55 protein-coding genes (1 of these 55 cut by a window edge) are annotated in these 55,231 nt (G+C 68.5%); 10 read left to right on the forward strand and 45 right to left on the reverse strand.

Going from position 1 to position 55,231, the window contains the following annotated elements; translation table 11 throughout:
* Positions 1-277 (forward strand): hypothetical protein (locus tag AC5RVG_RS12910; protein ID WP_494014140.1); only part of this gene is annotated, 277 nt, incomplete at its 5' end.
* Between the two features lie 217 nt (positions 278-494).
* On the opposite strand, the gene tyrS is transcribed toward AC5RVG_RS12910, so the two are convergent.
* The 12 genes from tyrS to argC all read right to left on the reverse strand — a co-directional run bounded on the left by tyrS (position 495) and on the right by argC (position 13,915).
* Positions 495-1,811 (reverse strand): tyrosine--tRNA ligase, encoded by a 1,317-nt coding sequence (gene tyrS, locus AC5RVG_RS12915; protein WP_494014141.1) that lies wholly within the window; start codon positions 1,809-1,811, stop codon positions 495-497.
* Between the two features lie 4 nt (positions 1,812-1,815).
* A complete protein-coding gene (locus tag AC5RVG_RS12920) occupies positions 1,816-4,074 on the reverse strand; it encodes a HelD family protein (RefSeq protein ID WP_494014142.1) in 2,259 nt (752 codons plus the stop codon).
* A gap of 122 nt (positions 4,075-4,196) precedes the next feature.
* A complete protein-coding gene (locus tag AC5RVG_RS12925; RefSeq protein ID WP_493977814.1) occupies positions 4,197-4,703 on the reverse strand; it encodes an adenine phosphoribosyltransferase in 507 nt (168 codons plus the stop codon).
* A gap of 42 nt (positions 4,704-4,745) precedes the next feature.
* The gene (locus AC5RVG_RS12930; protein ID WP_494014143.1) at positions 4,746-5,375 is read right to left on the reverse strand and encodes a DNA-3-methyladenine glycosylase; all 630 of its coding nucleotides are present in this window, start codon (positions 5,373-5,375) and stop codon (positions 4,746-4,748) included.
* Positions 5,375-6,364: an SRPBCC domain-containing protein gene (locus AC5RVG_RS12935; RefSeq protein WP_494014144.1), complete on the reverse strand. Its 990-nt coding sequence runs from the start codon at positions 6,362-6,364 to the stop codon at positions 5,375-5,377. Before AC5RVG_RS12935 ends, AC5RVG_RS12930 begins: the two co-directional genes overlap by 1 nt.
* A 103-nt stretch (positions 6,365-6,467) precedes the next feature.
* Positions 6,468-7,916, reverse strand: coding sequence for an argininosuccinate lyase (argH, locus tag AC5RVG_RS12940; protein WP_494014145.1), 1,449 nt, complete (start codon positions 7,914-7,916; stop codon positions 6,468-6,470).
* 133 nt (positions 7,917-8,049) lie between these two features.
* A complete protein-coding gene (locus AC5RVG_RS12945; protein ID WP_494014146.1) occupies positions 8,050-8,616 on the reverse strand; it encodes an arginine repressor in 567 nt (188 codons plus the stop codon).
* Positions 8,571-9,530 (reverse strand): ornithine carbamoyltransferase, encoded by a 960-nt coding sequence (gene argF, locus AC5RVG_RS12950; protein WP_494014147.1) that lies wholly within the window; start codon positions 9,528-9,530, stop codon positions 8,571-8,573. Before argF ends, AC5RVG_RS12945 begins: the two co-directional genes overlap by 46 nt.
* Positions 9,527-10,822 (reverse strand): acetylornithine transaminase, encoded by a 1,296-nt coding sequence (locus AC5RVG_RS12955; RefSeq protein ID WP_494014148.1) that lies wholly within the window; start codon positions 10,820-10,822, stop codon positions 9,527-9,529. Before AC5RVG_RS12955 ends, argF begins: the two co-directional genes overlap by 4 nt.
* Positions 10,819-11,727: an acetylglutamate kinase gene (gene argB / locus AC5RVG_RS12960; RefSeq protein WP_493977787.1), complete on the reverse strand. Its 909-nt coding sequence runs from the start codon at positions 11,725-11,727 to the stop codon at positions 10,819-10,821. Before argB ends, AC5RVG_RS12955 begins: the two co-directional genes overlap by 4 nt.
* A gap of 8 nt (positions 11,728-11,735) precedes the next feature.
* Positions 11,736-12,887 (reverse strand): bifunctional glutamate N-acetyltransferase/amino-acid acetyltransferase ArgJ, encoded by a 1,152-nt coding sequence (gene argJ / locus AC5RVG_RS12965; protein ID WP_494014149.1) that lies wholly within the window; start codon positions 12,885-12,887, stop codon positions 11,736-11,738.
* Entirely contained in the window at positions 12,884-13,915 is a 1,032-nt protein-coding gene (argC, locus tag AC5RVG_RS12970; RefSeq protein ID WP_494002372.1) for an N-acetyl-gamma-glutamyl-phosphate reductase, read from the reverse strand. Before argC ends, argJ begins: the two co-directional genes overlap by 4 nt.
* Before the next feature lie 190 nt (positions 13,916-14,105).
* On the opposite strand from argC, the gene AC5RVG_RS12975 reads away from it, so the two are divergent.
* Positions 14,106-15,071, forward strand: coding sequence for a quinone oxidoreductase family protein (locus tag AC5RVG_RS12975; RefSeq protein ID WP_494014150.1), 966 nt, complete (start codon positions 14,106-14,108; stop codon positions 15,069-15,071).
* A gap of 119 nt (positions 15,072-15,190) precedes the next feature.
* Here the strand turns inward: AC5RVG_RS12975 and AC5RVG_RS12980 are convergent, their stop codons facing one another.
* From AC5RVG_RS12980 to pheS, 3 genes are all read right to left on the reverse strand, one after another.
* Complete coding sequence (locus tag AC5RVG_RS12980) at positions 15,191-15,901, reverse strand: 4'-phosphopantetheinyl transferase family protein (RefSeq protein WP_494014151.1); 711 nt, start codon at positions 15,899-15,901, stop codon at positions 15,191-15,193.
* A gap of 83 nt (positions 15,902-15,984) precedes the next feature.
* Complete coding sequence (pheT, locus tag AC5RVG_RS12985) at positions 15,985-18,528, reverse strand: phenylalanine--tRNA ligase subunit beta (RefSeq protein WP_494014152.1); 2,544 nt, start codon at positions 18,526-18,528, stop codon at positions 15,985-15,987.
* Between the two features lie 4 nt (positions 18,529-18,532).
* On the reverse strand, positions 18,533-19,603 hold the full coding sequence (gene pheS / locus AC5RVG_RS12990) for a phenylalanine--tRNA ligase subunit alpha (RefSeq protein WP_494014153.1): 1,071 nt from the start codon (positions 19,601-19,603) through the stop codon (positions 18,533-18,535).
* Positions 19,604-19,711: 108 nt separating this feature from the next.
* Between pheS and AC5RVG_RS12995 the strand changes: the two genes are divergently transcribed.
* Together AC5RVG_RS12995 and AC5RVG_RS13000 are read left to right on the forward strand one after the other, a co-directional pair.
* Positions 19,712-20,167: a hypothetical protein gene (locus tag AC5RVG_RS12995; RefSeq protein ID WP_494014154.1), complete on the forward strand. Its 456-nt coding sequence runs from the start codon at positions 19,712-19,714 to the stop codon at positions 20,165-20,167.
* A gap of 63 nt (positions 20,168-20,230) precedes the next feature.
* A complete protein-coding gene (locus AC5RVG_RS13000; RefSeq protein ID WP_494014155.1) occupies positions 20,231-21,259 on the forward strand; it encodes an Rv2578c family radical SAM protein in 1,029 nt (342 codons plus the stop codon).
* Between the two features lie 53 nt (positions 21,260-21,312).
* Here the strand turns inward: AC5RVG_RS13000 and AC5RVG_RS13005 are convergent, their stop codons facing one another.
* Positions 21,313-21,759, reverse strand: coding sequence for a (deoxy)nucleoside triphosphate pyrophosphohydrolase (locus AC5RVG_RS13005; RefSeq protein WP_494002379.1), 447 nt, complete (start codon positions 21,757-21,759; stop codon positions 21,313-21,315).
* 207 nt (positions 21,760-21,966) lie between these two features.
* On the opposite strand from AC5RVG_RS13005, the gene AC5RVG_RS13010 reads away from it, so the two are divergent.
* On the forward strand, positions 21,967-23,172 hold the full coding sequence (locus AC5RVG_RS13010) for an MFS transporter (RefSeq protein WP_494014156.1): 1,206 nt from the start codon (positions 21,967-21,969) through the stop codon (positions 23,170-23,172).
* A 33-nt stretch (positions 23,173-23,205) separates the two neighbouring features.
* Here the strand turns inward: AC5RVG_RS13010 and AC5RVG_RS13015 are convergent, their stop codons facing one another.
* From AC5RVG_RS13015 to infC, 4 genes are all read right to left on the reverse strand, one after another.
* Positions 23,206-24,132, reverse strand: coding sequence for a TrmH family RNA methyltransferase (locus tag AC5RVG_RS13015; RefSeq protein ID WP_494014157.1), 927 nt, complete (start codon positions 24,130-24,132; stop codon positions 23,206-23,208).
* Positions 24,133-24,177: 45 nt separating this feature from the next.
* Positions 24,178-24,873, reverse strand: a complete 696-nt coding sequence (gene rplT / locus AC5RVG_RS13020; protein ID WP_494014158.1) for a 50S ribosomal protein L20, sunset domain variant — start codon at positions 24,871-24,873, stop codon at positions 24,178-24,180.
* A 116-nt stretch (positions 24,874-24,989) separates the two neighbouring features.
* Positions 24,990-25,184, reverse strand: coding sequence for a 50S ribosomal protein L35 (gene rpmI, locus AC5RVG_RS13025; RefSeq protein ID WP_493977772.1), 195 nt, complete (start codon positions 25,182-25,184; stop codon positions 24,990-24,992).
* A gap of 145 nt (positions 25,185-25,329) precedes the next feature.
* Positions 25,330-26,376, reverse strand: a complete 1,047-nt coding sequence (infC, locus tag AC5RVG_RS13030; protein ID WP_494014159.1) for a translation initiation factor IF-3 — start codon at positions 26,374-26,376, stop codon at positions 25,330-25,332.
* A 339-nt stretch (positions 26,377-26,715) separates the two neighbouring features.
* Here infC and AC5RVG_RS13035 point away from each other — a divergent pair, with 339 nt between their 5' ends.
* Positions 26,716-27,135, forward strand: coding sequence for a DUF1844 domain-containing protein (locus AC5RVG_RS13035; protein WP_494002384.1), 420 nt, complete (start codon positions 26,716-26,718; stop codon positions 27,133-27,135).
* A gap of 101 nt (positions 27,136-27,236) precedes the next feature.
* Here AC5RVG_RS13035 and AC5RVG_RS13040 read toward each other — a convergent pair whose 3' ends face one another.
* The 7 genes from AC5RVG_RS13040 to AC5RVG_RS13070 all read right to left on the reverse strand — a co-directional run bounded on the left by AC5RVG_RS13040 (position 27,237) and on the right by AC5RVG_RS13070 (position 31,893).
* The gene (locus AC5RVG_RS13040; RefSeq protein WP_494002385.1) at positions 27,237-28,085 is read right to left on the reverse strand and encodes an SseB family protein; all 849 of its coding nucleotides are present in this window, start codon (positions 28,083-28,085) and stop codon (positions 27,237-27,239) included.
* A gap of 9 nt (positions 28,086-28,094) precedes the next feature.
* Positions 28,095-28,835, reverse strand: coding sequence for a bifunctional 1-(5-phosphoribosyl)-5-((5-phosphoribosylamino)methylideneamino)imidazole-4-carboxamide isomerase/phosphoribosylanthranilate isomerase PriA (priA, locus tag AC5RVG_RS13045; RefSeq protein WP_494014160.1), 741 nt, complete (start codon positions 28,833-28,835; stop codon positions 28,095-28,097).
* A gap of 48 nt (positions 28,836-28,883) precedes the next feature.
* Positions 28,884-29,045: a hypothetical protein gene (locus AC5RVG_RS13050; protein ID WP_494002387.1), complete on the reverse strand. Its 162-nt coding sequence runs from the start codon at positions 29,043-29,045 to the stop codon at positions 28,884-28,886.
* 2 nt (positions 29,046-29,047) lie between these two features.
* Positions 29,048-29,689: an imidazole glycerol phosphate synthase subunit HisH gene (gene hisH, locus AC5RVG_RS13055; protein ID WP_494002388.1), complete on the reverse strand. Its 642-nt coding sequence runs from the start codon at positions 29,687-29,689 to the stop codon at positions 29,048-29,050.
* Positions 29,686-30,303, reverse strand: coding sequence for an imidazoleglycerol-phosphate dehydratase HisB (gene hisB, locus AC5RVG_RS13060; RefSeq protein ID WP_494002389.1), 618 nt, complete (start codon positions 30,301-30,303; stop codon positions 29,686-29,688). The genes hisH and hisB overlap by 4 nt, the downstream gene beginning before the upstream one ends.
* Positions 30,304-30,357: 54 nt before the next feature.
* Entirely contained in the window at positions 30,358-31,467 is a 1,110-nt protein-coding gene (locus AC5RVG_RS13065; RefSeq protein WP_494014161.1) for a histidinol-phosphate transaminase, read from the reverse strand.
* Between the two features lie 72 nt (positions 31,468-31,539).
* Positions 31,540-31,893 (reverse strand): LysM peptidoglycan-binding domain-containing protein, encoded by a 354-nt coding sequence (locus AC5RVG_RS13070; RefSeq protein ID WP_494014162.1) that lies wholly within the window; start codon positions 31,891-31,893, stop codon positions 31,540-31,542.
* A gap of 296 nt (positions 31,894-32,189) precedes the next feature.
* Here AC5RVG_RS13070 and lexA point away from each other — a divergent pair, with 296 nt between their 5' ends.
* On the forward strand, positions 32,190-32,939 hold the full coding sequence (lexA, locus tag AC5RVG_RS13075) for a transcriptional repressor LexA (protein WP_493977762.1): 750 nt from the start codon (positions 32,190-32,192) through the stop codon (positions 32,937-32,939).
* Between the two features lie 111 nt (positions 32,940-33,050).
* Here lexA and AC5RVG_RS13080 read toward each other — a convergent pair whose 3' ends face one another.
* Positions 33,051-35,090, reverse strand: a complete 2,040-nt coding sequence (locus AC5RVG_RS13080) for an ATP-dependent DNA helicase (protein WP_494014163.1) — start codon at positions 35,088-35,090, stop codon at positions 33,051-33,053.
* Complete coding sequence (gene hflX / locus AC5RVG_RS13085; RefSeq protein WP_494014164.1) at positions 35,083-36,624, reverse strand: GTPase HflX; 1,542 nt, start codon at positions 36,622-36,624, stop codon at positions 35,083-35,085. The genes AC5RVG_RS13080 and hflX overlap by 8 nt, the downstream gene beginning before the upstream one ends.
* A gap of 432 nt (positions 36,625-37,056) precedes the next feature.
* Here hflX and AC5RVG_RS13090 point away from each other — a divergent pair, with 432 nt between their 5' ends.
* Complete coding sequence (locus AC5RVG_RS13090) at positions 37,057-37,668, forward strand: class I SAM-dependent methyltransferase (RefSeq protein WP_494014165.1); 612 nt, start codon at positions 37,057-37,059, stop codon at positions 37,666-37,668.
* A 10-nt stretch (positions 37,669-37,678) separates the two neighbouring features.
* Here the strand turns inward: AC5RVG_RS13090 and dapF are convergent, their stop codons facing one another.
* The 7 genes from dapF to AC5RVG_RS13125 all read right to left on the reverse strand — a co-directional run bounded on the left by dapF (position 37,679) and on the right by AC5RVG_RS13125 (position 44,079).
* Positions 37,679-38,599: a diaminopimelate epimerase gene (dapF, locus tag AC5RVG_RS13095; RefSeq protein WP_494014382.1), complete on the reverse strand. Its 921-nt coding sequence runs from the start codon at positions 38,597-38,599 to the stop codon at positions 37,679-37,681.
* Between the two features lie 8 nt (positions 38,600-38,607).
* Positions 38,608-39,537 carry a tRNA (adenosine(37)-N6)-dimethylallyltransferase MiaA gene (gene miaA / locus AC5RVG_RS13100; protein WP_494014166.1) on the reverse strand — a complete coding sequence of 310 codons (930 nt, stop codon included), beginning with the start codon at positions 39,535-39,537 and terminating at the stop codon, positions 38,608-38,610.
* A 5-nt stretch (positions 39,538-39,542) separates the two neighbouring features.
* Positions 39,543-41,060 (reverse strand): tRNA (N6-isopentenyl adenosine(37)-C2)-methylthiotransferase MiaB, encoded by a 1,518-nt coding sequence (gene miaB / locus AC5RVG_RS13105; protein ID WP_494014167.1) that lies wholly within the window; start codon positions 41,058-41,060, stop codon positions 39,543-39,545.
* A 54-nt stretch (positions 41,061-41,114) separates the two neighbouring features.
* Positions 41,115-41,996 carry a hypothetical protein gene (locus AC5RVG_RS13110; RefSeq protein ID WP_494014168.1) on the reverse strand — a complete coding sequence of 294 codons (882 nt, stop codon included), beginning with the start codon at positions 41,994-41,996 and terminating at the stop codon, positions 41,115-41,117.
* A 57-nt stretch (positions 41,997-42,053) separates the two neighbouring features.
* Positions 42,054-42,530, reverse strand: a complete 477-nt coding sequence (locus AC5RVG_RS13115; protein ID WP_494014169.1) for a regulatory protein RecX — start codon at positions 42,528-42,530, stop codon at positions 42,054-42,056.
* Positions 42,531-42,611: 81 nt separating this feature from the next.
* Positions 42,612-43,664, reverse strand: a complete 1,053-nt coding sequence (gene recA / locus AC5RVG_RS13120; protein WP_494002399.1) for a recombinase RecA — start codon at positions 43,662-43,664, stop codon at positions 42,612-42,614.
* Positions 43,665-43,857: 193 nt separating this feature from the next.
* On the reverse strand, positions 43,858-44,079 hold the full coding sequence (locus AC5RVG_RS13125; protein WP_494002400.1) for a DUF3046 domain-containing protein: 222 nt from the start codon (positions 44,077-44,079) through the stop codon (positions 43,858-43,860).
* A 130-nt stretch (positions 44,080-44,209) separates the two neighbouring features.
* On the opposite strand from AC5RVG_RS13125, the gene AC5RVG_RS13130 reads away from it, so the two are divergent.
* The gene (locus AC5RVG_RS13130; RefSeq protein WP_493977755.1) at positions 44,210-44,692 is read left to right on the forward strand and encodes a MarR family winged helix-turn-helix transcriptional regulator; all 483 of its coding nucleotides are present in this window, start codon (positions 44,210-44,212) and stop codon (positions 44,690-44,692) included.
* Positions 44,693-44,794: 102 nt separating this feature from the next.
* Here the strand turns inward: AC5RVG_RS13130 and AC5RVG_RS13135 are convergent, their stop codons facing one another.
* The 7 genes from AC5RVG_RS13135 to AC5RVG_RS13165 all read right to left on the reverse strand — a co-directional run bounded on the left by AC5RVG_RS13135 (position 44,795) and on the right by AC5RVG_RS13165 (position 52,998).
* Positions 44,795-45,232, reverse strand: a complete 438-nt coding sequence (locus AC5RVG_RS13135) for a helix-turn-helix domain-containing protein (protein ID WP_493977754.1) — start codon at positions 45,230-45,232, stop codon at positions 44,795-44,797.
* Positions 45,233-45,327: 95 nt separating this feature from the next.
* On the reverse strand, positions 45,328-45,855 hold the full coding sequence (locus tag AC5RVG_RS13140; RefSeq protein WP_494014170.1) for a CinA family protein: 528 nt from the start codon (positions 45,853-45,855) through the stop codon (positions 45,328-45,330).
* A complete protein-coding gene (pgsA, locus tag AC5RVG_RS13145) occupies positions 45,852-46,457 on the reverse strand; it encodes a CDP-diacylglycerol--glycerol-3-phosphate 3-phosphatidyltransferase (protein WP_494002402.1) in 606 nt (201 codons plus the stop codon). Before pgsA ends, AC5RVG_RS13140 begins: the two co-directional genes overlap by 4 nt.
* A gap of 64 nt (positions 46,458-46,521) precedes the next feature.
* Positions 46,522-49,377: an FtsK/SpoIIIE family DNA translocase gene (locus tag AC5RVG_RS13150; RefSeq protein WP_494014171.1), complete on the reverse strand. Its 2,856-nt coding sequence runs from the start codon at positions 49,375-49,377 to the stop codon at positions 46,522-46,524.
* Between the two features lie 75 nt (positions 49,378-49,452).
* Positions 49,453-51,144 (reverse strand): ribonuclease J, encoded by a 1,692-nt coding sequence (locus tag AC5RVG_RS13155; RefSeq protein WP_494014172.1) that lies wholly within the window; start codon positions 51,142-51,144, stop codon positions 49,453-49,455.
* Positions 51,145-51,151: 7 nt separating this feature from the next.
* Complete coding sequence (dapA, locus tag AC5RVG_RS13160) at positions 51,152-52,063, reverse strand: 4-hydroxy-tetrahydrodipicolinate synthase (protein WP_494014173.1); 912 nt, start codon at positions 52,061-52,063, stop codon at positions 51,152-51,154.
* Between the two features lie 131 nt (positions 52,064-52,194).
* Positions 52,195-52,998 carry an alpha/beta fold hydrolase gene (locus tag AC5RVG_RS13165; RefSeq protein WP_494002406.1) on the reverse strand — a complete coding sequence of 268 codons (804 nt, stop codon included), beginning with the start codon at positions 52,996-52,998 and terminating at the stop codon, positions 52,195-52,197.
* A 115-nt stretch (positions 52,999-53,113) separates the two neighbouring features.
* On the opposite strand from AC5RVG_RS13165, the gene AC5RVG_RS13170 reads away from it, so the two are divergent.
* Positions 53,114-54,298 carry a heparan-alpha-glucosaminide N-acetyltransferase domain-containing protein gene (locus AC5RVG_RS13170; RefSeq protein ID WP_494014174.1) on the forward strand — a complete coding sequence of 395 codons (1,185 nt, stop codon included), beginning with the start codon at positions 53,114-53,116 and terminating at the stop codon, positions 54,296-54,298.
* Positions 54,299-54,303: 5 nt separating this feature from the next.
* Here AC5RVG_RS13170 and AC5RVG_RS13175 read toward each other — a convergent pair whose 3' ends face one another.
* Both AC5RVG_RS13175 and dapB read right to left on the reverse strand, forming a co-directional pair.
* Positions 54,304-54,810: a tetratricopeptide repeat protein gene (locus AC5RVG_RS13175; protein ID WP_494002408.1), complete on the reverse strand. Its 507-nt coding sequence runs from the start codon at positions 54,808-54,810 to the stop codon at positions 54,304-54,306.
* Positions 54,807-55,231: the 3' portion of a 4-hydroxy-tetrahydrodipicolinate reductase gene (dapB, locus tag AC5RVG_RS13180; RefSeq protein ID WP_494014175.1), read on the reverse strand. 331 nt of this gene lie beyond the right edge of the window; 425 of the gene's 756 nt are visible here — the last part of the coding sequence; its start codon lies beyond the right edge, outside the window; the stop codon is at positions 54,807-54,809. The genes AC5RVG_RS13175 and dapB overlap by 4 nt, the downstream gene beginning before the upstream one ends.

The following is a 55,231-nucleotide window of genomic DNA, read 5'->3' on the forward strand; positions in this document are numbered from 1 at the left end:
GACACACCACAGGGGCGGCACGCCACGGCACTTTCAACCAATAAATAATTGGTATCAACAAACTTGGCACACTATTGAGTTCTCAAACAACAGGAGCAAACGAATACTTCCCAAAACGATTTCTTCCGAAATTCGCTTTGCTTTTCTTCGCTGCGATGTTTCTACTTTATTTCATTCCTTTTCTTTCTGTCAAATCCGCGTTTCCGCTTCATTTACCTCGAGAAAAGAAACCCATCACAAAAACCCAGCTAATTTGCCTGCGCACTCGGGCGCATGACAGTCGCTGTCTTTTTATCGAAGGGGCTTGTCGCGTTCCGGCCGGCTGTTTCACAACCAGCGGCGGCGACTCAGAAAACATTACACGGCACCGGACGGGCCCGCAAATCGCCGGCGGGTGATGCCCGCCACTGATGCCGAAGGGCCCGCGGCCTCCCCTGACCAGGGGGACTGCGGGCCCTTTGACGTGGCCGGCTGACGTGCGAACGCCCGTGGATTCAGGCAGACACTTCGACCATGGCGAGCGTGCGCTTGCCGCGGCGCATCAACAGGTATTTGCCATGCAGCAACTGCTCGCTCCCGACTGCGGCGTCCGGATCGGTAATCTTCTGGTTGTTAACGTAGGCGCCGCCCTCGGCTACGGTCCGTCGTGCCGCGGAATTGCTGGCGGCCAGGCCGGACTGGACCAACAGGTCGATGATGCCGGTGGTAGCTGCACCGGTCACTGCGCTGGGCAGCTCGGCAGTGGCGGCGACAAGAGTCGCTTCGTCCAGCTCGGCCAGGTCGCCCTGCCCGAACAGGGCCGAGGAGGCGGCGATCACCTTCTCGGTGGCTGCGGGGCCGTGCACAATCGAGGTCACGTCGTAGGCCAACGCACGCTGTGCCTCACGGGCATGGGGTCGTTCGGCTACGGCGCGCTCAAGCGCTTCGATCTCCTCGCGGGAACGGAAGGTAAAGACCTTGAGCCGCTGCACCACGTCCGCGTCGGCCGTGTTGAGCCAGAACTGGTACATGGCGTAGGGGCTGCACATGTCCGCATCCAGCCAGATGGCATTGCCCTCGCTCTTGCCGAACTTGGTTCCGTCGGAGTTCGTGATCAGCGGCGTGCCGATGGCGTGGACAGACTGGCCCTCCACCTTGCGGATCAGCTCGATGCCGCTGGTGAGGTTGCCCCACTGGTCGGATCCGCCGGTCTGCAAGATGCAGCCGTACTGCCGGTACAGCTCCAGGTAATCCATGCCCTGCAGGATCTGGTAGCTGAATTCGGCGTAGCTGATCCCCTCGTCCGAGTTCAGCCGGGACGCGACGATGTCCTTCTTGACCATCGTCCCGACGCGGAAGTGCTTGCCGATGTCGCGCAGGAAATCCAAGACACTCAGTGGCGCCGTCCAGTCCAGATTGTTGACCATGCGTGCGGCGTTCGTACCGTCGAAGTCCAGGAAGCGCTGCACCTGTCCCTGCAGGCGGTCCACCCATTCGGCGACGGTTTCCTTGGTGTTCATGGTGCGCTCGGCGGTAGGCCGGGGATCGCCGACCAGCCCGGTGGAGCCACCTACAAGGCCCAGCGGCTTGTGCCCCGCCAGCTGAAGCCGGCGCATGGTCAGCAGCTGGACCAGGTTGCCCAGGTGAAGGCTGGGTGCGGTGGGGTCGAACCCGCAGTAATACGTGATCGGGTCCCCCGCCAGCAGCTTCTCCAGTTCGGCTTCATCGGTCGAAACATGGACGAGGCCGCGCCACTTCAGTTCCTGCCAAACATTGGCAAAACCAGGGTCGTTGCGTTGGGAAGCCAGAAACGTATTATTCACGGATACCAAATTATCAGCCTTCGATGCCCTCGGGGACGTCGCCTTCGGCCAGCAGCCGGAGCCGCTGTGTCGGACGGGTCATGGCGACATAGAGATCTCCGACGCGGCCGCCGACCCGGTGCAGCAGCTCACCCGGCTCAAGCACTACGACGGAATCGAACTCCAGGCCCTTGGCCTCCTGCGGACCCAGCACGCTGATGTCCTGTTCCATCCCGCCGGCACCGCCGCCCACGCGTGCCCCGTAGGCCGCGGTCAGCGCACTCCGGACGTCCGGCAGGCGGTGGTCGGAGGCAATAACCGCCAACAGACCGCCGTCGGCGGCGGCAAGCTCCTCGGGCATGACCTCCAAAAGCCGTTCGACCATGCGGCCCTCCGGCACCCGGTCCACGACCGGCGACCAGCGGCCGTCGCGCACCGCCTTCGGAGCCGTCACGACCAGGCCCGCGGCGTTGGCCATCCGGACGGCGGCCTGCGCAATCTGGGAGGGCGTGCGGTAGTTCACGGTGAGTTCTTCAAGCTGCCAGCGGTCGCCGGCGAACGGCTCGAGCGCCTGCTGCCACGATTCCGCGCCGGCGGGAGAGCTCGTCTGCGCGATATCGCCGACGACGGTGAACGACTTGAGCGGGCAGCGGCGCATCAGCAGCCGCCACTGCATGGCCGACAACTCCTGCGCCTCGTCAACCACAATGTGGCCAAAGGCCCAGGTGCGGTCGACGGCGGCCCGTTCGGCAGCGGTGAAGCGGGTCTGCTGCGCCTGGTTGTAACCGGCCAGGTCCTCGGCGCTGACGACGCCGTCGATCCCAATGTCGCGCAGCATCTGGTCGACGTTCCGCAGCGATTGTTCCGCATTGGCGACGTCGCGGGCCCGCTCTGCATCCCGCTGGGCCTTGTCACGCCCGGCCGAGGCATCCATGTCCCCGAGCAGCTCCGCGGCTTCATCCAGCAACGGCACATCGGCTTCCGTCCACGGCGCATCCGCGGGGCGCAGCAGCAGCTTGCGTTCGGCGTCCGTCAGATCGGGAGCGGCCGACTCGAGATGGGCCGGCTTGCTGAGCAGTTCCCTGACCAGCTGTTCCGGGGTCAGCGGCATCCAGCACAGATTAAGCGCAACCCTGACATCGCGTGAGGTGCGCACGTCTTCGATCAGATAGGCACGGTCCGCGTTGTTTCCCGGTCCGGACGATTTCTCCAGTGCCTCCCCCAGCTGGTCCGCCAGTTCGCGCAGCAGGATTTTCACGAACGTTACCCGGGCCGTGTTGTGTGGTTTGCCGGTCGCCCGTGCCCGGTCGCGGGCCCGTGCCACTTGGCGCGGTGTCAGCGTCAGCATGGTGCCTTCGACGTTGAGCCTGCGCGGTTCCGCCGGAAGTCTCTGCCGGTTGGCCACGGCGTTGGCCACGACGCCGGCCATGGCCAGGCGGCCTTTGATCTCGGCCACGGCCGGGTTGCTCTCGGACACGGTGCGTACGCCGGGCATCAGGCCGCCCAGGGTGGACATCACCACTCCGGTCTCGCCCAGCGAGGGAAGCACCCGCTCGATGTACTTCATGAAAGAGTTCGATGGCCCCACCAGCAGCACGCCGGCGGACTTCAGCCGTTCGCGGTGCGAATACAACAGGTAGGCCGCCCGGTGCAGGGCGACGGCGGTCTTGCCCGTACCGGGACCGCCCTGCACCACGAGGATCCCCGGCATCGGGGCCCTGATGATGCGGTCCTGTTCGGCCTGGATGGTGCCGACAATGTCGGACATGGCTCCGGTCCGCTTCGAATTCAGCGCCGCCAACAGGGCCCCTTCGCCCTGCAGTACCCCGTCCTCGGAGAGCATGGTCGGATCCAGCACGTCGTCTTCGATGCCCTTGACCTGGTGCCCCTGCAAAATCAGGTGCCGGCGCCGCCGGACTCCCAGCCGTTCGAAGGCCGTAGCCTGGTAGAACGCCCCGGCTTCGGGGGCCCGCCAGTCCACCATCAGCTGCTGCAGGTCTGCCGTGCTGAGTCCGATCCGCCCGATGTAGCGGCGGTCGCCGTCGTCCAGATCGAGTCTGCCGAACACCAAACGGTCGTCCACGGCGTTCAGTTGAGCCAGCCGGTCTTCGTACATGGTGGCGAACGCGTCGCGCTCGGAGATGTTCTGCATGCTTCCCACGGCGCCGCTGCTGCGGACGCGGGCCAACTGTTCCTGTTTCTCGGCGCGCAGTTCTTCCAGCCGGCGGTACAGCCCCGCCACATAGGCGCGCTCAAGTTCTAGCTCGGCATGGGCCGAAGGCGATTCAGGCATACGTGTTCCCTCCCCAAAAGGCAGACCGTCCATTCTACTACCGGCGCGCCAAATTTTCTTCCGCCGGAACGACCGCGGGCGGGTGGGCACGCGCCCTTTCGCCAAGGACGCAATGGCCGGGGTTATTCACGCACCAGCGAGCGGATGCGGTGTCCGGTCAGGGCAGACCTGCCCCGCAGGGCCGAGAGCTCGAGGACCACGCCGAATCCGGCAACCTGCACCCCTGCCCGTTCGAAGAGGCGGCACGCCGCGCCGAGGGTCCCTCCGGTGGCCAGCACATCGTCCAGGATCAGGACGCGCGAACCCGGCACCAGTTCATCGGCATGGATTTCCAACGTGGCCGTGCCGTACTCCAGCGCGTAGTCTTCGGAAATCGTCCTGCGCGGCAGTTTGCCTTTCTTGCGCACGGTGATGACCCCGGTGCCCGAGGCATACGCGGCCGCGGCCGACAGCAGGAAGCCGCGGGCCTCGACACCGGCGACGGCGTCGAATTGGCCCTCGAACGGGTCGATCAGGGCGTGCACCAAGGCGTGCAGCGCCTCGCCGTCGGCAAATACGGGAGTAAGGTCCCGGAAGATGATCCCTGGCTTCGGATAGTCCCGAACCGTTTCCGAAAGACGGTTGACCATGGCTTCAACTGATTCGCGGGGACGTTCATTCACCCGTCTACCCTACCCGCTGCCGGCGCGCCGGCGCGGCTTCGCGGCCCGGTACTGCGAGACCGTCGGGTCCCCTTCGAGCCAGAAACGCCATGGGTAGGCCGCGGTGCCGCCCTCGCCGCTCACGCCCACCCGCGGCCCGGTCCGCACCTGCTGATGGGAGGCCCGGACTGCCGGTCGTGCGAGTTCCAGTTGCCCCTGGGTGAGGGCCCTGCCGTTGTCGGCAAGCGTCAGCCCCAGGGCAGTGGCCAGCCGGGCCGGCCCGCGGGCCAGTTCCGCATCGTTTTTGGCCGATGCGCGCCGGCTTCGGGCAAGGTCAAGGCCTTGGGTGATTTCACCGGCGCGGAGCAGGGCCCCGGTGGCCTGGCCGTCATGGCCGCACACGATATTCACGCAATGGTGCATGCCATAGGTGAAGTAGACATAGATGTGGCCCGGCGGGCCGAACATCGCCTTGTTGCGGTTTGTCGGGCCGCGGAAGCCATGAGATCCCGGGTCGTGCTCGCCCATGTAGGCCTCGACCTCGGTGAGCCGTACGGCTACTGTTCCCTCGGGCGTGGTGTGTGTCAGGCGGGCGCCGAGCAGCCCCGGAGCGACGTCCACGGCGGGCCGGGCGAGCCAGTGAAGTAACGCTGCGTCCACTAGGCCGGCTGCACCCGCTGGTAGAAGCGCGTCAGGGCTTCGAGCCGGTGGGCCGAATCATGCACATGGCCGCCGCCCAGCACCGTGGCGAGGGCATCCAGCCGCGCGTGCCAGCGGGCCATTAGGGCTTCGGGCGATATCTCGCGCCCGATGTTGTGCACCAGCAGCAGGCGGGTCTTGCCGTCGGCCGGTTCCAGCATCCAGTGCACGGTTCCGCTGCCCTCCGGAGCGGTCCAGGTGTAGTCGAGACGGCTGCCGGCGAGCACATACTCAACGTCCCCGTTAACGGTCCGTTCCGGCAGGGTGAATTCGACGGCGCCGCCGGTCTGCAGCTCTACGCGGCCGGGGCCCAGCCACTTGCCGAACAGATCCGGCTCGGTCAGGGCCGCCCAGACCTCCGTTGCGGCGGCGTCGAGCAACCGTTCGAAACGCAGGCTGGTGCGCCCCGAATCCTTGTGGGCGGTGCCCATCGAGTGCGAGAGCCGGAAGTGGCGGGCATAGGCCTCGCGCAGCCGTGCCCAGCGGCCGGGCTCCGGGTTTGACGGCCGCCCGCCCGCGACGGCGGCGAGTGCGTCCAGGATTGTTTGCCAGCCCGCGCTGCCTTCGGTCAGGAAGTCCGGCCCCTCGGCGCGCGAGCGGAACTGCAGCAAGGTACCGCCGTCGCTCTCCAGCACCCGCCATTCGATGACCGCTTCCTGCCCCAGCTCATCCTCCCAGCTGATTTGCAGGCTGAGCGGCGGATTCAGCTGCAGGACCGTGCCGCTGGTGGTGCCGCCGCCGAGATCCAGCTCATAGGTATGGCCCAGCTGCCAGTCGGCGTCCAGCGTGCCGAGCCATTTGGCGACGTTGTCCTTTTCCGCCAGAAGGCTCCAGATGTAGCTGCGCGGGTAATCGAGCTGTCGGTCGAAGGCCAGGACGTAGTCGCCGTCAACCCGCTCGATCCGGCCTTCCGGCACCAGCTTTTCCTCGTCCTGGCTCAGCGTCGACATGCTCGCTCCCTCGGCTCAGTGGCTCTCGACCCGTCGCTTCACAAACTACCGCAGCACTATTTGCTACCGGCTGGTAATTTACCCGTGCCGGGGTGCGGACGGCTCAGGGGCGGCCGCCGGAGACGTAGCCGCGTGCGCCGTCCAGCGCTGCCTCAAGCGCCGCGATCTGGGCGGCCACGGCGGTCGGGGCGGTGCCGCCCTGCGAACTGCGGCTGGCCAGCGAACCTGCAACCGTGAGCACTTCACGCACCTGCGGAGTCAGCTGCGGGGAAATGGCCGCGAACTCCTCGGCCGTCAGGTCCCAGAGTTCAACTCCGCGGCTTTCGGCCTGTCTCACGGCGGCACCGGAGAGCTCGTGAGCTTCCCGGAACGGAATGCCCTGACGGACCAGCCATTCGGCGATGTCGGTGGCCAGCGCGAAGCCTTGCGGGGCCAGCGCCTCCATCCGCTCGGTATTGAAGACAAGGGTTTCGATCATGCCGGCGACGGCGGGCAGCAGCAGCTCCAGGGTGTCTGCCGCGTCGAAGACCGGTTCCTTGTCTTCCTGCAGGTCACGGTTGTAGGCCAGCGGCAGGCCCTTGAGCGTGGCCAAGAGCCCCGTCAGGTCGCCGATCAACCGGCCGGCCTTGCCGCGGGCCAATTCCGCGACGTCCGGGTTCTTCTTCTGCGGCATGATCGAGGAGCCCGTGGAATAGGCATCGTCCAGCGTCACGAAGGAGAATTCCTTGGTGGCCCACAGGATGACTTCTTCCGATATCCGGGACAGGTCCACGCCGATCATGGCCGCGACCCAGCTGAATTCGGCAAAGACGTCCCGCGCGGCAGTTCCGTCGATCGAGTTCCAGGCCGCGGAGTCAAAACCGAGGTCCGCCGCGACGGCGTTGGGGTCCAGGCCGAGCGAGGAGCCGGCCAGGGCACCGGAGCCGTAGGGAGAGACGGCGGCCCGCTTGTCCCAGTCCGCCAGCCGCTGGACGTCCCGCAGCAGCGCCCAGGCGTGGGCCAGCAGGTGATGGGACAGCAGCACCGGCTGCGCGTGCTGAAGGTGGGTGCGGCCCGGCATGGCAACCTCCGGATACCGGCGGGCCTGGGTGAGCAGCGCGTCGATGGTTGCCAGCACTCCCCCGCCGATGATCCGTGCGTGGTCGCGCAGGTACATCCTGCCCAAGGTGGCGATCTGGTCGTTGCGGGACCGTCCGGCCCGGAGTTTTCCGCCCAGCTGGGCGCCGGCCCGTTCGATCAGCCCGCGCTCCAGGGAACCGTGCACGTCCTCGTCCGACTCGGCCGCCACGTACGCGCCCGACCGCACGTCGTCGTCGAGCCGGTCCAGGGCGGCGAGCATGCCTTGCAGCTCGGCGTCGTCGAGCAATCCGGCCTGGTGCAGGACCTTGGCGTGGGCCCGGGAACCTGCGATGTCGTACTGTGCCAGGCGCCAGTCGAAATGCGTGGACTTGCTCAGCGCGGCCAGGGCATCGGCCGGGCCGCCGGCGAAGCGGCCGCCCCAGAGGGCGCCTTCGTTGGTGTGCCCGGTGGGGCTCTTCGGTTCCTGCGTCACGTTGTGTCTTCCCTTTCCGCCAGGTTGCCCTGGTGACGGTTCCGCACCCGGCCGTGCCGGCCGGCGGAGATGGCTCGTTGTGCCGGCTTCCGCGCCGGCGTCCGCAGCTCTTGCTGCGACTAGGTTATGGGGCTCAGGCGTTGCGCGAGGATTCGTCGGCGAACTGCAGGAACCGTGCGGCGAGCGCCGCTCCGCCGGCCGGATCCCGAGTCACCAGCAGAACGGTGTCATCGCCCGCGATTGTGCCCAGAACCGACGGCATGACCGAGTGGTCGATGGCCAGCGCCAGGAAGTTGGCCGCCCCCGGCGGTGTCCGCAGGACCACCAGGTTGGCGGAGGCCTCGGCGGTGACCAGCAGGTCGGCACAGAGCCGGGCCAGCCGGGCGTCCAGGATCTCCTGGGTGACACCGCTCTGCGGCGTGCGTTCCCCGCCCTCGCCGGGCACCGCATAGATCAGCCCGCCGTCCTGCCCGCGCACCCGTACCGCACCCAGTTCCACCAGGTCCCGCGAGAGCGTGGCCTGGGTGACCTGGACTCCCTCGCCCGCCAGCCGGGCGGCCAGTTCCGCCTGCGAGCGCACCGACTCGCCGGTGAGGATCGCGGTGATCTTGGCCTGGCGGGCGGTCTTGGTGGCCGGCATCGTGTTCACCGCCGTCAGCTCCCGGCCAGTGGAGCCAGCGACGACTGGTCCATCAGCCATGCCATCAGCGCCTTCTGGGCGTGCAGCCGGTTCTCCGCCTCGTCCCACACCACCGACTGGGGGCCGTCGATGACCTCGGCGGCGATCTCGTAGCCGCGGTAGGCGGGCAGGCAGTGCAGCACGACGGCGTCGTCGGCTGCCAGCTTCAGGGCCGCCTGGTCCACGGCGTAGTCCTTGAACAGTTCCAGCCGCTCCGCCTTCTCCTCTTCCTGCCCCATCGAGACCCACGTGTCCGTGGCGACGACGTCGGCCTCCGCCAGCGCCTTGGCGGGATCCGTGGTGACCAGAACCGAGCCGCCGGTTTCGGCGGCGCGTGCTTCGGCTTCGGCCACGACCGAAGCTGCCGGGAGGTGCCCGGCGGGTCCGGCGATCCGCACGTGCATCCCCGCCGTCGCTCCCGCGAGCAGGTACGAGTTGGCCATGTTGTTGGCCGCATCGCCCAGATAGGTCATGGTGAGGCCGGCCAGCTTGCCTTTGTGTTCCTGCACCGTCAGCAGGTCGGCCAGCAACTGGCAGGGGTGGTAGTCGTCGGAGAGCGAGTTGATGACCGGCACACGGGACAGCGCCGCCATCTCCTCCAGCCCGGCATGGGCGTAGGTCCGCCAGACGACCGTCGAGACCATCCGTTCCAACACCTTGATGGTGTCGGAGACGGACTCTTTGTGTCCCAGCTGCGATTCGCCGGGATTAATGACCAGCGGCACCCCGCCCAGGTCCGCGATTCCGGCGGCGAAGGACACCCGGGTGCGCGTGGAGGTCTTGTCAAAGATCACGGCCACGGTCTTACGTCCCGCCCCGTCGCCGGCATACGGCTGGTAGCGGTAGGGGGACCGCTTCATGTCGGCGGCCAACTGCAGCACTTCCGCCTGTTCGGCCGGGCTGAGGTCGGTGTCCTTCAGGAAGTGGCGGGTCATGATGCGTCCTTGCTGGTAGCGGCGGCCATGGCAGCCGCGGTGGTCAGGATGTCCGGCAGCGCGGCGGTGAACCGGGCGGCCTCTTCGGCGGTCAGGATCAGCGGCGGGGCCAGCCGCAGCGTGCGCGGGCCGGGATTGTTGATGATGAAGCCGGCTTCCAGGGCGGCGGCCACCGCGGCAGCGGCGATGTCGGCATCCAGGTCGATCCCGATCAGCAAGCCCTCGCCGCGGACCTCGGCGACGTGTTCCAGGCCGGCCAGCTCCGCGCGCAGCCGCTCCCCCAGTCCGGAGGCGTGGGCCAGCAGCCCGCGCGACTCGATGGCCTGCAGCGTCGCCAGGCCTGCCGCCGTCGCCACCGGGTTGCCGCCGAACGTCGTTCCGTGCTGGCCCGCCGTCAGGAGTCCGGAAGTAGTTGCCCCGAAGGTGATCAACGCGCCGACGGGCAGCCCGCTGCCCAGGCCCTTGGCCAGGGTGATGGCATCCGGGACGATCTGCTCGCCACCGGCCACGCCGCCCTGGAACGCGAACCAGTTGCCGGTGCGGCCGACGCCGGTCTGCACCTCGTCCAAAATCAGCAGCGCGCCCGCGGCCTCGGTCGCTTCGCGGGCCGCCTTCAGGTAGCCCGCGGGCAGCGGCCGGACGCCCACCTCCCCCTGGATTGGTTCCAGCACGACGGCGGCCACGGACTCGTCGACGGCGGCGCGGAGGGCCTCCTCGTCGCCGAAGGGAAGGTGGACCACGCCGCCGGGCAGCGGTTCGAACGGTTCGCGGTAGGACTGCTTGGCCGTCAGCGCCAAAGCCCCCATGGTCCGGCCGTGGAAAGCGCCCTCCAGGGCCAGGATCTTGGTCCGGGTGGGGCTCGAGTTTCGCCGGGCCAGCTTGAACGCCGCTTCGTTGGCTTCGGTGCCGGAGTTGGCGAAGAACACCTTGGAACCTGCCGGAGCGGCGGCGAGCTGCAGCAACCGCTCCGCCAGCGCAATTTGTGCCGGGCTGGTGAAGAAGTTGGAGACGTGGCCGAGGGTGGACAACTGGCCGGCCACGACCCCGGTCAGGAACTCGTCCGCGTGGCCGAGCGCGTTCACCGCGATCCCGCCGAGCAGGTCCAGGTATTCCCTGCCGTCCGCGTCCCACACGATGCAGCCCTTGCCGCGCACCAGGACGCGCTGCGGGGTGCCGAAGACCCCCATCAGCGACCCGCGGTATTTCTCCAACAGCTGCCGGTTGTCCAGGCCTTCCAGTTCTTCCAGCCCGGCGAGGCCGGCGGCCGGGGAAACGGTGTGCGGGGTGTTCATGCTGCGTCTCCGTCCGGGACGACCTGGGTGCCGATGCCGGCCGCGGTAAAGATTTCCAGCAGGATCGAGTGCGGCATCCTGCCATCGACGACGGCGGCGCGTTCCACTCCCCCGTCGACCGCCTTGAGGCAGGCTTCCATCTTGGGAATCATGCCGGACTGCAGCCGCGGCAGCAGCTCGCGCAGCTCCCCCGCCGTCAGCGACGAAATCAAGGAGGACTTGTCCGGCCAGTTGGCGTACAGCCCCTCGACGTCGGTGAGGATGACCAGCCGCGAGGCGTGCAAGGCGTCCGCCACCGCAGCGGCCGCGGTATCGGCGTTGACGTTGAGCACCTGGTTGGTGCCTTCGCCGTCGCCGCCGATTTCCGGTGCCACGGTGGAGATCACCGGGATCCGGCCGGCGTCGAGCAAATCCAGGATGGCGGACGGGTTGACGCCGACGACTTCGCCGACCAGGCCCAGGTCGATGTCTTCGCCGTCCACCACGGTGCCCGTGCGCACCGCCTGCAGCAGCCCGCCGTCCTCACCGGAGAGGCCCACGGCGTACGGCCCGTGCGAATTGATCAGGCCCACCAGTTCCCGTCCGACTTGTCCGGTGAGCACCATGCGCACCACGTCCATGGCCTCGGGGGTGGTGACCCGCAGTCCGCCCTTGAACTCGGACTCGATGCCCAGCCGCGAGAGCATGGCGTTGATCTGCGGTCCGCCGCCGTGGACGACCACCGGCTTGATGCCGGCGTGGTGGAGGAAAACGATGTCTTCGGCGAACGCCTGCCGCAGTTCATCGTTGACCATGGCGTTGCCGCCGTACTTGATCACCATGGTGGTGCCGGCGAACCGCTGGATCCAGGGCAGGGCCTCGATCAGCGTGGCGGCCTTGTCCTGGGCCATCAGCATCGTGTTCATCTCGGTCCTCAGCTGGAGTAGGCGGAGTTCTCATGCACGTATTCGTGCGTGAGGTCATTGGTCCAGATGGTTGCGGTCTCGCTGCCGGCATTAAGGTCGATCACCACGGCCACGTCGCGGCCGTTCAGGTCCACCAGGTCGCGCGGTTCGCCCACGCCGCCGTTTCGGCAGACCTGCACGCCGTTCATGCTGACGTTAAGCTGGTCCGGCTCGAAGGCAGCGTCGGTCGTGCCCACCGCGGACAGCACGCGTCCCCAGTTCGGATCCTTGCCGAAAATGGCGGTCTTGAACAAATTGGAGCGGGCCACTGCGCGGCTGACGGTTTCCGCATCCCGCTCGGAGGCGGCGTTGACCGTGGTGACCGCGATGTCGTGGCTGGCGCCCTCGGCGTCGGTAATCAGTTGCCGCGCCAGATCCGCGCAGACGCCGGTCAGCGCCGCGGTGAAGTCCTCCAGCGCGGGAATGGCCCCGGAGGCGCCCGAAGCCAGCAACACCACCGTGTCGTTGGTGGACATGCAGCCGTCGGAATCCGTCCGGTCGAAGGTCAGCCGCGTGGCCTCGCGCAACGCCACCTGCAGCGCCGGCGGTGCGAGTTCGGCATCCGTGGTGATGACCACCAGCATGGTGGCCAGGCCCGGGGCCAGCATGCCGGCGCCCTTGGCCATGCCGCCGATGCTGTACCCGCCGCCGGCGAACAGGGCCTGCTTGGAAACGGAATCGGTGGTCATGATGGCTTCGGCCGCGTCGGCACCGCCGTCGCCGGACAACGCCGCTGCAGCAGCTTCGACACCCGGCAGCAACTTGTCCATCGGCAGCTGCTCGCCGATCAGCCCGGTGGAGCACACCACCACGTCGCCCGAGGAAATACCGAGCAGGGCTGCGGTTTTCTCGGCGGTGGCGTGGGTGTTCTGGAAGCCCTCGGCCCCGGTGCAGGCGTTGGCACCGCCGGAATTCAGCACCACCGCGTCCACGCGGCCGTCGCCCACCACCTGCCGCGACCAGTGCACGGGCGCGGCCGCCACGCGGTTCGAGGTAAAGACTGCCGCCGCCGCCCGCTGTGGTCCGTCGTTGACCACCAGCGCGACATCGGGCTTGCCGGAGGCTTTCAGGCCGGCGGTGGCACCGGCGGCACGAAATCCCTGTGGTGCGGTAACGCTCACGGTGCTATCCCCTGCTGGGTCAGGCCGGCGGTCTCGTCGAGGCCAAGGGCGATGTTCATGGATTGGATGGCGCCGCCGCCGGTTCCCTTGGTGAGGTTGTCGATGGCGCAGGTGACGACGGCGCGGCCCGCGTGCTCGTCGAAGGCCAGTTGCAGGACGGCATGGTTGCTGCCCTGCACCGACTTGGTATTCGGCCACTGGCCCTCGGGCAGCAGGTGCACGAACGGTTCATCAGCGTAGGCGGCCTCCCAGGCGCTGCGCAGCGACGCGGCATCCGTACCGGGTTTGATGCGCGCCGTGGCGGTGGTCAGGATGCCGCGGCTCATCGGCGCGAGGGTGGGAGTAAACGAGATCGTGACCGCCTCGCCGGCGGCCGCCGAGAGCCCCTGCTCGATTTCCGGAGTGTGCCGGTGTCCGCCGCCAACCCCGTAGGGGCTCATGCCGCCCATTACTTCCGAACCGATCAGGTGTACCTTCGCGGACTTGCCGGCCCCCGAGGTGCCGGACGCGGCGACAATCACCACGTCACCGGGCTCCAGCAGCCCGGCCGCGAAGCCCGGGGCCAGCGCCAGCAGCGAACTGGTGGGATAGCAGCCCGGGACGGCGATCCGGCGGGCGCCGCGCAGCTTTTCCCGGTGCCCGGGAAGCTCCGGAAGGCCGTAGGGCCAGCTGCCGGCATGGGCGGTGCCGTAGAACTTCTCCCAGGACACCGGGTCCACCAGCCGGTGGTCCGCGCCCGCATCCACTACCAGGGTGTCTGCCGGCAGCGCGGCGGCGATCTCAGCGCTGGCGCCATGCGGCAGCGCCAGGAACACCACGTCGTGCCCGGCCAGGTTCTCGACGGTTGTGTCGACCAGGACTTTGTCCGCCAGCGCATGCAGGTGCGGCTGCAGTTCCCCCAACCGCGAACCGGCACTGCTGTGGGCGGTGACGGCTCCGACCGAGACCTCGGGGTGGTTCGCCAGCAGGCGGAGGACCTCGCCGCCCGCGTAACCGCTGGCGCCGGAGACTGCAACCTTAATTGTCATGGCATCCAGCATACAGCAAGAGTATGCACCGGAGAGGATAATTATGCATTGTCCTGCGTGCCCTGCCGCCGGATGCGGCGGGCCGGGGCGCGGACGTTAGCGCCTACGATGGGTTCTGAGCCGGCCGGCCCCCAGCGGCCAGATTCCACCGCCGGCACCGACTGTCCCGAGTACCTTAAGGAGACCCTACATGGCCAAGGCGATCGTGGCCGCCGCACCCGGCGGTCCGGAAGTACTGCAACTGCGCGAGGTCGACACCCCCCGGCCCGGCCCGGGCCAGCTGCTGGTCAAAGTTGCCGCGGCGGGTGTGAACTTCGTCGAGACCTATGAGCGCAGCGGCGTCTACAACGTCCCGTTTCCGTACACGCCCGGCTCCGAAGCCGCCGGCACGGTCGAGGCCGTCGGCCCGGGGGTCGACGGCTTCGCCCCCGGTGACCGCGTCGCCTTCGCCGAGGGCGACCGCACCTACGCTGAGTTCACCGTGGTCTCCGCCGACGCGGCGCTCCCGGTGCCGGAAGGCGTGGACGACGACGTGGCGGCCGCCATCCCGCTGCAGGGCATGACGGCGCATTACCTCATTAACTCCAGCTTCAGGGTCCAGCCGGGCCAGACCGTACTCACCCATGCGGGTGCCGGCGGAGTAGGCCTGATCCTGACGCAGCTGCTCAAAGCCAAGGGCGCCCGCGTGATCACCACGGTGTCTACCGACGAAAAGGAAGAACTGGCCCGCAGCGCCGGGGCGGATGAGGTCCTCCGCTACGACGGCTTTGCAAAGCAGGTGCGCCAACTGACCGCCGGCACCGGGGTGGACGTGGTGTACGACGGCGTCGGCAGGGACACCTTCGACGGTTCGCTGGCCAGCCTGCGCACCCGCGGCATGCTCGTGCTCTTCGGCGGCGCGTCGGGCCAGGTGCCGCCGTTCGACCTGCAGCGGCTCAACCGGGGCGGCTCCTTGTTCGTCACCCGCCCCAACCTCGCCGACCATCTGCTCACGCCGCAGGAGCGGCGCTGGCGCTCCAGCGAATTGTTCGACGCCGTCCTGTCGGGCCGCCTGGACATCCGGATCGGCCGGACATATCCGCTGGCCGAGGCGGCGCAGGCACACGAGGACCTGCAAGCCCGCCGCACCACGGGCAAGCTGCTGCTGGTTCCGTAAGGGCGGCCCCCGGTTGCCGTCGACGCTCGCCCTCGCTGCCGGCGCCGGCGGTCCCGGCGCCGGCGGAGGAGGAAATTGCCGCGGACGGGGAGGGCGGGCGGAGCGCCTGCCCTCCCCGTTCAGCCCTGGACGGCCGCAGTTTCCCGGTAGGTGATTTTCGGGTCGGCCGACCCGCCAACGGCCAGCGCCGCGGCGAGGCCGGGCGGCGCTTCCCCGCCGGCATCCGCGAGCGTGAGGTCCAGCAGTTGCAGCCCGGGACGGTCTCCCGCTTCCCCGGGCCAGCCGGACAGCTGGGGTTCGCCGTCCGCACCGGCGACGCCGATCGTATCGGGCGGCAGCCGCAGGCCGTGGCCGGTCGACTTCAGCACGGCCTCTTTCCTGGTCCACAGCCGGGCCCGCAGCAGGCGCGGGTCGGCTGCCTGCTCCACCAGGGTCCGCTCCGCGTCCGTGAGCATGACGGCGTCGATGTTGTCCTCCGGCCGAAAAGCGTCCGCCCAGGCGTCTTCGATGTCGACTCCGAGCAGCACGGGCCGGAAGGACAGTGCGGCCAGCAGCCAGCGGCCCGAGCGGGCGTAGCTCAGGCGGGCGGGGGCCGGGGCGCCGTCCAGCAGCAGGTGCGGCTGGCCATGCCGGCCATCGTTGCCCCGCGTGCATTGGCGGCAGTCGAAGGCGAGCCGCATCCGGTCGGGGTCGACGTTCAGTTCCCGCGCCGCCAGCAGGCGGACGGCTTCGCGGGTGTGGGCGCGGACGCTGGGGCGCCGGTCCGGCCCGCTGGCGGCCGGGAACCCGTTTGGCAGCTGCACCAGCTGCAGTATCACCTGGGCCTTCATGCGTTCCTTTTCCCTTTCCCCCACGACGGCGGGGCCCACCTGCGTCGGTGGGCCCCGCCGTCGTCATTCATGGCAGTAACCGGTTACCGCTGAACGGCACCGCAGCGGGCTGCGGCCAGCTCCACGGCCTGGGCCCGTGCCGCGGAGGCCTCGTCGGCGGTCAACGTGCGGTCATTCGCCCGGAACCTGAGCCCGAAGGCCAGCGACTTCTTCCCGTGCTCGATCCCGGGGCCCGCATAGACGTCGAACAGGGCCACATCTTCCAGCAGTTCACCGGCGCCTTCACGCAGCGCCTCGCGGACTGCTTCGGCCGGAACCGACGAATCGACGACCAGCGCTACGTCCTGGGTGGAGACCGGGTAGGTGGACAGATGCTTGGCCACAATCACATCGGCGGCGGCCTCAAAGAGTGCCTCGCCGTTCAGTTCCATGGCGGCAGTCCGCGCCGGCAGGTCCCCATCCTGGAGCAGCTTCGGATGCAGCTCGCCGGCGTAGCCGACGACCTCGCCGGTGCGCAGCGACAACTGCGCGGTCCGGCCGGGGTGGAAGGCCTGGTGGTTCCCCTGGGCGACGACCAGTTCAATGCCGAGGACGTCGCCGACGGTCAGTGCGGCGTCCAGTGCGTCCGACCATTCCCAGTGGCGGGGCGTGAACCCTGCGCCCGGTGCCGCCTCGTGTCCGATCAGGACCGCGGCCACGTGCCAGGGCTGGTCCGGGATCCCGGCCTGCAGTTCCTCGAGCACCTCGTCCGACGGCCTGGCGCCCAGCGGGGGCAGGACCGGAGACCCGATCTTGTCGCCGGGCAGGAACACCAGGCCGCCTTCGTACAACGCCAGATCGCGGAAGCCGCGGGAATGGTTGCGTCGTGCAGTCTCCAGCAGGCCCGGCAGCAGGCTGGTGCGCAGGTACCCGAATTCGGCGGAGATCGGGTTCGCCAGCTTGACGGCGGCCGCTCCGGAGCCGGCCTCGGGAGTTCCGAACGTTTCGTTCTGCCCGGTGGAAACGAAGGGGTAGCTGAGCACCTCGGTCAGGCCGGCGTCGGCCAGGGACTGCAGCACGCGGCGGCGCTGCTGCTGTCCACGGGACAGGCCGCGCCCCGGCGGAGCCACCGGCAGGGTGGCCGGAATCCGGTCATAGCCCACCAGCCGGGCGATTTCCTCGACCAGGTCCTCCTTGATGGCCAGGTCGGGCCGCCAGCTGGGCGCCGTGACGCGCAGGCCGCCGTCGTACCGTTCGAAGGAAGCGCCGATGCCGGTCAGGGCGGATTCGATCTGCCCTGCCGTGTACTCGAAGCCGATGAGGCGGGAGGCGAAACCGTCGGGCAGGTCGATCTCGACAGGTGCCGGACGTGACCCGACATCCGTCGCGGCGGTGTCGGCCGTGCCGCCGGCGAGTTCGACCAGCAGGTCCACGGCGCGCTGCGCCGCCTCATCCGCAATTTCCCAGTCCACTCCGCGCTCATTGCGCTTGGACGCCTCGGACGGCAGCTTGTGGCGGCGCCGGGTGCGGCCCATGGAGACGTCGTCGAAATGGGCGGACTCAATCAGCACATTCGCGGTTCCGTCCCCGACCTCGGTTTCGGCACCGCCCATCACGCCGGCCAGACCGATGGCGCCGCGGTCATCCGTAATCAGCAGGTCCTCGGTGGAGAGCCGGCGCTCCTTGCCGTCCAGGGTCACCAGGGTCTCGCCCGGATTGGCCCGGCGGACCACGATCGGGCCCTGGAGTTTGTCCGCGTCATAGAAGTGCAGCGGCTGGCCCAGTTCCAGCATCACGTAGTTGGAGATGTCCACAACCAGCGAAATGGAGCGCATGCCGGCCAGGCGCAGCCGGGAGGCCATCCACTGGGGCGTGGGCCGCGACGGGTCGACGCCGCGGACCGTGCGTGCCACGAAGCGGTCGCAGCCGGGCTTGCCGTAGACCGGTGACTGATCTTCGAGCCGGACGGGGTGGCCCTCGCCGGCCGCTTCGGGAACAACGACGCGGCTGGCCGGGTCGACGAATTCGGTGCCGGTGGCCAGCGCGTATTCACGGGCCACCCCCCGAATGGAGAAGCAATAACCGCGATCCGGCGTCACGTTGATCTCGGCCGCCTCGTCGGTCAGGCCGAGCAGTTCCATCGCGTCGGTGCCGATCTCCGGGTCGAGTCCCAGCCGGGAGAGCACGATGATGCCGTCGTGGTCCTCGCCGATGCCGAGCTCTCGGGCGGACGCGATCATGCCGGCGGACGTGTGCCCGTAGGTTTTGCGCGGGGTGATCCGGAAATCCCCCGGCAGCACCGCGCCGGGCAACGTCACCACGACTTTGTCGCCCACCTCGAAGTTGTGGGCTCCGCAGACGATGCCCTGCACGCCGGATGGGTCGATGCCGTCGCCGCTGAGCGGCTGGCCGGCGCCTTCGGGCGCCACACGCACCTGGCACCAGTTAATGGTCTTGCCGTTTGACTGCGGCTCCTTGACCAGGTCGAGGACCTGTCCCACCACGATCGGTCCGGAGATCGAATCGGACGGACGGTGGACGTCCTCTTCTTCGAGTCCGACCTTGACGAGGTCGGCCATAACGTCCTCGGCGGTGGCGTCTGCGGGAACCTGCGCGTACTCGCGCAACCAGGAAAGGGGAATACGCATAGTTCTAGATCTCCATCCCGAAGTGCTGGCTGAAGCGGATGTCGCCTTCGATCATGTCGTGCATGTCCGGGACGTCGTTGCGGAACATGAGGGTGCGTTCGATGCCCATGCCGAAGGCGAAACCGGAGTAGACCTCCGGATCGATGCCGGCAGCGCGCAGCACATTGGGGTTGACCATGCCGCAGCCGCCCCACTCGATCCAGCGGGGGCCGCCCTTGGCGCCCGGATGCCAGATGTCCATCTCCGCCGAGGGCTCGGTGAACGGGAAGTAGGCCGGGCGCAGGCGGATCTTGGCCTCGGCGCCGAACATCTGCCGCGAGAAGTGCTCCAACGTGCCGCGCAGGTCGGCCATCGTGAGCCCCTTGTCCACGGCCAGTCCTTCAAACTGGTGGAAAACAGGCGTATGGGTCGCGTCCAGTTCATCGGTGCGGAACGTCCGGCCCGGGCACAGCACGTACACGGGCAGGTCCCGTTCCAGCATGGAGCGGACCTGCACCGGCGATGTGTGGGTCCGCAGCACCAGGTGCGCCTCGGGCGGTTCCACGAAGAAGGTGTCCTGCATCTCCCGTGCGGGGTGGTCCGGCTTGAAGTTCAAGGCGTCGAAGTTGAACCACTCGGATTCCACCTCCGGCCCCTCGGCGATCTCCCAGCCCATGCCGACGAAGATGTCGCTGACCCGTTCCTGCAGCGTGGAGAGCGGGTGCCGGGCACCGGCGCGGCGGCGGCGCGGAGCCGCGGTAACGTCCACTGCCTCCTCGACGAGGATCTGCGCCTCCCGTTCGGCCTCCAGTTCGGCGGTGCGGGCGGCCAGCGCCTGGTTGATGCGCCCGCGGGCCGGACCCACGATCTTGCCGGCAGCCGCCTTGTCCGCCTTGGCCAGCTTGCCGATTTCGCGGTTGGCCAGGCTAAGCGGGGACTTCTCGCCGGCGTGGGCGAGCCGGGCAGTCTTGAGCCCGTCCAGGTCGGAGGCAGCCTTGAAAGCCATCACCGCCTGCTCGACGGCGGCGGCTACCGCGGCTTCGTCGAGGGGGCTCGGCACGGGTGGCTCCTGGGCTGGGGGTGTCACGTCAGACATGTGCTGTGGGGACCTCGGAATAGGTTAAAGGGTTTCCGCCCGCGTACGGGCAACCAGTCCAGTCTAGTTCACGGGCCGGCACCGACCCGAAACGCTTACGATGGGCCCATGACGCCGTCCGAGAAGCTGCGTGCCGCCTGGAACCTGCTCAACGGCTCCACCCTGTTGGGGCTGACCCTCGCCGCCGCGGTACGCTGCAGCCTTCATCCCGGACCCCATGGCCTGATCCTGGCCCACGGCTTTCGGCCCGGGCTGCCGAAGGCCGCTGCCTTTACCGTGGGCAACGTGGTGCTGTTCCGCGACGCTGCGGCCGGGCTGGCCGGCAATCCGGTGCTGCTGGGCCACGAATCCCGCCACAGCAGCCAATATGCCTGGTGCCTGGGCCTGCCGTTCCTGCCGCTGTACGGCTTCGCTGCCGCCTGGTCGTGGTGGCGGACCGGCGACCCGGCGTCCCGGAACATCTTCGAGCGGCTGGCCGGGCTGCAGTCGGGCGGCTACAAGGAGCGGCCGGTGCGGCGGAGGCCTGGGCGGCGCGGCTCGCGGCCCGTACGGACGGCCGGCTGAATTTCCTGCGGAAGACCCCTCCTGCCCCTGTCGCCTGGTTCGAAGATGTGTTCTACTTAAAGCATGAGGTGGTCCTCCCAGCAAGCGGAACCAGGCGCACTGCTCCCGTTGTCCGGACTCGTCCGGAGCGTCCAGACCCCCGGTTTCGCCGGCATCACATTCCATGAGGTCATGGCCAAGTCGGCGCTGAACCGCGTGGGCGCCGGCTCGCGGATGCCGTTCGAATGGACCATCAACCCCTACCGTGGCTGCAGCCACGCGTGCGTGTATTGCTTCGCCCGCAAGACGCACAGCTACCTCGATTTGGACACCGGGCTGGATTTTGACAGCCAGTTGGTGGTCAAGGTGAACGTGGGCGAGGTCCTCCGCCGCGAGCTTGCCAAACCGTCGTGGAAGCGCGAACACGTGGCCATGGGCACCAACACCGATCCTTACCAGCGGGCCGAGGGCCGCTACAAGCTGATGCCGGAGATCATCAAGGCCCTGGCCGGGTCAGGAACCCCGTTTTCGATCCTGACCAAGGGCACCTTGCTGGCCCGTGACCTGCCGCTGCTGCGTGCGGCGGCCGGGGACGTCGAGGTCGGCATGGGGATTTCGCTCGCCATGACCGACGCCGGACTGGCGCGCCGTGTGGAGCCGGGAACACCCACGCCGCGTGCCCGGCTCGAGCTGATCGCCAAGCTCAGCGACGCCGGCCTGCCGTGTTCGGTGATGGCCATGCCGATCCTGCCCTGGCTGACGGACTCGGAGGACGCGCTCGACGGGCTGTGCGCGGCCGTTGCGGCAGCCGGGGCCACCAGCATGACGGCGGGCGCGCTGCACCTTCGTCCCGGCGCCAGGGAATGGTATCTGCAATGGCTGGCCAAGGAATACCCGCAACTTGTGGGCAAGTACCGCCGCCTCTACGACGGCGGCACGTATGCCGCCAAGGACTATCGGGTCTGGCTGGCGGACCGGGTCCGGGAAGCCAAGCGCCGGCACGGATTGGAAAACGCTGCCCGGCTGCGCGACGTGCCCGTGCGGCCACCGGCGGAAAGTCCGGCAGCGCCGTCGGGCACGCCGGCCGCAGCGGGACAGGCGACGTTGTTCTAAGTGTCCGGGCAACGCTTCGGCCCCGGCAGGACGACGGGTTCCGGCGGGAGCCGTTACGCGGGACGGGCGGCGGTGCGGCCTGCAGCGGTCAGCACGGCTTCGAGGATCGGAAAATCGGCGGGAATCCACGGCAGGGCCGCGGCTTCTGCCGCCTCCAGCCGGACCCAGCGCAATTCGTCGTGGTCTTGCAGCGGCTTCGGCAGCCCGTCGGTAATGTAGGCACACCATACGCGCATGGCCGCCGCCTCATTCAGCGGCCAGCCCTGCGGGAGCGGACCGGAGACTTCGACTCCCAGCTCTATTCCGACCCCCAGTTCCTCGCGGATTTCGCGGCGCAGGGCGTCTTCGCAGCTCTCCCCCGGCTCCACCTTGCCGCCGGGAAACTCCCACAGGCCGGCCAGCGCCTCCGGCGCGGTGCGCCGGGCGGCCAGTAATCTGTTCGGGGCGTCGCGGGCGTCGAGGATGGCTGCGCCGACAATCTGTTTCAGGCTCGTTTGCACGCGGTTCAGTCTACGGGGCGGGTCCGGCCCGGTTCCCACGGCCCCGGACTATGCCGCAGACCACAGGCCACACGGGTCCGGAATGGGATGCCGTGCCGTCGCGTTGCCGTACAGTGGCAGCCGGTGCCCGCAACTGCCGCCCGTGCCCAGGCCCCGGCATGCAGGCTTGCGCCGGCGCCCAGTTGTCCGTCCGACCGAAAGCCGATCATGAATTCCCCGACACTCGTCACCGCACGGAGGCAGACCGAAAACCGCCGGACGGCGTGGGCCATCGTCGCCTTGGCCATGGGCGGCTTCGGCATCGGCACGACGGAATTTGCCATCATGGGCCTGCTGCAGAATGTGGCGGCCGGCCTGGACGTCTCCATCCCGGAGAGCGGGCACCTGATTTCCGCCTATGCCCTGGGCGTGGTGGTCGGCGCGCCGCTGCTCGCAGCCCTCGGAGCCAAGCTTCCGCACAAGTACATGGTCCTGGGGCTGATGGTCCTGTTCACGCTCGGGAACCTCTCGTCGGTGTTCGCGCCCGACTACGCCACGATGCTGGCCACCCGGTTCATTTCCGGCCTTCCGCACGGCGCCTATTTCGGCGTGGCCGCCGTCCTGGCCGCCTCGCTGGTCTCGCCGACCCGCCGCGCGCAGGCGGTCGCCATGGTCATGCTCGGGCTCTCGGTGGCCAACGTCGTCGGCGTCCCGTTGGTCACCTGGCTGGGCCAACAGTACGGCTGGCGGCTGATGTTCGTGGCCGTGGGCATCGTCGGCGCGGTGACGATACTGATGCTCCAGCGCCTGGTTCCCTTCACCCCCGCGCACGCGGAGGCCGGCATCCGTCGGGAACTCGGCGCCCTGAAACGGATCCAGGTCTGGTTGGCGCTGTTGATCGGCGTGGTCGGCTTCGGCGGATTTTTCGCGGTGTATTCCTACATCAGCCCGACCATGACCGAAGTGACAGGCCTGGCCCCGGCCGCCCTGCCGCTGATTGTCGGCCTCTACGGCCTGGGCATGGTCGTCGGCACCTTCATCGGCGGCAAGTTGGCGGACCGCTCGGTGATGGGGACCATCTACCAGGTGATGGCGGCGATCATCGTGATTCTGGTGTTCTTTTGGGCGGCCTCATCCATTGCCGCCCTGGCGATTCCCCTCGTGTTCCTCCTGGGGGCCGCAGGATCGAGCCTGATCCCGGCCCTGCAGACACGCCTGATGGACGCCTCCCCCAACGCCCAGACCCTGGCCGCCTCGCTGAACCATTCGGCGTTGAACATGGCCAATGCCCTCGGCGCTTTCCTGGGCGGCCTCGTGATCTCCTGGGGCTGGGGATATGCCGCGCCGGCGCTGGTCGGCGCCGGGCTGGCATCCTTGGGGCTGGTCATCGCCGCTCTCAGCGGGGCGCTCGAGAAACGGCGCAGCCTCGCCTGAGGCGCATCTTGCGGCGGGCCGGCCGGCCAACAGCTACCCTGCAGGCCCGCGTCGACGCTGGGACCTCGCGGAGGCGTACAGGCAGACGGTGGCCGCCGTGCCGACGTTCAAGCTTTCGGCCTGGCCGTAAACCGGCACGGCGACCCGATGGTCCGCGGCGGCCAGTTCTTCCGACGACAACCCTTGGGCTTCGTTCCCAAAGAGCCAGGCGGTAGGCGCCGCGAGATCCGGCAGGCTGCCGGCCACGCCCTCGTCCCCGGCCGCGGGAGTTTCTCCCAGCCGGGCCAGGGCGCTGCGGTCCTGCAAATCGTCCAGATCGATGGTGCCGTAGCCGTCAGCTGCCAGCATGGTTGCGCCGGCGGCGCGCACGGCCGCCGCCACGTCACCGAAATCGTGACCGTTCACCACCGGAAGGTGGAAGAGTGATCCGGCCGTGGAACGGACGGCCTTGGGATTGTAGATGTCCACGCTGGAGTTGGTCAGGATCACGGCATCGGCGCCGGCGGAATCGGCCGCCCGCAGGATGGTGCCGGCGTTGCCCGGGTCCTGCACCCGGACCATGACCGCCAGCAGCCGGGGTTTGCTTTGCAGGACCTCGTTCAGCGGCCGGTCCAGGTAGTGGCAGACGGCCACGATCCCCTGCGGGTTGACCGTGTCTGCCATTGCCGCCAGCACCGCATCGGTGGCCAGCCGCAGCGGCACGCCGTCGGCGAGGTCCGCCAGTTCAGGCGACCGGTCCAGGCAGGCTTCGGTGGCGAAGACCTCGGCCACGATGCCGCTGTTTCCGGCGCCTCGATGCGCCCGGTGGGCGGACAGGGCCTCGCGGACAGCCTGCGGGCCTTCGGCCAGGAATTGGCGGCGCTTTAAACGCACCGAGCGCCCGGCAAGCTTTGCCACATCCCTGACCCGATCGGCTCGGGGGTTGGACATGATGGCTTGCGGGCGCCCGGTAGTGCTCATACAGCGACTATAACGTCGCCACATAAGCGTTTATGCATCCGGTGCTTATTCGGCAACCTTCTGGCGGGCCTCGCCGCCGGCGGGCTCGAAACCGGCAGCCTTGGCGGCCTCCACGGACTCGAACCAGTACACGGGAGTGGTGTTCTCGTACCAGGTAGAGCCCGGGACGTGGTACTTCTTGGACTGGTTGCCCTTGATGGTGTAGCCGGCGGGAGCGTCCTCGCCGTCAACAGCCTTCACGGCGCCGGCAACTTCTCCGCCTTCAGCGGCGGGCGCGGCAGCCTTGGCGGCGGCCGGAGCGGTCTTGGCGGCGGCCGGAGCGGTCTTGGCGGCGGCGACAGGCTTGGCGGCGGCGGTCTGGCGCTCTGCCGGAGCCGAAGTGTCGGCCGGCAGGGCGTCCTTGGCTACCTGCACCAGAGCGGCGAAGGCGCCGGCGTCGGACACGGCCAGCTCGGCCAGCATGCGGCGGTCGACCTGGACCTCGGCGGCCTTCAGGCCCTGGATGAGGCGGTTGTAGGTCAGGCCGTTGGCGCGGGAGGCAGCGTTGATGCGCTGGATCCACAGGCGGCGGAAATCACCCTTGCGCTTGCGGCGGTCGCCGTAGCTGTACACGAACGAGTGCAGCAGCTGTTCCTTGGCCTTGCGGTACAGGCGGGACCGCTGTCCGCGGTATCCGGCAGCCCGGTCCAGGATGACCCGGCGCTTCTTGTGGGCGTTGACCGCCCGCTTCACACGTGCCACGTGCGTACTCCTTTTGATGATTGGTGCCCGGTGCTCGGCCGCCGCGATCGGCGGCCGGGGGCAAAACTAGCTGGATGGCCCTTGCGGCGTCGCCGCGCGGACCAGAGGGGGGAAAATCAGATGCCGAGCATCTTCTTGATGTTGCGCACGTCGGCCGGAGCAACGATCTTGTCACTGGCAAGGCGTCGGGTCAGCGTGGAAGGCTTGTGCTCCAGGTAGTGGCGGCGGTTGGCCTGCTGGCGCTTGAGCTTGCCGCTGCCGGTGAGCTTGAAGCGCTTCTTGGCGCCGCTGTGGGTCTTCTGCTTCGGCATGGCTGCCGTTCTCCTTACGTCTCCTCGGGTCGCTGCCGACCGTCGGCTCGTGCGGTGCCGCAAAACGGGCACCGGCGGTTTACTTGTCTACCGGCGCCGGACACTGAACGGTGCCCGGCGGTTGCCGGATGCTCTCTGTACGGTCTTAGTTCTTGGAACCGGACCGGCCAGCAGGTTTGGGTGCTGCGGGCCGCGCTGCCGGCTTGGGCCGGGCGGCGGGCTTGGGTGCTGCGGGCTTGGCCTCCGTGGCGGGCGCCGCGGGCTTCGCCGGAACCGATGGCTTGGCCTCGGCCGCCGGCTTAGCCTGCGCGGCAGGCTTCACCTGAGCCGCTGGCTTCACCTGGGCGGCTGGCTTCGCTTGGGCGGCCGGCTTGGCCTGGGCGGCAGGCTTGGCCTCGGCTTCCGGCTCGACCGCAGGCGTGGCCTCGACCTCAACCTCGGGCTCGGCCGCGGCCGCAGCCTCGGCTTCCGGCTGCTCCGCGGGCTCGGCCTCGGGCACAACCTCAACCTCAACCGCAGGCGAGGCATCGGCCGGCGCAGGTGCTTCGGCGGTTTCCTCCGGCTGGTTTGCCATTGCGGCAAGGCCTTCCGGCATAAGGTCGCCCAGGCTCTGCGTCAGCGGGTCCTGGTCGGCGGAGGTGTCCACCTTCTGCTTCTTGGCCTCGTTCGTTGCCTTCGCGTCGGCCTTCTGCGCGGCCCTGCGGGCTTCCGCCTTGGCTTCGGCCTTGTTCTTGGTCGGGCCGATCACCATGACCATGTTGCGGCCGTCAATGCGGGGAGTCGATTCGATCACGCCGACCTCGGCGACGTCCTCGGCGAACTTCTGCAGAAGGCGGATGCCCATTTCGGGGCGCTGCTGTTCGCGGCCGCGGAACTGGATCATGGCCTTGACCTTGTCGCCGGCTGCGAGGAACCGCAGCGCGTGGCCGCGCTTGGTCTCGTAGTCGTGCTTGTCGATCTTCAGGCGGAACCGGATCTCCTTGAGCACAGTGTTCGTCTGGTTCTTGCGCGCCTCACGGGCCTTGACCGCAGCCTCGTACTTGTACTTGCCAAAATCCATAAGCTTGCACACCGGAGGCTTTGCCTGCGGTGCGACCTCAACCAGGTCAAGATCCGATTCCGTGGCCAGGCGCAGGGCATCCTCAATACGGACGATCCCAACCTGTTCGCCGTTCGGTCCGACTAACCGCACCTCGGGAACGCGGATACGATCATTGATTCTTGGCTCGCTAATGTGTGGCTCCTGTCACTAATATCGGCTGCCGCTTGCAATGAAAGAAGGCCCCCCATTGCAAACGCAATCGAAGGCCTCGAAGTGGCGGCAGGCGGAAACAAGCTAGGGTTCCACCGGCTGGCCCGGGCACCTCACGCGAGGGTTTCCGGCTACAGCCTGCCGACCTGGACCCGGCAGCTCTGGCTAGCCATACCGACGGGTGGGAGAGGACTCCGCTTGCAGATCGGATCCTGCTCCGCACGTGCTGTGAGGCACATAAGTAACGGGATCCAATTGGTCTGTGACAAGCTTACCAGTATGAGCAGCTCAGATAACAATCCGCAGACCGACGGCCACCGCCACAGCTTCGCGCCCGACGCCGGTCCTGCCTCCAGCCAGGAACAGGAAGTCCTGGGCCAGATGCGCGACATCGCCGAAGTACCGGCCGTGGAAGTCATCACCACCGCGGCAGTCCATCTGATGAGCGCCGCCGCGGTTAAGTGCGGCCTGGCCGCCGGAGACGACGCCGAAGAGCTCAAGGACCTGGACGAAGCCCGCAAGCTGATCACCGCCTTGGCGGGGTTCGTCACCGCTGCCGCGCCGGAAATCGGCAGCCAGCATGCCGGCCCGTTGCGCGATGGCCTCCGGTCCCTGCAGCTCGCCTTCCGCGAAGCATCGGTCATCCAGGACGATCCGGGCAAGGGCCCGGGCGAGAAGTTCACGGGTCCGGTCAACTGACCGGCCCGGGCTCCCAGAACTGAACAAGGACGACGCCGGTGCCACGCACCGGCGTCGTCCTTTGTCTTTGCGCTTCTGGTTGCGGCGTTCGCCGGCGGGGTTCAGCGGGTGAACTTCAGCTCCAGCGAATCAACCCGCTCGGCAAACTCTTGCCGGGACTGGAGCCGCTGTTGGATCCGTCCCGCCAGGGCGCCCAACTCCTCGCGCCCCAGCCCGTCCCGCACCTGCAGGACCAGGCGCAGCTCCGGGCCGTGGCCGCCGCCGGCCACGACGGCTCCATCTGCCGCCCGGACCGCGATCCCGGTCCCGGGCTCCACGAACGAGGCCATAACCGCCTCCTCGCCGCCCGTGGCCTCGGCCACCCACTCCAAGAGCGCCGGATCGCGGTAGGAGGGCACCCACTCGTGCTGTTTGGCCAACGCCCACACTGCCGGCCGCCGGACAACGAACGTCAGGGCGGCGCCCGGATCCATAACCATCAGTTCGGCGTCTTCGGACACGGCCGCCAAGGCCGCCCGCGGCGCCTCCACGGCGACCGGCCGGGCCTGGGGATGCCAGGCTTCCAGGGCGGCCGTGTTACTGAACACCGGCAGCGCCCGGCGCCCATCCGGCGCCTGCAACGTCACCACGGCCATGTCGGCCTGTTTATCCGCTGTCAGGCCGTGGCTGCCCTCGGCCTCTTCTCCCAGCGTCGCCACGATGGGCACGAAAACGCGGGCGTTCGCCAGGGCAGCCACTACTTCCGCTTCGCCGCCGGTCCCGGCGGCAAGCCATTGCAGCGCCGCCTCGTAGCCGGGATCCGCGCTGCCGTCATCGTGGTCGAACTGGTGGAGCGGGTTTCCTTCACCGCTCAGGTCCCGTCCGGCCCAGCTTTGGCCGGCCGAGTCCCCCGCCCCGCCGGCTCCCGCCAGCGCGGCGGCGATATGGGCGGGCAGTTGCTTCTTGCCCATGCTGGTCCCTCAGCGCCGTCCCGCAACATCGAGGGCTTCGGGCAGCGTGAACTTGCCCGCGTACAGTGCCTTGCCCACAATCGCTCCCTCGACTCCGGCCGGAACCAGGCCGCGCAGCGTCCGCAGGTCATCCAGGCTGGAGATTCCGCCCGAGGCAACCACCGGCTTGTCGGTCCGCTCGCACATCTGCCGGAGCAGATCCACGTTGGGTCCGCGCAGCGTCCCGTCCTTGGTCACATCGGTGACCACGTACCTCGAGCAGCCGGCGTCTTCGAGGCGGGCCAGCACCTCCCAGAGGTCGCCGCCATCCTGCGTCCAGCCGCGGGCCGCGAGCGTGGTGCCGCGGACATCGAGGCCGACGGCGATGGCGTCACCGTGCCGGGCAATGGCGCGTGCTGTCCATTCCGGGTTTTCCAGCGCGGCGGTGCCCAGGTTGACACGCGCGGCCCCGAATTCAAGCGCGCGCTCCAATGACGCGTCGTCGCGGATGCCGCCGGACAGCTCCACCTTGATTTTCAGCTCGTCGGCGACGCGGCGCAGCACTTCCGTATTGTTGCCCCGGCCGAACGCCGCATCGAGGTCCACCAAGTGCACCCATTCCGCCCCGTCGTTCTGCCACGCCAGCGCAGCCTCCAGCGGATCCCCGTAGCCGGTCTCGCTGCCGGCTTCGCCTTGGACCAGCCGGACGGCCTGGCCGTCGGCAACGTCGACCGCGGGCAAAAGTTCAAGGATGGAGGTTTGGTTCGTCATGGTTCTTCCGCTTTCTGCGCGCCGTCAGCGGGCGCGGGATGGGTGTGGTTACTCGGCCGGTCCGAGGGTGAGCAAGTAGGCAGCCAGCAGCGACAGGCCGGCCAGGATCCAGAAGACGATCACCAACCACTTGGGCAGCCGCTGCTGCCGGAACGAGATGGCGCCGCCGGCCAGCAGCCCGGCCAGGCCCATCAGGAGGATGCTGCCCATGGCTACCTCAGCGTCTTCAACCAGTTGCGCAGCAGCTCCGCGCCGGCGTCTCCGGACTTTTCCGGATGGAACTGGGTAGCACTCAGCGGACCGTTTTCAACGGCCGCTATGAACGGGGCGCCGTGCGTGGACCAGGTCACCAGCGGCGGCGTCATCGCGGGTTGGGTGACGTCGAAGTTCCAGTGCTGCACACCGTAGGAGTGCACAAAGTAGAAGCGCTCGTCTTCTATCCCGGCAAACAGCCGGCTGCCCTCTGCGGCGTCCACGGTGTTCCACCCCATGTGGGGCACGACCTCCGCCGGCAGCGCTTCCACGGTTCCCGGCCATTCCCCGACGCCCTGCGTGCGGACGCCATGTTCCACGCCTTCTTCGAACATGACCTGCAGGCCAACGCAGATTCCCAGCACGGGCCGGCCGCCGGCCACCCGGCGCCCGATCCAGCGAAGCGCGTCCACGGACTTGAGCCCCTGCATGACCGTGGCGAAGGCGCCGACGCCGGGAACCAGCAGGCCGTCTGCGTCGAGGACGTCGTCGGAGGCATGGCTCAGCGTGACGTCGGCACCCACGTGCTCCAGCGCGCGGACTGCCGAGCGGACGTTCCCGGAACCGTAGTCCAGTACGGTGACCTTGGGCGCAGCCGTCACAGGGCTCCCTTCGTCGAGGGAATGCCCTCGACACGTGGATCGGCTTCGACGGCGGCGCGGAGTGCCCGGGCGAAGGCCTTGAACTGGGCCTCGACGATGTGGTGGGGGTCCCTGCCGCCCAGCACGCGCATGTGCAGGCAGATCTGGGCGTGCAGTGTGATCGATTCGAACACGTGGCGGGTCAGCGATCCGGTGAAGTGTCCGCCGATCAAGTGGTACTCCTGGCCTGCCGGTTCTCCCGTGTGCACCAGGTAGGGCCGGCCGGAGATGTCCACGACGGCGTGGGCCAGCGCCTCGTCCAGGGGCACCGTGGCTTCGCCGAAACGGCGGATCCCGGCTTTGTTGCCCAGCGCTTCCTTCAGGGCGTCGCCGATGGTGATGGCGACATCTTCGACGGTGTGGTGCGCGTCGATGTGCGTGTCCCCGCTGGCCTTCACGGTCAGGTCGACGAGCGAGTGCTTCGCCAGGGCGGTGAGCATGTGGTCGTAGAACGGCACGGTGGTGCTGATCTCGGAACGGCCGGTGCCGTCGAGGTCCAGTTCAACCAGCACGGACGACTCGCTGGTGATGCGTTCGAGGCGTGCGGTACGTCCGGTGGTGGTTTCCACGGTCATGGGAGTCCTTTGACGAATTGGTCGACCGGCACGAGCCGGTTCGCTCTTACTAGTTTAGGAGACGGGGCTCGCCACGAGGGCCTTGATGCCGTTGAGGAAGGCTGTGGTCTCGGCCTCAGTGCCGGCGGTTACCCGCAGATGGCCCGGGATCCCGACGTCGCGGATCAGCACGCCGGCTTCCAGCAGTCCCTGCCACACCGAGCGGGGGTCCTCCAGCCCGCCGAAAAACACGAAGTTTGAGTCGGACGGCGCCGGGTCGAGTCCCAGCTCGGCCAGCCCGTCGACAATGCGGTCCCGTTGCGCCTTGATGTCTTCGACGTTGGCCAGCAGCGCATCGGCATGGTCCAACGCGGCCAGGGCCGTTGCCTGCGTAACGGCGGAGAGGTGGTAGGGCAGGCGGACCAGTCGCAGCGCATCGGTAATCTGCGGTGCGGCGGCGAGGTACCCGACCCTGGCGCCTGCCAGCGCGAAGGCCTTGCTCATGGTGCGGGAAACGATGAGCCGCTCCCGCCCCGGCAACAGTGTCAGCGCGCTCGGCGTTCCGGCGTGGGCGAACTCGGCGTAGGCCTCGTCCACGATCACGATGGCCTTGGAGGCTTCCCCCGCTTCATACGCCGCCTCCACGACCTCAAGGCCCAGGGCGGTGCCCGTCGGGTTGTTCGGGGAGCAAAGAACGACCACGTTTGCCGCGGAGCCGGCCACAGCGGCGGCGGCAGCGTCCGGGGACAGCGTGAAGTCTGCCCCCCGCGGAACGGCCACATAATCCGTGTCCGTCCCGCTGGCCAGCAGCGGGTACATGGAATAGGTGGGCGGGAAGCTCAGCAGGGTGCGGCCGGGGCCGCCGAAGGCCTGGAGGATTTGCTGCAGGACCTCGTTCGATCCGTTGGCGGCCCAAATGTTCTCTGCGGTGAGGCCGTGCCCCAAGTAGCGGGCCAGCGCCGTCCTCAGCTTCGTGAACTCGCGATCCGGATACCGGTTCAGACCCGCGGCAGCCTCGCTGACGGCCGAGACGATGGCCTGACGGACAGCATCGGGCAGGCCATGGGTGTTTTCGTTGACGTTCAGGAGGACGGGAACCTCCAGCTGGGGCGCACCATAGGGCTCCAGGCCCCGGAGATTTTCCCGCAACGGCAGGCGGTTCAGGCGTTCTAACTGCTCACTCACCGATCCAGTTTAAGCTTCGGCCCGCCCGGGGCAGGAATCGGGCGGGCCGAAGCAGCTCATATTACGGCTGCCTCAGCGCGCGGACGGGACCAGCAGCTGCTGCCCGGCGTGGACGATGTCCCCCTGCAGGCCGTTCAATTGCGCGATCTCGAAAATGACATCGTGGGGGTTGCGGTCCGGCGCGGACTGCACTGCTATGTCCCACAGTGACTGGCCGCTGCCGACCGTGACGGTCGCCGCCGGCCCCGGCCCCAGCCCCCCGGCGGCGGCCATTGCCGGAGCAGTGAAGAAACCGATCAGGGTCAGGGCTGCGGCCGCGGCGAGCATCAGCGGCAGGCCGATCAGCAACAAACGGCCGCGGCGGGTCAGCCGCAGGCCTGTGCTGGTACGAAGGCCGGCGGGCTGCGGTGCGAGCTGGGCGGACATGGTGCCACCTTTCCGATATTCGATCTATTTCGGCTGGTTTCGATCGTCTTGCAACGGTATTCGAACGTATCTTCGAATACGTCTTCTACAGTTTTAGCACTGGTGATCGAACATTGTCGAGACTCAGTCGAACAAATGTTTGAAATTCGCTACCGCCTCGCCTAGCGTTGTAAGCGTCGGGCGGCAGTAAGAGCAGTGCATCAGCCGCCACCGACAAAACAGTTGAGACAACAGTCCATGTGCGGTTCCGCTACGGCGCCGGCGCAGGGACCACTACGGGGAGACCGGGGCCGGACATGTCGGAAGAGACCACCACCACTGCCGGAGCGAAGCGACGCGGCCGGCCCGTCAAAGTGGGGCGCAGCCTGACGCCGAGGCAGAAGAAGATCCTGGAAACCATCCAGCGCTCCGTCATGTCCCACGGATACCCTCCGTCCATGCGCGAGATCGGTGACACGGTCGGTCTGGCAAGCCTGTCCAGCGTCACGCACCAGTTGGCCCAACTGGAGAAGATGGGCTACATCAGGCGCGACCCCAAGCGTCCCCGTGCCATGGAAATCCTGACCCCGCTGACACTCGAGCACGGGGGTGTGGAAATCGTCGGAGTTGATGAACCGCAACAGCTGCGCAGCTCCAGCGGCGTCGCCGTATCCGAGCTGACCACGTCATCCGACACGGCGATGGTGCCGCTGGTGGGAAGGATCGCAGCGGGCGGGCCGATCCTGGCGGACCAGGCGGTCGAGGACGTCATGCCCCTGCCGCGGCAACTGGTGGGACACGGCGAGTTGTTCATGCTCAGGGTCTCGGGCGATTCCATGATCGATGCGGCCATCTGTGACGGCGACTGGGTCGTGGTCCGCCAGCAGCACACGGCCGAGAACGGCGACATCGTGGCGGCACTGCTCGACGACGAAGCAACGGTCAAGACCTTCCGGCAGCGCGACGGCCACACCTGGCTGTTGCCGCAGAATACCCAGTACGAACCGATTCTTGGCGACCACGCAACCATCATGGGCAAGGTTGTCTCGGTGATGCGGGCCCTCTGACGCGCCCGGTCTCCCCGGTCCGCGCTGCAGCCACCCCGGGATCCCCTGCCCGCACGGGCGGTCCCCGCGCAGGGCCCCGCTCGCTCCGGAACGGGCGTGCCCCCAACCCGTTCAGGCTGAGGCCGTAGCCAGCCTTTCCAAGACCTGGCGGGCCGTGGCGCCGTCCTTGGTACTCCAGAAGGGCGGCAGGGCGCTGCGGAGGAAACTCCCGTAGCGCGCCGTCGCCAGCCGGGAGTCCAACACGGCCACCACTCCACGGTCGTTTGACGCGCGGATCAGCCTGCCGGCTCCCTGGGCCAGCCGCACGGCCGCATGGGTCGCCGAGACCGTCATGAAACCGTTTCCCCCGGACTGCGCCACGGACCGGGTTCGGGCAGTCGTGAGCGGGTCATCCGGCCGGGGGAACGGAATCCGGTCGATGACCACGAGCCGGCACGCGGAACCGGGAACGTCGACGCCCTGCCAGAGCGTCATGGTGCCGAACAGGCAGGTGTCGGGCTCTTCGGCGAATTGGCGGACCAGCGCGCCCATCGACGATTCGCCCTGGCACAGGATGGTCAGGTCGGTGCGCCCGCGCAACTCGGCCGCGGCTTCTTCTGCCGCACGCCGCGAGGAGAACAGGCCCAGGGCGCCGCCGCGCGAGGCCAGCAGCAGCTCCTCGAGTTCATCGAGCTGTTCCGGGCTGGTGCCCCGGCCCGGCTTCGGCAGATGCGACGCCACGTAGAGCACGCCCTGCCTGGGGTAATCGAAGGGGCTGCCCACGTCCACGCTGGAATAGGCGGGCGCGCCGGCTCCGAGCAGTCCGAGCGACCCGGCGACGGCATCGAAGGTCCCCCCGACCGACAACGTCGCCGATGTCAGCACAACGGTATGGTCGTCGAACAAGCCCTCACGCAGCCGGGACGCCACCGAGAGCGGCGCTATGTTCAACGTTGCCGGCTGGTCGTCATTGGCGGCGTAGTCGCCGGCCTCGCCATAGGTGCTGGGACGGGTCGCCCAGATGACCTCCCGGGAGTCCGGAGCGGACAGCAGCCGTTCGGCCAGTTCCAGCACGGCCGCGAGCCGTGAGCGCGCCATCTGCCGTCCGCCGTCCGCTGCCCCCGCACCCTCGGGCTTCGAGTCGGAGAGCGCCGCGCGGGCCGCTTCCCGTACCTGCGCGAGAACCAGCTCATGCTCCTCGCGTAGGCCGGCCGCCAGCAGGCCGGTGGGCACCGACTGCAGGACGTCCTCCAGCGCATCGGCGGCGGAGTTCAAAGGCTCCACGCTGATCCCCGTGTGTTTGCGTGCCGTCGAGGCGGCGGTACGCACCATGGCGGCGGAGAGTTGCCCCGCGACGGCGCTGGTGACGCGGTCCTGCAGCTCATGGGCCTCGTCGATGACCACCACGTCATAGTCCGGGAGTACCGCGACGCCCTCGAAGGCGTTGATGGCCAGCATGGCATGGTTCGTGATCACGATGTCTGCCTCCGCCGCGCGGCCCCGTGCCAGTTCGCTGAAGCACTCGGCGGCCAGGGGACACTTCTGGGCGCCCAGGCACTCCATGGAGCCGACGGAGACCTGCCGCCAGGCCCGATCGCTGACACCGGGCACCAGTTCATCCCGATCCCCGGTTTCGGTCTCGTGCGCCCACTCGCGCAGGCGCACGACTTCCTTGCCCAGCGCGCCCGAGGCGCCGGAAGCCGACGCTGCGCCGGCCGGAGAAGGATGCGGCACCGCGTCCTCGCCGAGGCTGAACAGCGCCGCCGGCGCGTCCTCGTCCGGAAAGCCGCCCGCGAGCTTGTGCAGGCAGAGGTAATTGTTCCTGCCCTTGAGCAAAGCGACGTCCAGCGGCCTGGGCAGCTCGTCGGCGACGGCCTCCAACAGCCGGGGCAGGTCCCGCTTGACGATCTGCGATTGCAGCGCCAACGTTGCCGTGGAGACGATCGCCGGCTTCTCCCCCTCCAGCGCCTGGACCATGAGCGGCACTAAGTAGGCCAGCGACTTGCCGGTGCCTGTGCCCGCCTGCACCAGCAGGTGTTGCCGGCGCTCGAAGGCCTCGGCTACTTTCGCCGCCATCTCGTGCTGGCCGGCACGGTGCTGCCCGCCCATCTCCTGTACGGCGACGTCAAGCAGCCGCAGCGCCTCACCGGCGGGAACCTGGAGGTCAGTCATGCCGGAGGAACTGTTCCAGCTCCGATGCCAGGCCCTCGCGCACCATCACGTCGAGCCGCGTGCCGTCCCCGCCATGCTCCATGGAGAGGATCTCGGCGTCTTCATTGTGCAGGCGGCTAATCACTTCGCCGCGGTCGTAGGGCACCAGCAGCTGCAGCTTCACACTGGGCCGCGGGATTGTCTCGCTGACGAGCCGAAGCAGCTCATCGATGCCCTGCCCGGTCCGCGCCGAAACCACGACGTGCCGCGGTTCACGCTGGCGCAGTCGCTCGACCACGAACGGATCGGCGGCATCGGCCTTGTTCAAGACGACGATTTCCGGAATGTGCCGTGCTTCGATTTCGGTCAGCACCTCGCGCACCGCGGCGATCTGGCCCTCCGGGTCGGGATGCGAGACGTCGACGACGTGCAGGATGACGTCGGCGTCGGCAACCTCCTCCAGGGTGGAGCGGAAGGCTTCCACCAGCTGCGTCGGCAACGACCGGACGAACCCTACCGTGTCGGCGAGCGTGTAACCGATACCGTCCGGTGTTTCCGCCCGGCGGACGGTCGGATCCAAGGTGGCGAAGAGCGCGTTCTCGACCAGCACACCCGCATCGGTCAGGCGGTTGAGCAGCGACGACTTGCCGGCATTGGTGTAGCCGGCGATTGCCACCGACGGCACGGCATTGCGGCGGCGGTTGGCGCGCTTGGTTTCCCGTGCGGGCTTCATGGCGGTGATCTCCCGGCGCAGCTTCGCCATCCGGGTACGGATGCGCCGGCGGTCCAGCTCGATCTTCGTCTCACCGGGCCCGCGGGAACCAATGCCGCCGCCGGCCGCCCCCACCCGGCCGCCGGCCTGCCGGGACATGGACTCGCCCCAGCCTCGGAGCCTGGGCAGCAGATACTCAAGCTGGGCCAGCTCTACCTGGGCCTTGCCTTCGCGGCTCTTGGCATGCTGCGCGAAAATGTCCAGGATGAGCGCGGTGCGGTCAATGACCTTGACCTTCACGATGTCTTCCAAACCGCGGCGCTGCGACGGCGACAGCTCGCCGTCGACAATGACAGTGTCGGCGCCGGTGGACATCACAATGTCGCGCAGTTCCTGGGCCTTGCCGGAGCCCAGGAAAGTCCCCGGATCCGGCTTCAACCGGCGCTGGACAATACCGTCCAGCACCTCGGAGCCGGCTGTCTCGGCCAGCGCTGCCAGCTCCCGCAAGGAATTGTCGGCGTCGTCGGCCGTGCCTTCGGTCCAGAGACCGGCGAGGACAACGCGCTCCAGGCGCAGCTGCCGGTACTCAACCTCGGTGACGTCCTCAAGCTCGGTGGACAGGCCGGCTACGCGCCGCAGGGCGCGGCGTTCCGCGAGGTCCTGCTGGTCGCCGTCGAATTCGGAATGCTCGGCATCAAGTTCGGAGAGTGCCTGGGCTCTGCCGCCGACGCCCTGTTTGCCTCGCGCCGCGGTGTCGCGGGCCAGGATTCGGTCGATGACCGCCTGGATCTCGTCAGGCGTCATTTCCGGTTCCGGTGTCGGCTGGGGGTTGTTGGTGGTCATGCTCTCCTTCGAAATGTCCGTGGTCTTATCGTAGTCCTCCGGGATGCGGCCGGCAGAGCCCGAAGATGCAGTTTGTGGATGATTCGCCAAAAGTCCTCCTGGCATGGGCCCGGGCGCTGCCGGGCGGGAAAGGCGGGGCTGCCGCCCGGCCGGGCGGCAGGGCAAGCAGCGGGTGCCGGGGACCGCCGCAGCCCTTGCGGCGGCTGCGGCACCGGATCAGAAGGGACTCGAGTGAGCCTTCGGGAACGGTGATTGCCCGGCGGCCGGGGAGGTCAAGGCCTCAACCATCGGCACGCGCTGTCCGGCTACGAGCGGGGACAGCAGGTTACGGCGCAATCACAGGTTTTTCATGCCTCCCACGGTATCAGAGCGGACGTTGCTTAGGTGGGCCTAGATACCGATTCCGCGGTCGGCGCACTAATCTGGCCGATTATGGGAACAGAGCACTACTTCAGCGCGCAACCAGGCAATCCCGAGGTTCGCCGCACCCTCGCCGTCGAGCTGGATGGCCGCATGCGGCAGCTGCAAACAGCTGGAGGCATCTTCAGTCCGGACGGCCTCGACAAGGGCACGGCGGTGCTTTTGGACGAGGTCCCTCCGCCTGCTCCGGAAGGCAACCTGCTCGACGTCGGCTGCGGGTGGGGACCGCTCGCGCTCACCATGGGGCTGAAGTCCCCCGATGCCACGGTGCTGGCCGTGGATGTCAATGAACGCAGCATCGCCCTGACCAACGACAACGCCGCGTCGCTGGGGCTGGCCAACGTCCGTGCCTGCCGCCCGGAAGACGTTGACCCGGCCCTGCAGTTCCACACCATCTGGTCCAATCCTCCGATTCGGATCGGCAAGAGCGAGCTTCACGCACTGTTGCTGATGTGGCTGCCCCGCCTCGCACCCGGGGGCACCGCCTGGCTGGTCGTCCAGAAGAACCTGGGATCGGACTCGCTGCAACGCTGGCTCGCGGCCGAACTGCCGTCGGATTTCGCGGTCAGCCGGGAAAGCACCGCAAAGACGTTCCGGGTGCTCTGCATACGGCGGGCCGGCTGAGCCGCTTCGGTCAGGCCACCACGCCTCGGGACACGAGCACGGCGGGGCCGCTCAGCTCCACATGTTCCCGCCCGTCGGCCGCAGGGATGAACCGGACCCGGACAACGCCGCCCGGCACGCCGACCTGCCAGTCGTCGGGTGCGCCCGCACCCGCCCAGTAGCGGATGGCGGCGGCGGCAGCGCAGGCGCCGGTCCCGCAGGACTGGGTCTCCCCCACCCCGCGCTCGTGCACGCGCATGCTGATGTGCCCGGCGCCGTCGGCGACGAGGGGCTCCGCCGGCACGACAAACTCAACATTCGTTCCGTTCTCCGGGACCGGGTCTACCGCCGGCGCGTGGAACAACTCGGTGGCGGCCAGTTCTTCGAGCCCGGCGAGGGCGACCACTGTGTGCGGGTTCCCCAGACTCACCGACAGTGCCGGCCGCGGCACCTGGAGGCCGCCTGCGGTGACCGTCGAATCCATCGCCCTGGCGGCAGCCTCCGCCGGATAGATGAACTCCCACGGCCCCATGTCCACGGCGTAGCCGTTGGCGGACCGGCTGACCGTTTTGGTTCCCGCCCGGGTCCCGATGGTCAGCGACTCACCGGCCGGCAGCTGGACGAGTCCTTCGGCGAGCAGAAAATGCACGAAGACGCGGACCCCGTTGCCGCACATTTCCGAGGTCGAGCCGTCGGCGTTGTAGTAGTCCATGAACCACTCGGCCTCCGGCGCGCTCTCCAGCAGCTCGCGGCCCTCGGGCAGGTGCCGGGACCGGACCGCACGGATGAGCCCGTCGGCGCCGATGCCGAGGTGGCGGTGGCAGAGGCCGGCGACCGCCTCGGCCCCGAGGCGCTTGGCCCCGTCGGGATCGGCAATGAGCACAAAGTCGTTGCCGGTGCCGTGTCCCTTGGCAAAGGGCAGCCCGGCAAGGGCCGACAGATGATCAGGCATGGGGTTGTTCACGGCTCAAGCTTAGCGATGAGCGCTGCCGCCTTGTCCGCCGCCAGCGGATCCTCCCAGTCCAGCCAGTGAATCCTCGGATCGGCGCGGAACCAGGTCAGCTGGCGCCTGGCGAACTTGCGGGTGGCGGCGATGGTGTCCTCGGCGGCCTCGTCCCGGGTCCATTCACCGTCGACCACCTTCAGGAACTGGGCGTAGCCGAGCGCGCGCGAGGCAGTCCGGCCTTGGCGCAGGCCCTGCCGGTCCAGTGCCGCGACTTCCTCCAGCAGCCCGCGTTCCACCATCGTATGGACGCGGCCGGCCAGGCGGTGCTTGAGCCGCTCGCGGTCCACCCGGAGGCCGATCTGAACGGTCGGGCGGACATACTCCCGCTCCGGCATGTAGGAGCTGAACGGACGCCCGGTCAGTTGCCGCACTTCCAGCGCCCGGATAACCCGGCGGGCGTCGGCCAGCCGCCCGGCGGACACCGGGTCGACCTGCCGCAACCGCTCCCGCATCGCTGCGAGGCCGAGGCTTTCCAGCTCCTCTTCGAGGCCGCGGCGCAGGGCCGGATCGGTACCCGGAAACTCGATCGCATCCAGGGCGGCCCGTACATACAGTCCGGAACCACCGACGAGGATGGCCCGGCGCCCCCGCCCGTGCACGGCGTCGATCGCTTCCCTGGCCTGGTGTTGGTAGGCAGAGACACTCGCCTCTTCCGTCACGTCGAGGATGTCCAGCAGGTGGTGCTCGATTCCTTGCCGCTCGGCCGGATCGATTTTGGCCGTGCCGATGTCCATGCCGCGGTAAAACTGCATGGCGTCGGCGTTGATCACTTCCCCGCCCAGCCGCCGGGCCAGCGCGACGGCGAGATCCGATTTTCCGGAGCCGGTGGGACCGACGACGGCGATGACCGCCGGGCCGCGCGGCGCTTGGGGGTGGACCGGCATCGCCGTCAGGCGGTTCGGCCCGGCAGCGCGGGCATGCCCAGCGACACCTGGGACGGCTTGCCCGCGGCGGCCGGTACCGCACAGGAATCCGCCTGGGAGCGGTCCCACGCGTCCCCGGCGCGCGAGCGGCGCAGCTGGTAGTCCGCTTCGGATGCCGGGTCGGCGATCAGGTGGAACGGTGCCGCCTCGGTGACGGTCACCGTGACCAGATCGCCGGGCCGCGGCGCCGGCGCACCCGCGGGCACGGAAAAGTGCACCAGCCGCTGATCCCGGGCCCGCCCGGAGAGCCGGTGGGTCGCTTCCGCCTTGCGTCCCTGCTGCGCGGTCACCATGACCTCGAGCCGGCTGCCCAATTGTTTGGCGTTCTCTTCGGCGGCAATCCGGTCCTGCAGGGCAATCAGGCGCTCGTAGCGTTCCTGCACCACGGCCTTGGGCAGCTGGTCCGGCAGTTCCGCGGCCGGCGTGCCGGGCCGCTTGGAGTACTGGAAGGTGAAGGCACTGGCGAAGCGGGCCCGTTCCACCACCTCCAGCGTGGCTTGGAAGTCCTCCTCCGTCTCCCCGGGAAATCCGACGATGATGTCGGTGGAGATGGCCGCGTGCGGAATCCGTTCCCGGACCTTCTCGAGGATGCCGAGGAATTTCGTGGACCGGTAGGACCGGCGCATGTCCTTCAGGACCTTGTCCGACCCGGACTGCAGCGGCATGTGCAGCTGCGGCATGACGTTGGGTGTTTCGGCCATGGCCTCGATGACGTCATCGGTAAACGCCGCCGGGTGCGGGCTGGTGAACCGGACCCGTTCGAGGCCGTTAATGCTGCCGCAGGCCCGCAGCAGCTTCGCGAAGGCGCCGCGGTCGCCGAATTCAACGCCGTAGGAGTTCACGTTCTGCCCCAGCAGGGTGACCTCGATGGCGCCGTCGTCGACCAGGGCCTGGACCTCCGCCAGGATGTCCCCCGGCCGGCGGTCGCGTTCCTTGCCGCGCAGCGAGGGCACGATGCAGAACGTGCAGGTGTTGTTGCAGCCGACCGAGATGGAAACCCACCCGGAGTACACCGCGTCGCGCTTGGTGGGCAGCGTCGAGGGGAAGACATCGAGCGACTCGAGGATTTCCAGCTGCGCCTCGTTGTTGTGCCGGGCACGTTCCAGCAGGGCGGGAAGCGAACCCACGTTGTGGGTGCCGAACACGACGTCGACCCAGGGCGCCTTCCGGAGGATCGTCTCCCGGTCCTTCTGCGCCAGGCAGCCGCCGACGGCGATCTGCATGCCGGGGTTGCGTTCCTTCACGGGGGCGAGCTGGCCAAGGTTGCCGTACAGCTTGTTGTCGGCGTTCTCCCGCACCGCACAGGTATTGAACACCACGACGTCGGCCTGCCCGCCTTGGGACTCGACCATGCCGGCCGCCTCGAGGAGCCCGGCAAGCCGCTCGGAATCGTGTACGTTCATCTGGCAGCCGAACGTGCGCACTTGGTAGGTGCGGGCTTCGTGCTGCGTCTCGATGGGCGGGGCTGGGGCAGTCAAACTCACCTTACAAGGGTACGGCCTGCGGCGGGACCGGCCACAATTCGCACGGCCGGCAAATCAGTACCAGTTATTGGCCAGCTGGAAGTCCAGGGCCAGGCACGGCGAACCGTACCGGGACTCGATGTAATCCAGGCCGCGGTCGAGCCGGATCCGGAAAACATACCCGCCGTCGGTCGATTTCTCAACGCTGGCGTTGCCTTCCGACTCCTGGTTCCAGAGTTCTTCGAGGCAGGCCAATTCCCCGGCACCCCAGCCGGGGACCGGGCTTGCTGCTCCGGTGTGGGTGTCGGCTGGCTCCGGGGCGTTCGCGGGCGCCTCGGCAGGAGCCGAGGAGCCGCCCTGGTCTGCCGCCGCGCCGGCCGCCGGTGCCTGTTCTTCGGCCGCGCCGGCTGCGGCCTGCTGATCACTTGCCCCCGGTGCGGTTTGCTCTTCGGCCGTGCGTCCGGCAGCTGCCTTACCGGCTGGGTCTGTCGCCGCGCCCTCCCGTGCCGCGCCCGCCTGCGCTCCGGCGTCGCCGTGTTGCCCCGGATCCGTCGGGCCGGAGGCTTCCTTCTCCGCGGGCTCTGCCGCAGGGGTTTCGGGCGCCGGTGCGGCGGCAGTTTCCTTTTCTTCCGTGCGCGCCTCCGGAGCCCGGGCGGCCTTCGGAGCGGTTGCGTCGGTGGACGCTTCCTCCGTTTGCTGCCGCTGGGCCGCACGCGCCAACGGCCGCTGCCCCTCGTCCGGGTCGCTCCACCCCATCAGCTGCTTCACCGGGGCTGCGATGAATCCCACCGCTGCGGACGGGCTATGGCCGTTGTGGAGGGCGCCCGCTGCCCCGGTTGCGCCGAGGGCGGCCACAGAGCCGAGAGTCAACCCCGCCGCGATCCGGAGGCGGCGCCGCCTGCGGTTGATCCTGCGTAGCTGGGTGGATTTGCGTCGTTGATTCTGCGAGGGGCTCACAGTCGCACAATGATACCGACCAAACCGCGGAAAGTCTCAATTGCATAACGGAGCCGCTTAGAACTCGGGGTTGGCGGCGGTGCCGAGTTCCTCGTCGGCGACCCGGTAGGCCAGCGAGGGCGGATAGCCCTTCCGGGCCAGCATCGAAACCAACCGCCGCAGATGCTTATCCCTGGCCGACCTGTCGTTCAGTTCCCAGTCGGGACGGATCTTGCGGCGAACGAGTCCCCGCGCGGCTTCCAGCTCGTCGTCGGGCGATAGCTGGTCAAGTGCCTGCTCGGCGATGTCGCCGGAAATGCCCTTCTCCCCGAGTTCCCGCTTGAGGGCAGCGCGCGCCAAGGAGCGGGTCTGGGAGCGGCTGCGCACCCACATTTCGGCGAACCCGGCGTCGTCAATGAGATTGACCTCTTCGAATCGGTCGAGCACCGCCTCGGCGACGTCGTCCGGGACGCCGCGCTCAGCCAGCTTTGCGGCCAGCTGCGCGCGGCTTTTCGGGGACCGTGTCAGCGCGCCCAGCACAATCGAGCGTGCCACCGCATGAGGATCCGCCTCGGGCGCCAGGTCGGCCGGACTGCCCGGCGTTGGCCCGGCGGCCGGACCGTGCCTGCGGGCCACCTAGAATCCGTCGACTGCCTTGAGCTTCGGTCCGCCTTCTTCTCCGCTGTCCGGAACGGGGTCGATCCCGAGCTTCTGCCGGATTTTGCGCTCCAGCTCATCGGCCAGGTCCGGGTTGTCGATCAGGAACTTGCGGGCGTTTTCCTTGCCTTGGCCCAGCTGGTCGCCGTCGTAGGTGAACCAGGCGCCCGACTTCTTGACCAGCGCATGTTCCACGCCCATGTCGATCAGGCCGCCCTCGCGGGAAATGCCGTGACCGTACAGAATGTCGAACTCGGCCTGCTTGAAGGGCGGAGCCATCTTGTTCTTGACGATCTTGGCGCGGGTACGGTTGCCCACCGGGTTGGCGCCGTCTTTCAGGGTCTCGATGCGGCGCACGTCGATGCGCACGGAGGCATAGAACTTCAGCGCCTTACCGCCGGTGGTGGTCTCCGGGCTGCCGAAGAACACGCCGATCTTTTCGCGCAGCTGGTTGATGAAGATGGCCGTGGTCTTGGACTGGTTGAGCCGCCCGGTGATCTTTCGCAGGGCCTGGCTCATGAGGCGCGCCTGGAGGCCCACGTGGCTGTCGCCCATTTCGCCCTCGATCTCCGCGCGGGGCACGAGGGCTGCGACGGAGTCGATCACGATGATGTCCAGCGAGCCGGAGCCGATCAGCATGTCCATGATTTCCAGGGCCTGCTCGCCGGTATCCGGCTGCGACACCAGCAGGGCGTCGGTGTCCACCCCGAGCTTCTTGGCGTATTCCGGGTCCAGCGCGTGCTCGGCGTCGATGAAGGCTGCGATGCCGCCGTTGCGCTGGGCGCTGGCCACGGCATGGAGCGCCACGGTGGTCTTGCCGGAAGATTCCGGACCGTAGATTTCCACCACGCGGCCCCGCGGCAGGCCGCCGATCCCCAGGGCAGCGTCCAAGGCGATCGAGCTGGTGGAGATCGTTTCGATCGGGGCGCGCGTGTCGTCGCCGAGCCGCATCACCGACCCCTTGCCGAACTGCTTGTCGATCTGCGCCAGCGCAGCTTCCAGTGCCTTCTCGCGGTCAGCTGGTGCGGCCATTGTTCACCTCAGTCTCTTGCGGCCCTCGGGCCATTTTTTGTCTTGACGTCTTCCGACCGTAACCGCCGGTTCGGACAAAATGGGATCGGCAGCGGAGCGTGTGGATGATCCGTCCACTCGGGGGTCTGTGTAGAAGCTTAGCGGGATCCGAACACACTTTCGAACATATCGGCGTTGGGCGCGGCGTGTCTGTTCAGCCGCGCGGCTCGCGGTCCTTGCCCCAGCGCCGCTCGGGCGGAACGTCCTGGACATCGCAGAGGGCCAGCCACACGGTTTTGGGCGGGATTCCCGCGGCCAGCGCTTCGGCCGCGGTACGGCCCCCGAGTTGACCCAGCACCAGGTCGGCAGCCAGGACATGCGAGTATGCGGGACCGAATTCATCGTCCATCAACCGCCAGAAGTCACTGGTTCGCACGCGTCCATCTTCTCACGTGTCCGTCCGGCCTCAACCGGGCCGGACGGAGATTCGGCGCCGTCGGAATATGGGTACGGCGCGTCAGGCCGCCGTTGCCCTGCGTGTGCATGCTGCTCATTACAATGAGCCCATGACAGACCACGCCACAGGCAGCGCAGATGCAGGGTTCGATGCGGCCATCGAAGCACTGGAACGGCAGCTGAGCCTGCTCTGGCGCCGGGCCAGGGCGAATTCGCACCGGGTGGCACGAAACGTCCACCCGGACATGGAACCTGCCGCTTACGGACTGCTGTTGATCCTGCAGCGGGAGCGCTCCATGCGCCTGACCGAACTGGCGGCCGCCATCGGGGTGGGCAAACCCTCCGTGAGCCGCCAGATCGCCATGCTGGAGCAGTTGGGACTGGTTGGCAAGGAGGCTGATCCACTGGACGGACGGGCCCAATCCATCACCTTGACTCCGGCCGGGCTGGAAAAGCTGGCCGAGGCACAGGCCGCCCGCAAAGTCGCCTTCCACGAGCGGCTTGGCGACTGGTCCGTCGAGGACCTGTCCACGCTGGGACAACTGCTGGACCGGCTGAACGCTTCGTACGCCAACGAGCCGCCCGTCCACTAGCGGCACAACCTCCGGGACGAGAGGCGCGGCGTGGCACCGGCGGGCACAACAAAAACCGGCCGGTCCGCCACGGGGCGGAACCGGCCGGTTCAGGTTTTCGGGTCAGTAGCGGGCGGAAGCCAGCCCGCGCAGCTCGTCGGGCAGCTCGTCGGGAATGGCCCCGACAAACTCCCGGGACAGTTCCTGCGGAACGGTGTCGGGAATGACGACGCCCTCGGCGTCCGCGACCCGGTCGCTGACTTCGCGGAGCATGTGCGACAGGGGAACGTCCAGGGCAGAGCAGATCGAGGACAGGAGTTCCGACGATGCTTCCTTCTGGCCGCGTTCGACTTCGCTCAGGTATCCGAGGGAGACGCGGGCGCTGTGCGACACTTCTCGAAGGGTGCGTCCCTGACGCTGCCGGACATCGCGGAGGACGTCGCCAATCTCGTGTCGTAGCACCACCATCTTGCGCTCCTTCTGCTCCGTACGCGGTTCTTCGGCCAATCCCACATCACGCCAACGGACTACACCGTTTACGGACACGGGCTGCTTTACCATCTGTATCGCCTTGCTCCCTCATGAGGTATGCGGCTTGCGCCGCTGTCTTCCAAGCCTAGGCCAACAACGTAACAGTTGCTGACACCCTTTGATAACTACTGAATCAAAGTTTTTGTTCCCGGGCCCGAATCTCCGGTGCCGGCGGGACCGGGAGCGGCGTCGATCGCGAGGCCCAGTTGTTCGATGGCCGCGTCACACGCCAGCCGCCGGATGCGGGCGCGGTCCCCCTCGAAACGGTATCCGACGGCGCGCGTGCCCTCCGGAGAGGCTACGCCGATCCACACGGTTCCCACGTCCCGTCCCCCGTGCGGTTCCGGTCCCGCCACCCCGGTCGTGGATACCGCAATGTCAGCCTGCAACACGCGCCTGGCGCCGTCGGCCATCTGGCAGGCGACCGCTTCCGTGACCGCGCCCTCGCGCTCGAGCAGGCCCGCGTCGACGCCGAGCACCGCCGTCTTGATCCGGCTCTGGTAGGACACCACGCCGCCGCGGAGCGCGCCCGAAGCTCCCGGAACGGTGGCCAGTTCCGCCGCCACCATTCCCGCCGTCAGTGATTCGGCCGTGGCCAAGGTCACCTTCCGGGCGATGGCGGCCCCTACGACCACGGATGCGGACGTGCTCACGGCCGGCCCTGCGGCTTCGCGAGGGCGGCACGGCGCAGCGCCACTGCCTTGACCACGTAGTCGATGCCTGTTGCGACGGTGACGACGACGGCGACCGCCATGACGGCAAAGGCGACCCAGACGGCCCAGGATCCGAGCCACGCCTCCAGCGGCAGGAGGTACAGGAAGATCGCCAGGGTTTGCAGCACGGTCTTCAACTTGCCGCCGCGCGAGGCCGGCATGACGCCGTAGCGGATGACAACGAAACGCAGCAGGGTGATGCCCAGCTCCCGGACCAGGATGACGACGGTGATCCACCACGGCAGGTCGCCCAGCACCGACAGGAGGATCAGGGCCGCACCGATCAGGAGTTTGTCGGCGATCGGGTCGGCTATCTTGCCGAAGTTGGTGATCAGGCCCCGGGACCGCGCCAGGTCGCCGTCAAGCTTGTCGGTGTAGATCGCGACGGCAAACACCGCCACGGCCAGCCAGCGGAACACCTGCCCTGCTCCGGCGTCGGCCAGCAGGAACCAGATGAAAAACGGGACCAGCAGGATCCGCACGGTGGTGAGGACGTTGGCGATATTGAGCAGGGGCACGGGGCGGGACACTGAATCAGTCACGGTTTCAAGGCTACCCGCCCGCCGTGGCCCTTCGGCCGCCGCCGGCGGGCACGCGACACCCGCCTCAGCGCCCGGTCAGGCTCCAGGCGTCCTCGGACCCTGAATCGTCGTCGTCGTAGTAGTCCTCCGCCTGCGGCCGGGAGTCCAGGTCTTCGGCGACCAGGTCACGCGGGCCCTCGAAGCCGTGGTTCGCGTTGGCGTTCTCCGCCAGCGCCTCCGTCAGCGGATCGGCCTCGCCCGCCGCGGCCGGGGCGGCCGCCGGCGGCTCATCGCCACGGATGGCGGCAAGCGTCGCGGCCAGGTCGTCCGGCTTGACCAGCACGTCGCGTGCCTTCGAGCCCTCGGACGGGCCGACCACGCCCCTGGACTCCAGCAGGTCCATCAGGCGGCCGGCCTTGGCGAAGCCCACGCGCAGCTTCCGCTGCAGCATCGACGTCGAGCCGAACTGCGTGGTGACCACGAGTTCGGTCGCCTGCAGCAACACGTCCAGGTCGTCACCGATGTCGTCGTCGATCTGCTTCTTCGGCGCCTCGACGGCGACGTCGTCCCGGTAGACGGCCTGCAGCTGTCCCTTGACGTGTTCCACGACCTTGTGGATTTCCGATTCGGAGACCCAGGCGCCCTGGACGCGGATGGGCTTGTTGGCGCCCATCGGCAGGAACAAGGCGTCGCCCTGGCCGATGAGCTTCTCCGCGCCGGGCTGGTCGAGCACCACGCGGGAGTCGGTCACCGACGAGGTGGCGAACGCCATCCGTGACGGCACGTTGGCCTTGATCAGGCCGGTCACCACGTCCACCGACGGCCGCTGCGTGGCCAGCACCAGGTGGATGCCGGCGGCGCGGGCGAGCTGGGTGATGCGGACGATGGAGTCCTCGACGTCCCGCGGGGCGACCATCATCAGGTCGGCGAGCTCGTCCACGATCACCAGCAGATAGGGGTAGGGCTTGATCACGCGCTTGGACCCGGCCGGCGGCACAACCTTCCCGTTGCGCACGGCCTTGTTGAAATCATCGATGTGCTTGTAGCCGAAGTTGGCGAGGTCGTCGTAGCGGGTGTCCATCTCCCGGACCACCCACTGCAGCGCCTCGGCCGCCTTCTTCGGATTGGTGATGATCGGCGTGATCAGGTGCGGCACGCCCTCGTACGCGGTCAGTTCCACGCGCTTGGGGTCCACCATGACCATCCGCACCTCGTCCGGCGTCGAGCGCATCAGAATGGAGGTGATCATCGAGTTCACGAACGAAGACTTGCCCGCGCCGGTAGCGCCGGCGACGAGCAGGTGCGGCATCTTGGCCAGGTTGGCCAGCACGAAGCCGCCCTCCACGTCCTTGCCCACGCCCATGACCATCGGGTGCTCGGTCTTGCGGGCGTTGTTGGACCTGAGCACGTCGCCCAGGGAGACCGTTTCGCGGTCGGTATTCGGGATCTCGATGCCGATGGCCGATTTGCCGGGGATCGGCGAGAGGATGCGCACGTCCGAGCTGGCCACGGCGTAGGAGATGTTCTTGGACAGCGCGGTGACACGTTCGACCTTGGTGCCCGGCGCCAGCTCGATTTCGTAGCGGGTCACCGTCGGACCGCGGGAGAAGCCGGTGACCTTCGCGTCCACCTTGAACTGGTCCAGCGTCTCGGTCAGCGCCTTGACGACGGCGTCGTTGGCCTCCGAGCGTTCCTTCGAGGGCGGGCCCGGCGGGAGGAAATCCGAGGGCGGCAGGGTGTAGGCGACGTCGCCGGCCAGCTGCAACTGCTCGGTGCGCTGCGGGATCGGGGTGGTCGGCGGCTGCGGCTGGACCGGGGTGGACGGGACGATGGGGGCGGCTGCCGCCGGCGCGGCGGCAGGCAGCACCGGCAGCGCCTCGGTGGCGCCTTCCGGTACCAGCCCCTGGTTGCGCTTGATTTTTTCGACGGCGAGCTCGGCCTGGGTGGGCCTGCGCACTCCCGGCGGCACGGCCGGTGCCGCCTGCTCCGTTCCGGATTCTTCCTCCGGCTCCCCGGCCTCGATCACCGGTGTTTCGAACGCCTCGTCGAAGAAGAAACCCTCGTCCTCGCCGCCGTCGGTCTCTTCGGCCTTGCGCTTGCCGAAGAGCTTGCGCCGCGGCTTGGGTTCCTTGGCCGGGGCGTCGTCGGCGTAGAGGTAGCTCTGGTCATGCCCGTCGGCGGCCGGCCGGTACCCGGCTTCTGCCGACGGGTCCTGGCCCATCAGGTGTTCGTAGAGCATCCGCAGGCGCATGGGTATGTGGCGGAACGGCGTGGCGGTCACGATCAGGATGCTGGTGAAGGCCAGCAGTGCGTAGAAGGCCACCGCCAGCCAGGTGTTGACCGCTGCAAGCGGCGCGGCAAGCAGGAACCCGGCCATGCCGCCGGCCGCCCACAAGGCATCGAAGCCGTCGGCGAGGGCGGGCTGGCCGCCGATCACGTGGGCCAGCCCGGAACCGGACGCCAGCGCCAGGATAAGGCCGATGGAGATGCGGCTGTTGGCGGGAGAGTCCTCCGGGCAGCGCATCAGGCGCACGGCCATGATCACCAGCAGCACGGGCAGCACCAGCGCCATCCAGCCGAAGGTCCCGCCGGCCATGGCGTGCACGGCGTCTCCGAACCAGCCGTCGAGCGCCCACCACTCGACGGTGGCCACGCAGCCGGCCAGCAGCAGCAGGAAGAAGCCGGTGCCGTCGCGGCGCAGTGCGGGGTCGGGCCGCACATCGGGGCCCAGCTTCCGGACGCCCGCGGCCACCGGACGCGCCACGGCCATCCACAGCCCCTGGATCAGCCGGGCCAGCAGCGGCAGTTGCTCTTCCTGGGGCTGCACCTCGAGCACCTTGGTCTTGCTGGAACGCCCCGAGGAGGAGCGCGCAGTGGTGCCTGTAGCCTTACCGCGCGACTGCTGGGTGCCTTTTCGGGCAGGGGAAGTACGAGTCGCCATAGTGGCTAGGTTACCGGCTGCCCGGCGTGATCCGCGGGATTTGGCTCCGGCGGATCGGCTGCGCCGGGTGCGGGATCAGGCCTCCAGGACCACGGGAACGATCATTGGCCGGCGGCGGTGCCGCTTGTTCACCCACGTGCCGATCACCCGGCGCACGACCTGCTGCAGCTGGTAGGTCGTGTGGTCCATGTTGGTGACCACGGCTTCTTCGAGGGCGGCGATGATCCTGGGTTTGATGTCGTCGAACACCGAATCGTCCTCGGCGAACCCGCGCGCATGGATTTCGGGACCGGAGACGATCTGGCCGGTGCTGCGGTTGACCACGGTGATGACGGAAATGAAGCCCTCCTCGCCCAGGATCCGGCGGTCCTTGAGGTCGGCGTCGGTGATTTCACCGATGCTGGATCCGTCCACATACACGTAGCCGCATTCGATCTGGCCGACAATCCGGGCCGTGCCGTCCTTCAGGTCAATCACCGATCCGTCGTCCGCGAGCAGCACGTTCCCGGCGGGCACGCCGGTTTGCTCGGCCAGCCGCCCGTTTGCAATCAGGTGGCGGGTCTCGCCGTGCACCGGGAGGGCGTTTTTGGGCCGCAGGATGTTGTAGCAGTACAGCAGTTCCCCGGCCGCGGCGTGGCCGGACACGTGGACCTTGGCGTTGCCCTTGTGGATGACGTCGGCGCCAAGCTTGAGCAGGCCGTTGATCACCCGGAAGACGGCGTTCTCGTTGCCCGGGATCAACGACGACGCCAGGATCACTGTGTCCCCCGCGCCGACCTGCACGCGGTGGTCGCCGTTGGCCATCCGCGACAGCGCCGCCATCGGCTCGCCTTGCGACCCGGTGGACATCAGCACGATCCGGTCGTCCGGGAAGTCCTCCACGTTTTTCAGGTCCACGAGGATGCCCTCGGGAACGTTCAGGTAGCCCAGTTTGGCGGCGATGCCCATGTTCCGCACCATCGAGCGGCCGACGAACGCCACATGCCGGCCGTGGGCCGCGGCGGCGTCGAGCACCTGCTGGACGCGGTGCACGTGGGACGCGAAGGAGGCGACGATGATGCGTTTTTGCACCTGCCCGAACAGGCGCTCCAGCACCGGGCCGATTTCCTTCTCGGCCGTGGTGAAGCCGGGGACATCGGCGTTCGTGGAGTCGGCCATGAAGAGATCCACGCCCTCCTCCCCCAGCCGGGCAAACGCGCGCAGGTCCGTGATCCTGCCGTCCAGCGGCAACTGGTCCATCTTGAAGTCGCCGGTGTGCAGCACCGTGCCGGCCGCGGTGCGGATGAAGACCGCCAAGGCGTCCGGGATCGAGTGGTTGACCGCCACGAATTCGCATTCGAAGGGACCGAACTGCTCGACCTGGCCCTCCGCGACGGTGAGGGTCTGCGGTTTGATCCGGTGCTCGGCCAGCTTCGCCTCGACCAGGGCCAGGGTCAGCTGGGAACCGATCAGCGGGATGTCCTGCCGCATCCGCAGCAGGTACGGGACCGCGCCGATGTGGTCTTCGTGCCCGTGGGTCAGGACCACCCCGACGACGTCGTCGAGCCGGTCCTCGATGTACGAGAAGTCCGGCAGGATCAGGTCCACCCCCGGCTGGTGCTCTTCCGGGAACAGCACGCCGCAGTCAACCACCAGCAGCCTGGAGTCGATCTCGAAGACCGCCATGTTGCGGCCGATTTCCCCGAGCCCGCCGAGCGGAACGATCCGGAGCGTCCCCGGTTCAAGCAGCGGCGGCGTGCGCAACTGGGTGATGGTGGACTCGCTCATCGGGCGGTCAGACCCCCAGCGCCAGGCCGGCCTCGGCCAGGTCGGCGCGGACCGGCGCGAGCTCGGCCTCGGTCGGTTCCACCAGCGGGAGCCGGACCACCGAATTGGGCAGGACGCCCTGCCACTTCAAGATCTGCTTGGCGGCGACCGCACCCTGGATGTGTGTCATCACCGCCCGGATGATCGGGTCCAGTTCGAAGTGCAGCCGGCGTGCGGTGGCGAAGTCCCCCGCCAGTGCGGCATCGACGAGCTCCCGGAACTGGCGGGTGGCCACGTGCGCGGTCACGCTGACCACGCCGACCGCGCCGGCCGCCATCAGCGGCAGGGTCAGGCCGTCGTCGCCCGCGTAGACGTCGAGGTCCGTGGCGGCCAGGACGCGGGTGGTCGCGGCGTAGTCCGCCTTGGCGTCCTTGAGCGCGACGACGAGCGGATGCTCGGCCAGCCGGATCAGGGTTTCCGTCTCGATGTTGATGCCGGCGCGGCCGGGGATGTCATAGACCATGACGGGCAGGCCGATGGCCGAAGCGATGGTCTCGATGTGGGCCTGCACGCCGGCCTGGCTCGGCTTGTTGTAGTAGGGGGCGGTGATGAGCAGTCCGTCCACGCCGGCGCTGGCGGCGCGCCGGGAGAGACTGACCGAGTGGCGGGTGTCGTTGGTGGTGGACCCGGCAATGACCTTGGCCCTTCCCCCCACAGCCTCGACGACGGCCCGGAACATGCCCTCGTTCTCGTCGTCGGTGAGCGTCGAGGTCTCGCCGGTGGTGCCGGTGACGACGAGCCCGTCGCATCCGTCCTGGACCAGCTTGTCCGCCAGTTCCGCTGCCTTCCCGTAGTCGACCTCGCCCTCCTCGGTGAAGGGGGTGACCATTGCGGTGACCATGGTGCCAAAGGGATACTCACGAACGTCAGACTCAACCATAGGGAAAACGTTACCGTGTCGGCGGGTCCTATCGGCAATGGCGTACAAGGCGCGACACAGAGCTTCACGTCACGTGCCGCGGCTCCCGCCGCCGTTGCGCCCGGGCCCGGCGGCCGGAGCAGGCGGGCATGTCATCGGGGCGCGGGGAGGCGGCCCAGGAAACCGGTCAGCAAGGCGGTCACTTCGTCCTGGGCGGCGAGGCAGCCGGCGTGGTCCAGGCCCGGCAGCTCGGCAAAGTGTCCGTCCGGCAGCAAGGCCGCGGCCTGGCGCGACTCCGCGGCGCGTGGGTGGTCCTCGCTGCCGGCAATCAGCAGGACGGGCAACCGGATCCGCTGGACCTGGCGGGGATCGAGGCCGGGCAGCTCTTCGCCGGCGCGGAAGTAGGCGGCAAGCGCCGCCGGGTCGTTGGCCAAAAAGGCCTGCCGGGTGGCCGCGTCCACCGGCACGGCGCGGCGCCCGTTCCAGCGGCGGAGGAACTCTTCCATCCCGCCCGTCTCCAGCGCGTCCAGGTAGTCGGGGAAGAAGAGCTTGCCGACCTGGCCGGCCATGCTCCGGTGGGTTCCGCCCAGCATGGTCAGCGAGCGCAGGCGCTGCCGCCGGTACACCGCCATCGCGAGTCCTACCCGCGCGCCGAAAGAATAGCCGAAGTAGTTCACGCTCTCCAGCCCGCAGGCGTCCAGCACCGCTTCGACGTCGCCCATGAAACGCTCCATCGTGTAGGCGCCCACGTCGTGTGGCTTGTCGCTGCGGCCGTGCCCGCGCATGTCCAGCGAAATCACCCGGTGCCGCGGCTTGAGGGCACGCTGGTAGCCCAGCCCCCGCCAGGTGGCCTTGGACAGGGCGGTTCCATGGACCAGCAGCAGCGGCTCCCCGGTGCCGGTGTCCTCGAAGGCCAGGCGCACGCCGTCGTCCCCGTTGACGGCAAATCCCATCATGGCCGCTCCGGGGGTGCGGCAGCCGCGTTCTCCAACCTGTTCATTCCCTCACGGTATCGCGTGCCGGCCGCCGGTCTCACAGCCGCCTCCACGCCCGCTGTGAGATTATCGGTGCATGCGCCCAGGTTCCACCCGCCCGCGGATCGCCGGGATTGATGCCGCCCGCGGCATCGCCTTGCTGGGCATGATGGCGACCCACATCTTTGCGCCGTGGACCGCCGGCACGGACCCGCAGCCGAACTTCGTGGGCCTGGTCCTCTCCGGGCGCTCTTCGGCGCTGTTCGCGGTCCTGGCCGGGGTCGGGCTGGCGCTGCTCACCGGCGGCAGCCGCGGCCACCGGGGCGGGAGCCTGGCCGCGGACCGCGGGGGCATTGCCGTGCGTGCGCTGCTCATTGCCACGGTCGGCATGATGCTGGGTGCGCTGGAAGTCAACGTCGCGGTGATCCTGGTCCACTACGGCGTGCTGTTCCTGTGCGCGCTGCCGTTCCTGCAGCTCCGCCGCGGTGTGCTGGCGCTGTGGGCAACCGGCTGGATCGTCGTCTCGCCGGTGCTGGCCCACGTGCTGCGGCCTTGGGCGGAAGCGGCGGTGCAGCCGGCCGAGCTGGGCCACAACCCCATGGTCTACGACCTGCTGACGCCGGCCACGCTGCTCAGCGATGTTTTCCTCACCGGCTACTATCCCGTGGTGCAGTGGCTGGGGTATCTGCTGGCGGGCCTGCTGATCGGGCGGCTGGAGCTGCAGCGCACCGGCGTGCAACTGGGGCTGCTGGCGGCCGGCGCGGTGCTGGCCGTGGCGGCCAAGGCGGGTTCCTGGTTCCTGATGGAGCGGCTCGGCGGATACGCGGAGGTCGCGGCGACCGAGGCGGCACGGCGGCCGGACTTCGATCTCGTGTACCAGGTGAACATGAGCTGGATCGAGCAGCGCGGCTCGTGGTGGTGGCTGGGCGGCTCGTCGCCGCATGCCGGTACGACCTTTGACCTGCTGCACACGGTGGGCACCTCGGCCGTGGTCCTGGCGGTGTGCCTGCTGCTGACGTCCCGGCTGCCGTGGCTGCTGCTGCCGCTGGCGGGCGCCGGGGCCATGACGCTGACGCTCTATTCTGCCCACGTCTGGGTGCTCAGCGCGTTGCCGCCGGCTGCTCCCGAACTGCCAACCTATCTGTGGCAGGCAGCGGCGGCTGTTGCGCTGGGCATGGCCTTCCTGGCCCTGGGGTGGCGGGGACCGTTCGAGCTGGTGACCTCCACCGCGGCCCGGCTGACCCGTGAGGCGCTGCGGCCGGCGGGCAGCCGCGGCCGCTGAGCCGTTTAGGAGCGGCTGAGGCTGATGGCGTGGCGCATCGACTCGCGGGCACGCTTGCGGTCCCCTGCGGCGTCATAGGCGCACGAGAGGCGGAACCAGCTGCGCCAGTCCTCCGGCGCAGCTTCGGCCTCGGCCTGGTACACCAGGAACTCCCGGTCGGCCGCCTCCCGCACGATGCGCCCGCCGGGCGTGCGCGGCAGGTCGTCCACGGGCAGCCCGCCTTCGGCTTCCAGGGTCCGGGCCAGCCTGGACATCCGCGCGCCGAACAGCAATTCCCGGCTGAGCGCCCAGGCCCCGATGATCGGCAGGACCACCAGCGCAATGCCCAGGCCCTTGGCTACGGGGTCGGGTTCGCTGAGCATCAGCCAGGCCCGCTGCAGCGTGGCTCCCAGGTAGCCCACCAGCAGGACGATGATCACGCCGACCCAGATCTTGGCTCCGTGCCGGGCATACCAGCCGATGCGGTCGTTGCCGCCGTCCGCTGCGGGACCCGTGTGTTCGGCGTTGCTCATGAAAGTTCCAGGTACCCGTCGAGTCCGTAGGTCAGTCCGGGCCGCCCGCCGACGGTCCGGACGCCCAGCAGGACTCCGGGCATGAAGGAGGCGCGGTCGAAGGAATCGTGCCGGATGGTCAGTTGTTCGCCCGGGCCGCCGAGCAGCACCTCCTGGTGCGCCACCAGGCCGCGCAGCCTCACGCTGTGCACGCGCACGCCGTCCACGTCGGCGCCGCGGGCCCCGTCCAGCGCGGTGGTGGTGGCGTCGGGGCCGGCGGGAACGCCGGCGTCCATGCGGGCGGCGGCCACCAGCTGCGCCGTGCGGACCGCGGTGCCGGAGGGCGCGTCCACCTTGTCCGGGTGGTGCAGTTCGATGATCTCCACCGATTCGAAGTACTTGGCGGCGGTGGCGGCGAAGGCCGAGGCCAGCACGGAACCGA

It is taken from the genome of Arthrobacter senegalensis, assembly GCF_059091765.1.

Bases quoted from the DNA above. Each gene is read 5' to 3' on its own strand.
- hisB (WP_494002389.1), bottom strand. From the start codon at position 30,303: ATGACCGTGGAAACCACCACCGGACGTACCGCACGCCTCGAACGCATC.
- lexA (WP_493977762.1), top strand. From the start codon at position 32,190: ATGTCGGAAGAGACCACCACCACTGCCGGAGCGAAGCGACGCGGCCGG.
- AC5RVG_RS13010 (WP_494014156.1), top strand. From the start codon at position 21,967: ATGAATTCCCCGACACTCGTCACCGCACGGAGGCAGACCGAAAACCGC.
- AC5RVG_RS12920 (WP_494014142.1), bottom strand. From the start codon at position 4,074: ATGCCTGAATCGCCTTCGGCCCATGCCGAGCTAGAACTTGAGCGCGCC.
- priA (WP_494014160.1), bottom strand. From the start codon at position 28,835: ATGACGAACCAAACCTCCATCCTTGAACTTTTGCCCGCGGTCGACGTT.
- AC5RVG_RS13080 (WP_494014163.1), bottom strand. From the start codon at position 35,090: ATGACTGACCTCCAGGTTCCCGCCGGTGAGGCGCTGCGGCTGCTTGAC.
- AC5RVG_RS13155 (WP_494014172.1), bottom strand. From the start codon at position 51,144: ATGAGCGAGTCCACCATCACCCAGTTGCGCACGCCGCCGCTGCTTGAA.
- rpmI (WP_493977772.1), bottom strand. From the start codon at position 25,184: ATGCCGAAGCAGAAGACCCACAGCGGCGCCAAGAAGCGCTTCAAGCTC.
- pheS (WP_494014153.1), bottom strand. From the start codon at position 19,603: ATGTCTGACGTGACACCCCCAGCCCAGGAGCCACCCGTGCCGAGCCCC.
- AC5RVG_RS13040 (WP_494002385.1), bottom strand. From the start codon at position 28,085: ATGGGCAAGAAGCAACTGCCCGCCCATATCGCCGCCGCGCTGGCGGGA.
- AC5RVG_RS13170 (WP_494014174.1), top strand. From the start codon at position 53,114: ATGCGCCCAGGTTCCACCCGCCCGCGGATCGCCGGGATTGATGCCGCC.
- AC5RVG_RS13165 (WP_494002406.1), bottom strand. From the start codon at position 52,998: ATGATGGGATTTGCCGTCAACGGGGACGACGGCGTGCGCCTGGCCTTC.
- AC5RVG_RS13035 (WP_494002384.1), top strand. From the start codon at position 26,716: ATGAGCAGCTCAGATAACAATCCGCAGACCGACGGCCACCGCCACAGC.
- AC5RVG_RS13050 (WP_494002387.1), bottom strand. From the start codon at position 29,045: ATGGGCAGCATCCTCCTGATGGGCCTGGCCGGGCTGCTGGCCGGCGGC.
- hflX (WP_494014164.1), bottom strand. From the start codon at position 36,624: ATGACCACCAACAACCCCCAGCCGACACCGGAACCGGAAATGACGCCT.
- dapF (WP_494014382.1), bottom strand. From the start codon at position 38,599: ATGCCTGATCATCTGTCGGCCCTTGCCGGGCTGCCCTTTGCCAAGGGA.
- argB (WP_493977787.1), bottom strand. From the start codon at position 11,727: ATGAACACGATGCTGATGGCCCAGGACAAGGCCGCCACGCTGATCGAG.
- dapA (WP_494014173.1), bottom strand. From the start codon at position 52,063: ATGGTTGAGTCTGACGTTCGTGAGTATCCCTTTGGCACCATGGTCACC.
- AC5RVG_RS12980 (WP_494014151.1), bottom strand. From the start codon at position 15,901: ATGAAGGCCCAGGTGATACTGCAGCTGGTGCAGCTGCCAAACGGGTTC.
- miaA (WP_494014166.1), bottom strand. From the start codon at position 39,537: ATGCCGGTCCACCCCCAAGCGCCGCGCGGCCCGGCGGTCATCGCCGTC.
- recA (WP_494002399.1), bottom strand. From the start codon at position 43,664: ATGGCCGCACCAGCTGACCGCGAGAAGGCACTGGAAGCTGCGCTGGCG.
- AC5RVG_RS13000 (WP_494014155.1), top strand. From the start codon at position 20,231: ATGAGGTGGTCCTCCCAGCAAGCGGAACCAGGCGCACTGCTCCCGTTG.
- AC5RVG_RS13070 (WP_494014162.1), bottom strand. From the start codon at position 31,893: ATGTCCGCCCAGCTCGCACCGCAGCCCGCCGGCCTTCGTACCAGCACA.
- AC5RVG_RS13135 (WP_493977754.1), bottom strand. From the start codon at position 45,232: ATGGTAAAGCAGCCCGTGTCCGTAAACGGTGTAGTCCGTTGGCGTGAT.
- AC5RVG_RS12975 (WP_494014150.1), top strand. From the start codon at position 14,106: ATGGCCAAGGCGATCGTGGCCGCCGCACCCGGCGGTCCGGAAGTACTG.
- AC5RVG_RS12995 (WP_494014154.1), top strand. From the start codon at position 19,712: ATGACGCCGTCCGAGAAGCTGCGTGCCGCCTGGAACCTGCTCAACGGC.
- AC5RVG_RS12955 (WP_494014148.1), bottom strand. From the start codon at position 10,822: ATGAACACCCCGCACACCGTTTCCCCGGCCGCCGGCCTCGCCGGGCTG.
- AC5RVG_RS12935 (WP_494014144.1), bottom strand. From the start codon at position 6,364: ATGTCGACGCTGAGCCAGGACGAGGAAAAGCTGGTGCCGGAAGGCCGG.
- AC5RVG_RS13150 (WP_494014171.1), bottom strand. From the start codon at position 49,377: ATGGCGACTCGTACTTCCCCTGCCCGAAAAGGCACCCAGCAGTCGCGC.
- argF (WP_494014147.1), bottom strand. From the start codon at position 9,530: ATGACCCGCCACTTCCTGAAGGACACCGACCTCAGCCCGGCCGAACAG.
- AC5RVG_RS12925 (WP_493977814.1), bottom strand. From the start codon at position 4,703: ATGGTCAACCGTCTTTCGGAAACGGTTCGGGACTATCCGAAGCCAGGG.
- AC5RVG_RS13090 (WP_494014165.1), top strand. From the start codon at position 37,057: ATGGGAACAGAGCACTACTTCAGCGCGCAACCAGGCAATCCCGAGGTT.
- argC (WP_494002372.1), bottom strand. From the start codon at position 13,915: ATGACAATTAAGGTTGCAGTCTCCGGCGCCAGCGGTTACGCGGGCGGC.
- pheT (WP_494014152.1), bottom strand. From the start codon at position 18,528: ATGCGTATTCCCCTTTCCTGGTTGCGCGAGTACGCGCAGGTTCCCGCA.
- AC5RVG_RS13130 (WP_493977755.1), top strand. From the start codon at position 44,210: ATGACAGACCACGCCACAGGCAGCGCAGATGCAGGGTTCGATGCGGCC.
- AC5RVG_RS13175 (WP_494002408.1), bottom strand. From the start codon at position 54,810: ATGAGCAACGCCGAACACACGGGTCCCGCAGCGGACGGCGGCAACGAC.
- AC5RVG_RS13015 (WP_494014157.1), bottom strand. From the start codon at position 24,132: ATGAGCACTACCGGGCGCCCGCAAGCCATCATGTCCAACCCCCGAGCC.
- AC5RVG_RS12945 (WP_494014146.1), bottom strand. From the start codon at position 8,616: ATGGCTGATGGACCAGTCGTCGCTGGCTCCACTGGCCGGGAGCTGACG.